At 43.1% G+C, this 44,251-nt stretch carries 39 protein-coding genes and 1 pseudogene; 27 read left to right on the forward strand and 13 right to left on the reverse strand.

What is annotated here, in order from left to right:
• A pseudogene (locus tag NX845_RS07150) lies at window positions 1–586 on the reverse strand (IS3 family transposase); the annotation flags it as partial.
• 231 nt (window positions 587–817) lie between these two features.
• The gene (locus NX845_RS07155) at window positions 818–1,429 is read right to left on the reverse strand and encodes a YtjB family periplasmic protein (protein WP_017080011.1); all 612 of its coding nucleotides are present in this window, start codon (window positions 1,427–1,429) and stop codon (window positions 818–820) included.
• Between the two features lie 109 nt (window positions 1,430–1,538).
• Here NX845_RS07155 and serB point away from each other — a divergent pair, with 109 nt between their 5' ends.
• Window positions 1,539–2,519, forward strand: coding sequence for a phosphoserine phosphatase (serB, locus tag NX845_RS07160; RefSeq protein WP_017095472.1), 981 nt, complete (start codon window positions 1,539–1,541; stop codon window positions 2,517–2,519).
• Between the two features lie 90 nt (window positions 2,520–2,609).
• Here serB and NX845_RS07165 read toward each other — a convergent pair whose 3' ends face one another.
• The gene (locus NX845_RS07165) at window positions 2,610–4,958 is read right to left on the reverse strand and encodes a PilZ domain-containing protein (protein ID WP_004734471.1); all 2,349 of its coding nucleotides are present in this window, start codon (window positions 4,956–4,958) and stop codon (window positions 2,610–2,612) included.
• A gap of 161 nt (window positions 4,959–5,119) precedes the next feature.
• Here NX845_RS07165 and radA point away from each other — a divergent pair, with 161 nt between their 5' ends.
• A complete protein-coding gene (gene radA, locus NX845_RS07170) occupies window positions 5,120–6,502 on the forward strand; it encodes a DNA repair protein RadA (RefSeq protein WP_017090138.1) in 1,383 nt (460 codons plus the stop codon).
• Between the two features lie 234 nt (window positions 6,503–6,736).
• The gene (fusA, locus tag NX845_RS07175) at window positions 6,737–8,824 is read left to right on the forward strand and encodes an elongation factor G (protein ID WP_260256738.1); all 2,088 of its coding nucleotides are present in this window, start codon (window positions 6,737–6,739) and stop codon (window positions 8,822–8,824) included.
• Window positions 8,825–9,096: 272 nt separating this feature from the next.
• Here fusA and NX845_RS07180 read toward each other — a convergent pair whose 3' ends face one another.
• Both NX845_RS07180 and NX845_RS07185 read right to left on the reverse strand, forming a co-directional pair.
• Entirely contained in the window at window positions 9,097–9,309 is a 213-nt protein-coding gene (locus NX845_RS07180; protein WP_017076293.1) for a VF530 family DNA-binding protein, read from the reverse strand.
• Between the two features lie 45 nt (window positions 9,310–9,354).
• On the reverse strand, window positions 9,355–10,305 hold the full coding sequence (locus NX845_RS07185; protein WP_260256739.1) for a LysR substrate-binding domain-containing protein: 951 nt from the start codon (window positions 10,303–10,305) through the stop codon (window positions 9,355–9,357).
• Between the two features lie 103 nt (window positions 10,306–10,408).
• On the opposite strand from NX845_RS07185, the gene NX845_RS07190 reads away from it, so the two are divergent.
• Window positions 10,409–10,615: a DUF1127 domain-containing protein gene (locus NX845_RS07190; RefSeq protein WP_065682805.1), complete on the forward strand. Its 207-nt coding sequence runs from the start codon at window positions 10,409–10,411 to the stop codon at window positions 10,613–10,615.
• A 111-nt stretch (window positions 10,616–10,726) separates the two neighbouring features.
• On the opposite strand, the gene NX845_RS07195 is transcribed toward NX845_RS07190, so the two are convergent.
• Window positions 10,727–11,632: a LysR substrate-binding domain-containing protein gene (locus tag NX845_RS07195; protein ID WP_260256740.1), complete on the reverse strand. Its 906-nt coding sequence runs from the start codon at window positions 11,630–11,632 to the stop codon at window positions 10,727–10,729.
• A gap of 99 nt (window positions 11,633–11,731) precedes the next feature.
• Between NX845_RS07195 and NX845_RS07200 the strand changes: the two genes are divergently transcribed.
• The 4 genes from NX845_RS07200 (at window position 11,732) to NX845_RS07215 (ending at window position 14,902) form a co-directional block, all read left to right on the forward strand.
• On the forward strand, window positions 11,732–11,923 hold the full coding sequence (locus NX845_RS07200; RefSeq protein WP_076645907.1) for a hypothetical protein: 192 nt from the start codon (window positions 11,732–11,734) through the stop codon (window positions 11,921–11,923).
• A 522-nt stretch (window positions 11,924–12,445) separates the two neighbouring features.
• A complete protein-coding gene (locus NX845_RS07205) occupies window positions 12,446–12,940 on the forward strand; it encodes a TadE family protein (RefSeq protein ID WP_215514817.1) in 495 nt (164 codons plus the stop codon).
• 10 nt (window positions 12,941–12,950) lie between these two features.
• Complete coding sequence (locus NX845_RS07210) at window positions 12,951–13,508, forward strand: TadE/TadG family type IV pilus assembly protein (protein ID WP_102511174.1); 558 nt, start codon at window positions 12,951–12,953, stop codon at window positions 13,506–13,508.
• An 11-nt stretch (window positions 13,509–13,519) separates the two neighbouring features.
• Window positions 13,520–14,902: a VWA domain-containing protein gene (locus tag NX845_RS07215; RefSeq protein WP_017088216.1), complete on the forward strand. Its 1,383-nt coding sequence runs from the start codon at window positions 13,520–13,522 to the stop codon at window positions 14,900–14,902.
• Between the two features lie 120 nt (window positions 14,903–15,022).
• On the opposite strand, the gene NX845_RS07220 is transcribed toward NX845_RS07215, so the two are convergent.
• Together NX845_RS07220 and NX845_RS07225 are read right to left on the reverse strand one after the other, a co-directional pair.
• Window positions 15,023–16,711: an AMP-binding protein gene (locus tag NX845_RS07220; RefSeq protein WP_215514816.1), complete on the reverse strand. Its 1,689-nt coding sequence runs from the start codon at window positions 16,709–16,711 to the stop codon at window positions 15,023–15,025.
• Between the two features lie 83 nt (window positions 16,712–16,794).
• Window positions 16,795–17,538 carry an AraC family transcriptional regulator gene (locus tag NX845_RS07225; protein WP_102541135.1) on the reverse strand — a complete coding sequence of 248 codons (744 nt, stop codon included), beginning with the start codon at window positions 17,536–17,538 and terminating at the stop codon, window positions 16,795–16,797.
• A gap of 192 nt (window positions 17,539–17,730) precedes the next feature.
• Here NX845_RS07225 and NX845_RS07230 point away from each other — a divergent pair, with 192 nt between their 5' ends.
• The 12 genes from NX845_RS07230 to NX845_RS07285 all read left to right on the forward strand — a co-directional run bounded on the left by NX845_RS07230 (window position 17,731) and on the right by NX845_RS07285 (window position 28,333).
• Complete coding sequence (locus NX845_RS07230) at window positions 17,731–17,910, forward strand: Flp family type IVb pilin (RefSeq protein WP_017088257.1); 180 nt, start codon at window positions 17,731–17,733, stop codon at window positions 17,908–17,910.
• A gap of 12 nt (window positions 17,911–17,922) precedes the next feature.
• Window positions 17,923–18,075, forward strand: a complete 153-nt coding sequence (locus NX845_RS07235) for a hypothetical protein (protein ID WP_017088256.1) — start codon at window positions 17,923–17,925, stop codon at window positions 18,073–18,075.
• Window positions 18,076–18,079: 4 nt separating this feature from the next.
• Complete coding sequence (locus NX845_RS07240) at window positions 18,080–18,610, forward strand: prepilin peptidase (protein ID WP_076645911.1); 531 nt, start codon at window positions 18,080–18,082, stop codon at window positions 18,608–18,610.
• Window positions 18,611–18,649: 39 nt separating this feature from the next.
• Window positions 18,650–19,999 carry an AAA family ATPase gene (locus NX845_RS07245; RefSeq protein ID WP_215514815.1) on the forward strand — a complete coding sequence of 450 codons (1,350 nt, stop codon included), beginning with the start codon at window positions 18,650–18,652 and terminating at the stop codon, window positions 19,997–19,999.
• On the forward strand, window positions 19,992–20,741 hold the full coding sequence (cpaB, locus tag NX845_RS07250; RefSeq protein ID WP_017076279.1) for a Flp pilus assembly protein CpaB: 750 nt from the start codon (window positions 19,992–19,994) through the stop codon (window positions 20,739–20,741). Before NX845_RS07245 ends, cpaB begins: the two co-directional genes overlap by 8 nt.
• Window positions 20,742–20,749: 8 nt before the next feature.
• Window positions 20,750–22,207 carry a type II and III secretion system protein family protein gene (locus NX845_RS07255; protein ID WP_076645913.1) on the forward strand — a complete coding sequence of 486 codons (1,458 nt, stop codon included), beginning with the start codon at window positions 20,750–20,752 and terminating at the stop codon, window positions 22,205–22,207.
• Complete coding sequence (locus NX845_RS07260; protein ID WP_076645914.1) at window positions 22,197–22,466, forward strand: hypothetical protein; 270 nt, start codon at window positions 22,197–22,199, stop codon at window positions 22,464–22,466. Before NX845_RS07255 ends, NX845_RS07260 begins: the two co-directional genes overlap by 11 nt.
• 204 nt (window positions 22,467–22,670) lie before the next feature.
• Window positions 22,671–23,885, forward strand: coding sequence for an AAA family ATPase (locus NX845_RS07265; RefSeq protein WP_017095488.1), 1,215 nt, complete (start codon window positions 22,671–22,673; stop codon window positions 23,883–23,885).
• Between the two features lie 32 nt (window positions 23,886–23,917).
• Window positions 23,918–25,369, forward strand: coding sequence for an ATPase, T2SS/T4P/T4SS family (locus NX845_RS07270; protein WP_065682811.1), 1,452 nt, complete (start codon window positions 23,918–23,920; stop codon window positions 25,367–25,369).
• Window positions 25,370–25,379: 10 nt separating this feature from the next.
• Entirely contained in the window at window positions 25,380–26,345 is a 966-nt protein-coding gene (locus NX845_RS07275; protein WP_017095490.1) for a type II secretion system F family protein, read from the forward strand.
• A 3-nt stretch (window positions 26,346–26,348) separates the two neighbouring features.
• Window positions 26,349–27,320, forward strand: coding sequence for a type II secretion system F family protein (locus NX845_RS07280; protein ID WP_017095491.1), 972 nt, complete (start codon window positions 26,349–26,351; stop codon window positions 27,318–27,320).
• Entirely contained in the window at window positions 27,317–28,333 is a 1,017-nt protein-coding gene (locus tag NX845_RS07285; protein ID WP_102299783.1) for a lipopolysaccharide assembly protein LapB, read from the forward strand. Before NX845_RS07280 ends, NX845_RS07285 begins: the two co-directional genes overlap by 4 nt.
• Window positions 28,334–28,464: 131 nt before the next feature.
• Here NX845_RS07285 and chrA read toward each other — a convergent pair whose 3' ends face one another.
• The gene (chrA, locus tag NX845_RS07290) at window positions 28,465–29,610 is read right to left on the reverse strand and encodes a chromate efflux transporter (protein WP_215514814.1); all 1,146 of its coding nucleotides are present in this window, start codon (window positions 29,608–29,610) and stop codon (window positions 28,465–28,467) included.
• 100 nt (window positions 29,611–29,710) lie between these two features.
• On the opposite strand from chrA, the gene NX845_RS07295 reads away from it, so the two are divergent.
• Window positions 29,711–30,640, forward strand: a complete 930-nt coding sequence (locus NX845_RS07295) for a LysR family transcriptional regulator (protein ID WP_065682814.1) — start codon at window positions 29,711–29,713, stop codon at window positions 30,638–30,640.
• Here the strand turns inward: NX845_RS07295 and NX845_RS07300 are convergent.
• Window positions 30,633–31,748 (reverse strand): phosphatase PAP2 family protein, encoded by a 1,116-nt coding sequence (locus tag NX845_RS07300; RefSeq protein WP_215514813.1) that lies wholly within the window; start codon window positions 31,746–31,748, stop codon window positions 30,633–30,635. The two genes, NX845_RS07295 and NX845_RS07300, sit on opposite strands and share 8 nt — an antisense overlap.
• A gap of 273 nt (window positions 31,749–32,021) precedes the next feature.
• Window positions 32,022–33,095: a LacI family DNA-binding transcriptional regulator gene (locus NX845_RS07305; protein ID WP_215514812.1), complete on the reverse strand. Its 1,074-nt coding sequence runs from the start codon at window positions 33,093–33,095 to the stop codon at window positions 32,022–32,024.
• 248 nt (window positions 33,096–33,343) lie between these two features.
• Here NX845_RS07305 and NX845_RS07310 point away from each other — a divergent pair, with 248 nt between their 5' ends.
• Both NX845_RS07310 and NX845_RS07315 read left to right on the forward strand, forming a co-directional pair.
• Window positions 33,344–35,446, forward strand: a complete 2,103-nt coding sequence (locus NX845_RS07310) for an alpha-galactosidase (protein WP_215514811.1) — start codon at window positions 33,344–33,346, stop codon at window positions 35,444–35,446.
• 101 nt (window positions 35,447–35,547) lie between these two features.
• Complete coding sequence (locus NX845_RS07315; RefSeq protein ID WP_017089766.1) at window positions 35,548–37,245, forward strand: solute:sodium symporter family transporter; 1,698 nt, start codon at window positions 35,548–35,550, stop codon at window positions 37,243–37,245.
• Window positions 37,246–37,496: 251 nt separating this feature from the next.
• Here the strand turns inward: NX845_RS07315 and NX845_RS07320 are convergent, their stop codons facing one another.
• A complete protein-coding gene (locus tag NX845_RS07320; protein WP_017095499.1) occupies window positions 37,497–38,837 on the reverse strand; it encodes an MATE family efflux transporter in 1,341 nt (446 codons plus the stop codon).
• A 281-nt stretch (window positions 38,838–39,118) separates the two neighbouring features.
• Window positions 39,119–40,201, reverse strand: coding sequence for an ABC transporter ATP-binding protein (locus NX845_RS07325; protein WP_215514810.1), 1,083 nt, complete (start codon window positions 40,199–40,201; stop codon window positions 39,119–39,121).
• 296 nt (window positions 40,202–40,497) lie between these two features.
• Between NX845_RS07325 and NX845_RS07330 the strand changes: the two genes are divergently transcribed.
• The 4 genes from NX845_RS07330 to NX845_RS07345 form a co-directional block, all read left to right on the forward strand.
• The gene (locus NX845_RS07330; protein WP_017080042.1) at window positions 40,498–41,418 is read left to right on the forward strand and encodes a carbohydrate ABC transporter permease; all 921 of its coding nucleotides are present in this window, start codon (window positions 40,498–40,500) and stop codon (window positions 41,416–41,418) included.
• Complete coding sequence (locus NX845_RS07335) at window positions 41,418–42,269, forward strand: carbohydrate ABC transporter permease (RefSeq protein WP_004734435.1); 852 nt, start codon at window positions 41,418–41,420, stop codon at window positions 42,267–42,269. The genes NX845_RS07330 and NX845_RS07335 overlap by 1 nt, the downstream gene beginning before the upstream one ends.
• Window positions 42,270–42,445: 176 nt before the next feature.
• Entirely contained in the window at window positions 42,446–43,672 is a 1,227-nt protein-coding gene (locus NX845_RS07340; RefSeq protein ID WP_017095501.1) for an ABC transporter substrate-binding protein, read from the forward strand.
• Window positions 43,673–43,834: 162 nt separating this feature from the next.
• A partial coding sequence (locus tag NX845_RS07345; protein ID WP_405054868.1) for a sugar-binding domain-containing protein occupies window positions 43,835–44,251 on the forward strand: 417 nt, incomplete at its 3' end.

The raw sequence follows: 44,251 nt of genomic DNA on the forward strand, positions 1-44,251 counted from the left end.
ATCAGCTTAGGTTTCAATAAGAAATAGAGCTTACGAGTTCCTAATCGAGGCATGAAGCGTCTTAGTTCAAGGACCATTCCTTTCACTGGGGCAAGCTCAGCCTGACGAGTTTTCTTACGTTTTTCTATCTGATAGACACATTGACGAGATATATCGAGCAATGAGCAAGCTTTACTTAAGCTTACTTTCCTCTCTTTTTGAAGGCTTCTTGCTCCTTCGCTATATACTTTTTTCTTAGCGACATCCCATGCTCAGCGTCAAGAATATCGACAACTCTGTTGAGAAGAAGGCATCTAAGACGTTCATCTTCGAGCTCTTGTTCAAGCCGTTTTATTTTTTGGGCAGGTGTTTCATTTGCTCTTGGTGATTTAGGCATCGTGTTCTTCCTTGGATTGGTAGTCCAATCCATTTTTCCATGCTTCCTTAACCAAGTAAGAACGGTTGAACGACCTTGTATGCCGTAAATTGATTGGGCTTGTTTATAGGTCATATCGCCTTTTTCAATGGCGTCTACAACCTGTAATTTAAAGCCTAGTGTGTAATCACGCTGAGTGCGCTTAACGTAGTGTTTATTTGGAATGGTCATCATTAGTCCTCAATGTGTAAACACATTTCAGGACGGGACAAGATAACAAAAAGCCCCGTCGCTGCCTGAGCGTCGGGGCTTTTTATTGGTAATGATGTATTACTGAGCGCTATTTCTTGGATTCTGAAGGCTATGTGATTTCAATCGAAATAATTCATCTTGCCTAATCCGAGGTTTTTATTTCGTGATTCCAAGACCCAAGACCCAAGACCCAAGACCTTATAACAAAGCTTATGAGTTTGCATTCTTAAGCAGCAAGTTCTCACCAGACTTGGTTTTTCTTCTACGAATGAGCATGACAAACAGCACGCCACTGACAAACCCCATCAACACCATGCCGATCATGTAGCGATCACTTTTACGATAATGGTGATCAGAAATCGCCGTCATCTTACCCGTTTCAAAGGTCACACGAATGAATCCAATGATCGCTTTCTCTGGAGAGTAGATAGGTTCAACTAATTGCTGTCTGCCGATACTTGCTGTTGAAAGTGGCGTGTCTAAGCCTAGAACTTCGCGTACTGAGAGTGCTTTTTCACTCGAAGCCAGTCGAATCCCCTCTGCATCGTATATCGTGGTATCGAATACCAAGCGATCCTGAGACAGCTGATTGGTGAGATCAAGCAGTCGCTCTTGGTCTTGTTGTGTGATCGCTTTACTGGCAGAAAGTGATGCCTGAGAGATAAGCAACTTAGTCAGCGTTTCTAGCTGCTTTGCTTGGATCTTCTCGTTACCTTTACTGATCACGACTGTATTTTTAATTGTTACAACGAACATAGTAGCCAGCAAAATGAGGGCTAGCATTCGTAAAGCGTTACGTATTGAGAACAATGATTCATTCATGTTTCACGAAGCCTGAAATAAACAAATGTTATGATTAAGACATATTGAGACTTGCGTTTTCAAATTGCAATAGGTTAACGTTTAGCATAGTTAATTAGGAATCATACACATGGACGCTCAGAAATATCTGCCGATAAAAAGGCACACAACATTATTAACTCGACTCCCCGAGACTCGTTTCGCTTCTCAACTCGCTAAAGCCAAAGCCAACTGGATTGTATTCGGTGAGTATCTATCACCACAATCATTCGATGACATCGATTTTTTCACAGGCACTTATAACACCATTCTTGATACGTGGAAGGTAGGGCATTATGAAGTGGCTTTGATGTCAGGCAACCTAACACCAGTACACGAAGAAATCCTACAGGCCTTAAAGCTTGATTATGCTTGCCTTAGCGAGGTCCCAGACCTATCTAAGCCAGGTTTGATTGTAATGGATATGGATTCCACAGCGATTCAAATTGAATGTATCGATGAGATTGCAAAGCTAGCTGGAGTGGGGGAATTAGTCTCTGAAATCACCGAGCGAGCAATGCAAGGTGAGCTCGACTTTGAACAGAGCCTACGTCAACGAGTAGGCGCACTGAAAGGTGCGGATGAATCTATTTTGGAGCAAGTGCGTCAATCATTGCCATTCATGCCAGACTTGGTTGAGCTAGTGAATACTCTGAATAAGCTTGATTGGAAGACGGCAATTGCTTCAGGTGGCTTTACTTACTTCTCTGACTATCTTAAAGATACGCTTGATCTTGACCACGCTCAGTCAAACACGCTTGAAATCATTAATGGTAAATTGACGGGTGAAGTCTTAGGCGATGTTGTTTCGGCGCAGACTAAAGCGGATATCTTGGTAGAGTTGGCTGAAGAGTACGAATTGGAACTGCATAACACTGTTGCCGTTGGTGATGGTGCTAATGACTTGGTTATGATGGGTTCTGCAGGTTTAGGCATCGCCTACCATGCGAAACCAAAAGTAGAGCAACAAGCTCAAACCGCTGTGCGTTATGCCGGTTTAGGCGGGGTACTTTGCATCTTGTCGGGTGTGTTAGCTAAGCAGCAAAAAATCAGCTGGCAAGCGAAGCCTTAGTCATATTTAGGGCGGTATAACGGATACAAAAAAAGCAGGCTATCAGCCTGCTTTTTCTATTTCATGTTCAAGTTAAAACGCCGCTGTAGGCTAGCGTGTCAGCTCCAATCGAATCAACACTTCATCGGTAATATCTTCTATCTCACCATAACCAATAAAAGCAGTGACCTCATTCTCTAGCTTCTTAGCTTGGTGCATGCTGATGCGTGAGAGCTCTTCTAAATCAGACTGGAATAAACTCGTTAGCGGATTAAAAATAGGTGCAGTAGTGACTCGTAGTACATACACGTCACCTAAATGTTGAGCTTTCTTGATGAATAAGATGCGTTCCTTTGCCGAGGCGAAGTCTTTGACCAACTTCGTATGTACGGATTGGATCTTGTCGCCAAACTTAACCGCAGCAATATAGACATCATGGTGTTTAGGTTCAGCACCTTCAATTCTTTTCAGTGGTTCAGCCAACAGCGAGTTAGAGTGCCCTTTGAAAATAGGTTCGAGTGAGAACTTTTGGTTGTGGCCAAGCTTAGCGAGCAGTGCTAAGTGTTTATTCAGCGGGAAGTTTACGCCAATGATCTTACAACGCAGTGTTGAGCCCGGTTTATCAATGAATATTGGGTTGCTGACCATCTTGCTCAACAAAATGTTGTGTAGAGACTCGAGCAGAGAGTGTGTTGGCAGTATCTCTTTCTTCTTAATCAACTTGCTTTGGTTTTGATCGATAAGCCCATTGAGAAAGGCGATAGTACGCATTGTCTTCGTGTTCTCGGCGATAACCAACTGCACGTTGCGACCATTCGGGCTGACTCGAATCACGTGGTAAGGCACGGTGCTTAATGGCAGGTTTTTGTCGTAGAGCTGCAGTTCATTGAAGTTTACTAATACCGGGTCATTAATCTTGAGTACCATCGGATGCTCAAGAGCAATGCTGAGTCCACGTTTTGAGATATCTAAGGTATGTCCGTTAGCCGCGGCGCCATCTTGTGAGGTGAGCTGTAACGGTGACTTAAATTGATACCTCGGTTCTTTGCGACGAGTTTGAGAGTCGAAGTAGATACTTTGAATATTCCCCACTACAGAACGCGGATGACGGAAGCGGTTCAGTTCACTGCTTGGAATGCGCGGTTTTTCACTCAATAGATAGTCAGCCGCACTTTCGTGATCGCCAATCTCTTGCAAGATTCCACAATGCGTCAGTTGTGCTGAGCTTTGAGCTAACGTATCCGAGTGCTTGGCTAAGGCTTGTCGCTCGGTGTCTGAAAGTTCGAACACCGAGAACTTGAACGCCTTCCAGCTTTTACGTTTACCACCGATGTGCCAGAACAACTGTCTTTGCTCACGAGAGGCTTCAGGAAGCATCATTGAGTAGAACAAGGTCTTGTCTTGATGCTCATGAGTAAACGAGTAAATAACGTTACTGGTTCCCTTTACGCCAGGTTTAGCCAGCAAGTTCATTCGTTGTTCGTTGAACAGGGTACCCAATGCTTGTTGGTTTCGTTCATCGTGCCAGTATTGCCACAGCGGATGGTTGTTATCCGTAAGTAGAGCAAGCTTTAGCTCACTGCCGCTAAAGAAAAGAGGAAGATTACAGGTGTGTTTGAGATAGGTGTGTTCGATACCTCGAGTACGAGTTCGAATGATTCTATCTTGATTCTCATGGCTGGTTTTCTTGCTTGAGCTATTCAAAGACTCATCAAGCAAGCGGGCTACAATATTGTTGTTGCTTACTTTGATGGTTCTTAAGAATTTGACGGCGTTATTCTCGTAAGACTCATCAATGCCCAGAACGCGGAATTCGACCGCTTGGTAAACATCGTTTTCTTGCGATTTTTCGATAAGCTCTGTGAACTTAACGCTGATGATCTCACCGAGGTTGTACTTAAAGGCGCTCGGTACCTTGAATTTTGCACCCGACGGGGAGATATCAACCGTCACACCATGTAGGCTTTGGCCTTTAGATGTGGTGATCTCAACCTGTGAGCTAATCTTGAGTCTGTTTTCTTGACGCTTTAAGTCGTAACCGAGGTTAATGGCTTCCGCTTCATACGGGCTATTAGCGTTAGTGAGATCTTGATTATGTTGAGACGAGGTTTTAACGATATTACGAAGTGGCTGAGTTCGCGGAGTCATCACTAACTCCCACGCGCCCTCTGTATAGCCTTTAAACTTTTTAGTACCACGTTGATACGCGTTCAAAGCAATATCATCAAGCCAGTGTTTACGACCATCTAACGTAAATTGACGACATTCAGTGTCAATACGTCCGCGTAAATCAATGCTCTTTGTGCACGGAGCCATGATACGATTCAGTTCCATTTTAACGAGCAATTTCAGAGACGGGGATTCACCTTCTGTCATTTGAGAAAGAAGGAAGTCGAAATCCTCAGCGTGGTAGGCTGGGATGAGTCGCTCTGCTACAGATAGAATTTCAGATTGCTGCATACTTTTCTTGTTAGAATGGACGGTACGTTTATGTTATCGACTAGTTTAAATCGATCTTTAAGTATAAGTGGTATGACTGCAACTTTTATTTTCACCCGTACGGTCAAATAAGTCACAAATTGACAACATCATTGTGTAACTGAGTAAATTATTGAGGTTTTATGGCAAAGGCAAAACGAGCTTATGTGTGTAATGACTGTGGTGCTGACTTTCCACGTTGGCAGGGGCAGTGCAATGCATGTGGTGCTTGGAACACGATTACCGAAGTTAGGTTAGCTGCTTCACCTCAAGTTGCGCGTAATGAACGACTCAGTGGTGGTTACGCAGGTGGGGCAACAGAATCGAGCGTTCAGACATTATCGGAAATTAACCTGCAAGAAGTCCCTCGCTTTAGCAGTGGTTTCAAAGAACTCGACCGCGTGCTCGGTGGTGGTGTCGTACCTGGCGCTGCAATTCTGATTGGTGGTAACCCTGGTGCCGGTAAATCAACGCTGTTATTGCAGACCATGTGTCAGCTCTCTTCTCAGTTGCCAACACTTTATGTCACAGGTGAAGAATCACTGCAACAAGTCGCGATGCGAGCCTCTCGACTCGGTTTACCGAAAGAACATCTCAAAATGCTCTCTGAAACCAATGTTGATAAGATCTGTCAGATTGCCGAAAAAGAGCAACCTAAGATCATGGTTATCGACTCAATCCAAGTTATGCATGTCGCTGATGTTCAATCGTCTCCGGGCAGTGTGGCGCAGGTGCGCGAATCGGCAACAGCATTAACGCGCTATGCGAAACAGAACAACGTTGCGGTGTTCTTGGTGGGACACGTAACTAAAGACGGCACATTAGCGGGGCCAAAAGTACTGGAACACATTATTGACTGTTCCGTGCTGTTAGATGGCGGAACCGATAGCCGCTTTAGAACGCTGCGCAGTCACAAGAACCGTTTTGGTGCGGTCAATGAGTTAGGTGTGTTTGCAATGACAGGCCAAGGCCTGAAAGAAGTCAGCAACCCATCGGCTATTTTCTTGTCTCGCGGCGAAGAAGAAACCTCGGGCAGTTCGGTCATGGTTGTGTGGGAAGGGACACGTCCGCTTCTTGTTGAAATCCAAGCGCTGGTGGACTATTCCCAGCTCGCTAATCCACGTCGTGTTGCTGTTGGTCTAGAGCAAAATAGGCTTTCACTGTTATTAGCCGTGCTGCATAAACATGGTGGCTTACAAATGGCCGACCAAGATGTGTTTGTGAATGTTGTTGGTGGTGTTAAAGTAACCGAAACCAGTGCCGATCTTGCATTAGTGATCGCTTTACTTTCGAGTTTCAGAGACCGTGCCTTGCCAAAAGATGTGGTGGTATTTGGGGAAGTAGGCCTCGCGGGTGAGATTCGTCCAGTACCGAGCGGGCAAGAGCGCTTAAATGAGGCGTTTAAGCATGGTTTCAAGAGAGCGATAGTGCCTGCTGCGAACATGCCTAAGGGCGGCATTCCTGGAATGCAGATCCATGGGGTCAAAAAATTATCAGAGGCAATTAATGCTTTTGATGAGTTGTAATTGAGCTCACTTCAGCTACTCTATACAGCAGAAAATCAGTCTAACTTGAACGTTAATTGCGTCTTGAGTTAGCACTAAACCTAACAATCATTTAGATTGTTTCTACAGATTGCCTTTTCGTTTTTGTTACGAAAAGGCAAAGTTTTTTAGTCCCAAATGCATGCAAAGCTATCAGTCCTCACAGATTGTGATATACTCTGCGCGCATTTTATATCCTATTAACAGAGTAAGACAATGGCAGATTTATCGAAATACAGAAACATTGGTATTTTCGCGCACGTTGATGCGGGTAAAACAACTACCACTGAGCGTATCCTTAAGCTAACTGGTCAGATCCACAAGACTGGTGAAGTACATGATGGCGAATCAACTACTGACTTCATGGAACAGGAAGCTGAGCGCGGAATTACTATCCAATCAGCAGCTGTAAGCTGTTTCTGGAACGGTCACCGTCTAAACGTTATCGATACTCCTGGACACGTTGACTTCACAGTTGAAGTATACCGTTCTCTTAAAGTACTTGATGGCGGTATCGGTGTATTCTGTGGTTCTGGTGGTGTTGAACCACAATCAGAAACTAACTGGCGCTACGCTAACGAATCAGAAGTATCTCGTCTGATCTTCGTTAACAAACTAGACCGTATGGGTGCAGATTTCTACAACGTTGTTGACCAAGTTAAAAACGTTCTAGGCGCAACTCCTCTAGTTATGGTTCTACCAATTGGCCGCGAAGATGAATTCGTGGGTGTTGTAGACCTTCTAAGCCGTAAAGCATACGTTTGGGATGACACTGGTCTTCCTGAAAACTTCGAAATCAAAGATGTTCCTGCGGACATGGTTGATGACGTTGAGCAATACCGTGAAGAGCTAATCGAAACTGCTGTAGAGCAAGACGATGACCTACTTGAAGCTTACATGGAAGGTGAAGAGCCTTCTATTGAAGACATCAAGCGTTGTATCCGTAAAGGTACTCGTGACCTAGCGTTCTTCCCAACTTACTGTGGTTCTGCATTCAAGAACAAGGGTGTTCAAATCATTCTTGACGCTGTTGTAGATTACCTACCTTCTCCAACTGAAGTTGATCCTCAACCTCTAATGGATGAGAACGGTGAAGAAACTGGTAACCACGCTGTTGTTTCTACTGAAGAAACATTTAAAGCGCTTGCATTCAAAATCATGGATGACCGTTTCGGTGCTCTAACTTTCGTTCGTATTTACTCTGGGAAATTGAACAAAGGCGACACGATTCTTAACTCATTCACAGGTAAAACTGAGCGTGTTGGCCGTATGGTTGAGATGCAAGCTGATGACCGTAACGAACTAACTAGCGCACAAGCTGGTGACATCATTGCGATCGTTGGTATGAAGAACGTGCAAACAGGCCACACTCTATGTGATCCTAAAGATCAAGTAACGCTTGAGCCAATGGTCTTCCCAACTCCAGTAATCTCTATCGCTGTATCTCCAAAAGATAAAGGCGGTTCTGAGAAAATGGGTATTGCTATCGGTAAAATGGTTGCAGAAGATCCATCTTTCCAAGTTGAAACTGACGAAGAAACTGGCGAAACTATCCTGAAAGGTATGGGTGAGCTTCACCTAGACATCAAGGTAGATATCCTTAAGCGTACTTACGGCGTTGACCTAACAGTTGGTGCTCCTCAAGTTGCTTACCGTGAAACTATCACTCAAGCAATTGAAGATAGCTACACGCATAAGAAACAGTCTGGTGGTTCTGGTCAATTCGGTAAGATCGATTACCGTATCAAGCCTGGCGAACCTGGTTCTGGCTTTACGTTCTCTTCAAAAGTTGTTGGCGGTAACGTACCTAAAGAATTCTGGCCTGCTGTTGAGAAAGGCTTTGCTGGCATGATGGAAAACGGCGTACTAGCTGGCTTCCCTACGCTAGACGTTGAAGTTGAACTTTACGATGGTGGTTTCCACGCAGTCGATTCATCTGCAATCGCATTTGAAATCGCAGCGAAAGGTGCATTCCGTCAATCTATGCCTAAAGCTGGCGCGCAACTTCTTGAGCCAATCATGAACGTTGACGTATTTACTCCAGAAGATCACGTTGGTGATGTTATCGGTGACCTTAACCGTCGTCGTGGCATGATCAAAGATCAACAAGCTGGCGTAACTGGCGTTCGTATTAAAGCTGACGTACCACTTTCAGAAATGTTTGGTTACATCGGTCACCTACGTACAATTACTTCAGGCCGTGGCCAATTCTCTATGGAATTCGCACAGTACTCTCCATGTCCAACGAACGTGGCAGAAGAAGTAATCGCTAAAGTTAAAGCAGAAAAAGCAGCTGGTAAGTAATTAGCTCTTTTCTAAGTTAACTAAAAAAGCCCCGCAAGTGAAAGCTTGCGGGGCTTTTTGTTGCTTGTCATATACTGCGAGATGCGAGATGCGAGATGCGAGATGCGAGATGCGAGATGCGAGATGCGAGATGCGAGATGCGAGATGCGAGAGTGATGTGGCCCCTAAAAAGTAGACACAGGGGTTTAGTTGATTAGTTAAAAATCCATGTGATATGGCCCCGTACTGAATGGATACGGGACAAATTCAGATACAGCTTAAACAGAGAGGGACTAACGTTTCAAATCAATGTAGATCTGCTCTACTTTAATACGTGCCCAGTCCGTTTTACGCAAAAACTTTAAACTAGATTTAATGCTAGGGTCTTTTTTGAAACAGTTGATGTTCACCATGTAACTCAACTCTTCCCAACCGTAATGCTCAACCAATTCAGTCAGTAGCTTCTGTAGCGTGATACCGTGAAGTGGATTATTTTCTTGTGTCATGAGATGTTCTCGCCATTTATTTGAGCTCAGTATAGCAGTTTCGCTTTATGAATTATCAGACCATTTAAGTTGGTAATCTGTCTCGATAATAGTTAGTTCTTCTCGACCTCTATTTCCAAATAACTGAACCTGACTTTGCATCCAAGCTTCAAAGCGTTTGATTTTCTCGCGATGAAAGTATCCAGCTGGCGCACATAGGAAGTAATTGTATTTGGGCTTAAGTGCGATGTTACCGATTCGAACGAGCTTCTTTTCCTGCAAATACCGATACACCAAACTGTGCTTCACAAGAGCAACGCCTTGTACGGATAATGCACCTTCTAAAACAAAATGCGAGCCATCAAATTGCAACGATGTACGGCCAGCTCTCGCTCCGACAATTTCTAGCCATAGATTCCAATCCATATCTGGCCATCGATCTTCAATTAATTCAGCTTTATGCAGATCGTCAATGTCATGGATCCCATGCTTCTCTTGATAAATCGGGTGACAAACTGGGTAAACCACCTCGTCCATTAACCAACGAGACTCGATATTTGGGTAGTTACCGTGACCATACCGAACGCAGACATCGACATTAGAATCTTCAAACGTCACTAGCTTGTTAGTCGGTTCAATCAGCATGGATAGGTCAGGGTGGCGATCGCGAAAGTCGCCAATTCTAGGTACCAACCAGTGTTGGGCAAATGATGGCACGGTTGAAATAGAAAGTTGAGTAGGGTTTGGGTCTTGGTTAATTCGCCTCACACCATCTTGAATGTGGGCAAAGCCTTTCTTCGCTTGCAGGTAAAGCACTTCACCTTCGTGAGTGAGTACTATTTTTCGGTGCTGGCGAATAAACAAGTCTGCACCTAACCACACTTCAAGTTGACGAATTTGTTGGCTGACGGCAGCTGCCGTGACAAACAGCTTCTCAGCCGCGAGTTTAAAGCTGCCAGTTTCAGCTGCAGTATAAAAATAGTAGATCCCTTGGAAAGGTGGGGTTCGCTCTCTCACATTAGTTTTCCTTAACTGAATGCCAATATCTATCGTTTGTCGTTAGTGCGTTGTTGGTCGATTATTGACCATAACAAAGCGAAAGATCAACAGGAGAAAGGCTATGAATACGATAACAGCAACTGAAAATACCAACCATTCATTTTTGTCATCGTTATCAGTTAAGAAATTCTATTCTAAATTTAGATTTTATCTTCAGAAGCGTAGAACGAGAAAGCACCTAGCTGAACTATCTGATTATTTACTTGAAGATGTTGGTATTACCCGAGGTCAGGCCAACGAAGAAGTGAGAAAACCATTTTGGGAGTGATTAAGCTTACCGTAACGTAACTCTTTCTGATTTTTAAGAGTTACGTTACGGTTAGTAAGGAACATGATGTTTATTCTCTTGCCAAAGCCAAAGCCAAAGCCAAAGCCAAAGCTAGATCTTTGATATTTCAGAAACCTCTTCATGCAACCATTCAGTAAATGCCGCAATACGCTCTTTTCTTGGCGAGCTAGGATCAAAACATAAGTTAACTTGAACGCCAGGTGTCATGCCTATATCAAAGGGCTTCACTAGCAAGCCGCGTTCGATGAAGTCACCAGCTAAGCTGTCTGTTGCCAAGCAAACCCCATGTCCCGCCATGACAGTCGTTAACCCCATATCAAAGGTACCGACTTCCATCCACTGAATGGTGCTGCTTTGAGTCGATATGTTTGCTTGCCTAAACCATTCCTCCCACGGGAAACAACCGCTATCAAACTGAATCAGCCAACATTTGAGGAGTTGTTCAGGTGATGTGAAGTTCAAAGAGTTTGCGAGTTCAGGGGAACAAAAAGGGTAAACCGGTTCGTTGATTAGCATCTCAAGAGTCAAGCCTTCTTCAACGCATAGATTTTCGCCTTGTCGAATAGCAACATCAATCTCGCCATGTTTTAAATTTGGGGTATCACACCCTGTTAGTATCTTAATTGGGATCTCTGGGTGCTTTACCGAGAATTTCCAAAGCCTCGGCAGCAGCCAGCGGGAAGCAAATGAAGGAGGGCTGCTAACAACAAGAACGCCTTGAAGGGGCTCTGATTGGATCTTATTTAATCCTACTATTATCGCTTCGAATCCGTCCGAGACATGTCTAAAAAGTGTGTGCCCTTCATGCGTCAAAGTCATTGCACGCCCCTTACGAATAAAGAGCTTACATCCAAGCTGTTCTTCTAACTGTCGAATCTTCTGGCTGACGGCTGCTTGAGTGACGAACAGCTCTTCAGCCGCTTTGCTGTAATTGCTCAAGCGAGCCGCAACTTCAAAGTAACGGAGACCTGAAAGGTGACGCAGTCTATTGTCCATAATCTCAGCTTATAGTTCTTGTTAATAATGGTTGTTCGCTTATCGAACAGGTTGTTTTCATAATAACGACAGAACGATGACAAATACAAGAGAGTAATTATGGAAGCATTGATCAGTTGGACGAGATTTTATGGTACTAAGTTATTTAAAAATAAGAAGATAAAAGTAGGTGAAGTTAAGGCGAAACAGAATCAGGTTTTATGTGCAGAACAACTGAGCCGACGAGTGAAGGAAGACATAGGGTTAGAATATGAGAACAACGATGCTTCTGATTATACGAAATACTTATAATTCTGACTTATGTAGTCAATAACGTGAAGTCGGGTCTCGCTGGCTTTATCTCAGTCATAATTTTCATCTGTATTGGTTTAGCTCAATCAGACTTTACTCATTAATTGTCGAGTATTTTTATAATTCCATTTATTATTAAACTAAATGCTTACTTTGAAATTATTCTGTCTTATTTTTGAGACTTTAACTCTAATTTATATAGAAATAAACGTCGTATTCTATATTTCATTTATTTTTCTAATAGATATAAAACAACCAGTTATTTGAATGATAAATAAATAAAGGTTCGAATTCTACTGTACTTTTGGATTTTTAATTTATTTAACTTTAGAAAAATAAAAGACTTAATTAACTTTCAGTCTGATTCACCCTTCTGTTGTACTACTTAAAATTCCCTGCGTGTATAAAACTTGAACAACTCGTTTATCAATTCTATATCTTTAGTGTTGAGTCTTTCTATATCTCCTTGGGTTTTCTATTGGGCAGATAGAGGGAATAGAAAGACGAGAGGGTGGGGGCTGTATGAAATCTATTTCAAGAGGTTCGGAGCGTAGCCGTTATCGAAACGGCTTTAAATCTAAAATAAAAGGCATCGCTATTATCGAGTTTACGATCGTGGTGAGTCTATTTTTTGCGCTTTTTTTAACGGTTGTTGATCTTGGTATATACGGGTTTGTTAAATTGACCATGCAACATTCGGCAAGAGAGGGTGCAAGATATGCGATTACTGGCCGTTCTGATCTGGATCCTGATGCATCGAGTGATCGCGAAGCGGCAATCTTAGAAAAAATTTCTAAATCGTCGAGCGGCTTGCTCGACAAAGTGATGGATGTCCAAAACATACGTGTTGAAGATGTTTACGGCAACGCTGTCACCGGGTTTGGTGGTTCAGGGGACATTATTTCTATTCATCTTGATTGCGAGTGGCCATCTGTAAATCCCTATATGTATGTTTTGCTCGATGACGGGAAGTTTAAATTTACCGTTAGCGCGGCAATGAAAAACGAAGCGTTTTAGGGAGGACAGGATGTTTCTTTTTAAGATAAAAAAAGCCGCTGAGAAAGGGTTTGCGGCAATCGAAATGACGTTAATAGCACCTTTGTTTATGCTGCTTATTGTTGCGGCCGTCGATATCACGCACCTCATTCAAGCCAACCACATTATTATCAGTATAAGTCGAGAAGGTGGAAACATTATTTCTCGGAGTAATACTGATACTCCGCAAGAAGTGATGGACATTATAGCAACGACATCGGGAACATTGGATTTGACGCAAGACGGCGTTATTTACATTACCGAGGTGGTTGGTCAAGAAGATGCTTCTCCGTACATTAAAAGCCAATACCGATGGAACCAACACGGCCTAAGCAAAAACAGTGCTATTTGGTCGAGTTGCAGTAACTGGACAAGTGATGGAGAGTGTTCTGATGTGGATGCAGATAACCCTCCTCTGGTTAACAATCTAGCGGTTGCGCTGGATGATGGGGAGATTGTGTACAGCGTAGAAGTATTCTATGACTATTCGCCTATTTTTAGTCGAGTTTTTGATGAAGAATATATTCTGAGCGACACAACATATATGTAAGGGAGATCAATATGGATAAGAGAACCCCAATCAAATATCGTTACAGTCGAGGGCTAGTGGCTTTGATGTCAGTCATCGCACTGCCTTTTATTCTCTTAGTTGTCGGGCTTTCTGTTGATGCTGGACGAGCTTATATTGTTAAGTCGAAATTATTTGCGGCGGTCGACGCGGCTAGTATTGCGGCTGCAAGAGCGGTCGCCAATGGTGAAGATGCAGGACGAGCAGCTGCACAAAAATATTTTGCAGCGAATATTCCAGCTGATTTTTATTCGGCGACACCTAGCTTAGGTGCGGTCAATTTCTCCTATGATTCATTCGGTAATATATCGATTGATATTTCAGCAACGGCACAAGTACCCACGCTATTTTTGCCCTTGATTGGGTTAGATACATTCAATCCTGGAGTGTCTGCGCAATCTATTCGTCGCCCAGTAGACTTAGTGTTAGTGATTGATAACACAACTTCTTTGAGGCTCGGCAGCATAGGTGACGTGACACAAGACGTTATCGACAGGTCTAAGTCATTCGTTGAAAATTTTCACGAAGGGTTTGATCGGGTTTCATTGGTTAAATTTGCTTTCGGAGCCGAGGTTCCGGTGGGGTTCAATGCGACTCGCGGCCATAGTCGAAGTACCATTAAATCGGAGATAGACAGTTTTAATTTTGGTAGTACGTCTAATGCACAATATACCAATGCATCAGAAGGGATCTATCGAGCTTTAAATGAGCTTAGAACGGTTACTGATCCCGCTAACTTGAAAGTGATCGTGTTCTTCACGGATGGAGCACCCAATACCTTTGCGACAACGTTTGATTTTGAGGACGGTGATTCGCACACGGGAGCCATTCGATCGAGTGATGGTAGCAGTGGTACGCCCCGAGGGCTTTGGAGGCACGATTCGATTGCAACGACTTTAAGTGGCGGTTATGAGGGCCGTGATATTGATGATCATATTAGCGAGATGCCTGATTACTATACCACTCATGATTCAAGTGCCACCGAGTTTAACATTTTAAATCCGACACATTCAGTACGCCCAGTGTCACAGTATGATCCAGATAGTCATTCTGCCAGTGACTTATATACTCGGGTGAATAGGGTTGCTCGTAATTTAGTGGAAGACATTGCTGAGGCTGCAAGAGGAGAAAACATTTACGTCTTTACCTTAGGGTTAGGTTCATCATTAACATCGGCAACCGGACCTGATAGCGAGTTTGGAGAAGACTTATTGTTACGAATGGCAAATTCTAGTGCGCTTTTGGATGACCCAGACTTAAGTGCGGACTATGACCCTGCTCAACTCGAAGGTGTGTATTGCCATGCCATAGATGAAGAGGCATTAGGCCCTTGTTTCGATAAGATGTTGGATGTGATTATTCGTTTAACCTTGTAACGTTTTTCTGGTTTATCACTTTTATATATTGAAACTGAGGGACGCTCAATCGAGGGTTGAGCAAAATAAAAGAGGGAGCTAAAAGCTCCCTCTCAATGCTATGTGTATTTTTGTCGTCGGTTATTCTTCCCAAACCACCAATTTATCTTTCGGCCAGTTATGACCGACTTCGTGATATTTTTGCTCAAGGATATGTCGTTTGATCTTTAGTGTTGGTGTTAACACGCCATTCTCAATACTCCACGGTTCCTTAATCATTAATACGCCTTTGATCTTCTCGTGTGAGGCAAGTTGTTCGTTCATTTTTTCAATGACTCGTTTACTTGTTCTTTCGTAACGTGCTCTATCAAAATTAGGGAAGTCATGGGGTACAACAAGCAGGATAGGGCCTGGCAAGCCTAAGCCTATCAAACACATCATTTCTACGCGGCTGTATTCAAAGAGTTTGTTCTCGATTGGAACGGGAGCAACAAACTTACCTTTAGCTGTTTTAAAGGTGTCTTTCTTACGTCCACGAATCGTTAAGTAGCCTTCGCTGTCAACATCACCAATATCACCCGTATGTAGCCAACCCTCTGAGTCAAAAGACTCTTGAGTCGCAATGTCATTTTTGTAATAACCAGAGAACATGCCTTTGCTTCGAACTAAAATTTCTTCGTCTTCTGCAATTTTGAGTTCGATGCCCGGACCTGCATTACCCACGGTACCAATTTTGTCTGATCTAAACGGGTGGTTAATCGTGCTGTAGGCGAAAGACTCTGTCATCCCCCAAGCCTCAGTAATATGTAAACCAACGCTTTCATACCATGCGAGTAAAGCAGGTGAGACAGGCGCTGAACCACAACCAAGAACACGAGCTTGGTCTAAGCCCAGACCATCAGCCAGTTTCTTCTTAATGATGTTATTCACAAATGGAATTTTAAGTAAGAAGTTCAGTTTTTTCTGCGGTAGCTTATCCTGGATTCGTTGTTGGAACAGGGTCCATAAGCGAGGAACTGAAATAAACAATGTTGGACGGTGCATTTTCACATCGTCAATAAACGTGTCTAAAGATTCAGGGAAAGCTGTGACCACTCCGCCCATTACGGAAGAACCAAAGATGTACACTCGTTCGGTGATATGGGCAAGCGGTAGATAAGAAAACAGGCGGTCACCAGGTTGGATACCAATGTGATCGATTAACCTTTGAACTGACCATGTAAAGGCACCGTACGTGAGCATTGCGCCTTTTGGCAGCCCAGAGGTGCCAGACGTATACACAAGTGACATTAGCTTATCATCGTGATGTTGAGGTCGTTTAGTTGATGGTTCATGTGTCTCGATGAGCTGCTCAAATGTGTGTTGGCACTTCGCCGCGGTATCGTAGGGTAACGAGATACTGACTAAGCTCGGATTATCATCGATTACTTTTTGAGTCGCTGCAGGATCATCAAGCTTACCTGCAATTACGATCTTACTTTCACTGTGTTCAATACAGTATTGAATAGTGTCTGCACCCGCTGTTGGAAAGATTGGGACGCTGACAAAATCTCCTAACATCATGGCAAGATCACAGATAAACCACTCTGCACAGTTTTTTGAAACGAGAGCGACTCGATCGCCGGGTTGGGCTCCGAGTCCTTCTAATGCTGACGCCAATTTTAGTGCTTTGTCGGCCACTTCTTTATAAGTGAATTCAACAAATTGGCGGTTAATTATTTGTTTTAAATAGACTTCATCTGGGCGTTCTTCTGCCCATTTTAAAATCATGTCATTGGGTGTAGGGAGAGCTGTTGCTTTTTCTTGGCTAAACTCGTTAGGCTGAATCATTGTCTAACTCCATGTTTTTCGCTAAGTTATTTTTGTTAAAATCATGTTAAATGTACCATGATTTTTTCTTTTAGGGAGTAAAATTAGCGTTTTCTGTTATCCGTGCAGGCACGTCTGTAACTTGCGGGTGTTACTCCGGTCCTTTTCTTAAAGATTCTTGAAAAATACGACACATCCTTGTATCCACATTGATAAGAAATAACAGCGATTTTTGATTCGGTATCGGCTTCGATCAACTTTTTGGCTAATAGGATTCGTTTATCGCATACAAAATCTCTAAAGCTTACCCCAAAGTGTAGATGAAACTTTTTAGAAAAGTAGGTTGTTGAACAGTGGCACTTTTCAGCGATCTCCGTTTCTCTTATCTCCTTGTTAATGTTGTCCATAACAAAGTTAACGACTTCAGAGGTAAACAACTTTGCAGGTAGCTGATTATTGTTATTCGTACCTCGGTCGAGATCAAAGTGAGGTTCGAAGATATGTTGCGTTTTACGCTGCAGTTCTTCGAACTTACTGGTCAGATGATTACTGCTCGTTTCTATTATAAAGAATATATTCTTATGATTTCGAACGATATTAGGTATCTGACCTGAACAAATAATGACTATTCGCTTGTTCAGGTTTTCGCAAATAGATAGTGCCATTGTAAGTAGTTGAAGTTCATCCGTTCGATTCAATATATAGAATACTAATCTTACATCTAAGTTACTGATTATAGATATATCCTGTTTATAGTTCTCAATAGGAAAGTAATGACGAATTTTATTGGTAATAACTGAATTGAAATCGCTGTCTATATCAGAAAGTAGTGGTGTTATTATTTCCATCGGTATTGAACCTGTATCATATCAAAATAAACAGTAAGAAATACATATCAAAATGGCATTTATTAAATAGATTAGAAGTACAACAAAAAAGTGCAAGTAAATGGCAAGAAAATCCTAACCAAATATATTGTTCAGCTCTAGATTTAGTTTACAGGTAAATAAACCTGTAATGTAAATCAAGGAGAGATTCTCATGAGTAAGTTTTTGAAAAATTGTAAAGAATTCATGAATGATGAAGAAGGTCTTACGGTTATTGAATATGTCATTGGCGCAGCCATGCTTGTTCTTGGGCTAACCACAATATTTACTGGGATTGGTACAGCGCTATCAACGAAACTAAGTACTATTGTTGACCAAATTAGTACTTCATAAGAGCTAACAGTAATGAACCTTAAAAGGGTGGGGTATCAGAAAGGGTTGACTACGGTCGAGTATGTTATTGGAGCTGCTTCACTTGTCATTCTCGCTTGGTTAATATTTTCTGGAATAGCGACGGCTCTAATCAGTAAGTTTCTTTCTATTGTGGCGGGTATCTAAATTAATGATAAGTGAATCTTTATTGTTTTGGGCATTGCTTATTATTGTTTCGGTATACGATGTTGAGAAACATCGTATACCAAATAAGATACTGATTTTGTTTTTATTTTTGTACTTTTTATCAGTGTTAAATAGTGGATTTTCTTTAGATGCATTAGTTACTTCATTGATAGGTGGTGTAGTTCTTTTCTGTTCAGGTTTGATTTTGTATTTTCTGAGGGCCATGTCTGCAGGTGATGTGAAATTATTGGGTGTTATTGGGTTGTATATTGGGTGGGGCTCATTACTTGATGTGTCTTATTACATACTCATCGCTGCCGGAATAATTGGAACATTATATTTACTTTATAATCGAGCCAATAATAGTGAGATAACAGTTAGAGGATACTTTGAAGAAAAACTAATGCTAGTTAGCGGGATATCTCCTGATATTAAAGGTGAACCTGTTGTGCATTCTCGTTACTCAAATAAAGTAACCATGCCATTTGCTCCTTCAGTTGTAATAGGTTTAGCGATGTACAGTTATTTTACATAGATCAAACTAAATCACTAGTCGATGTGTTGGAGAGGACATATGGATATGAGAGGGATACCTTCCCCGAGCAATTTAAAGCCTCAAATATCAGCTCCAGTGGTACCGACTTCCATCGAAATGCTTGGTGTTCCTGAGGTTGTTGTTGAGAACCTATTGCTCAAGCACCTATCAGCTTACCCTAAATCTGATGTGTTAGATTTGTCTAACTATTTATGTGTTGTTACACATGTCATAGAAAATGGACTAGCCACACTCAGAAATAAATCTCTTATCGAAGTATTTCAACCTACTTCTGCTTTGTCTTTGGAATCGTCTTCTCATAGTCACGTCCGTTATTCCTTGTCAGAGAAAGGCTTAGAAGAAGCCGATCTTGCATTCAAACGAGATGCTTATTTAGGTCCAGTTCCTGTTTCTCTCAAGCAATACACTGAAATTGTAGAGCAACAAGATTTAAGGGCGGAGCTTGTTACTCGCCCTGATGTGGAAGCGGCATTGAGTGATGTTTATGGCGTAAAAAAAATGATCTCCGTGTTAGGACCAGCAATAAATTCGGGTAGGGCGCTGCTGTTGTATGGGCACGCTGGCACAGGAAAAACTTTTGTCGCGTCTCGTATCGTGAACGCGCTTCATACTTCTGTTTTTATCCCTTATGCCATTTATGCGTTAGGGAATGTCATCAAGGTTTTCTCAGCGCAACATCATACCCCTTTAGATCGTAATGGCAGTGAGCAAACTGTTTCACTCCGAGACCAATACGATAAGCGATGGCTCAATTGTGAACGTCCTAATATCCAAGTGGGCGGAGAATTAACCATGGACATGCTTGAGGTGAATCACTCTGAGCATAATCGCGTTTGGTTAGCACCTTTACAAATGATGGCTAATAACGGCATTTTTGTTATTGATGATCTCGGACGCCAACCCATGCCTGTTGATGCTTTACTCAACCGCTGGATCGTCCCAATGGAGTACTTCTTTGATCACCTGTCATTACCGAATGGGCAACAGATCACCATGCCATTCGTTTTAACTCTCGCATTTTCTACCAATTTGAATCCTGAAAAGATCAGTGACCCTGCCTTTCTGCGTCGTTTGGGTTACAAAATAGAATTCAAGCCTCTGAATCAGCAAGATTATGAAGCGCTGTGGGTGAGCGTAACTGTTGATAAAGAGATAGAACTGCAAGATGGGTTCTTTGGACGTTTATCTCAAATGCATACGCTGCACAAAGTACCGCTTTTCCCTTGTTTACCGAAAGACCTTGTTGGTATTAGCAAAGACATTCTTTCGTTTGAGCAACTCCCACCCGTTATCACATTCGACATTCTAGCCATGGCATGGAAAGTCTATTTTACCTCTGATGGACACGAGGAAGAGAATAATGAATAAGAGTCAAGTTTTCCTACTGTTTTTACTGTCCGTAGTATTCGGTTTAGCCGCTGTATTTTTCGCTAAACAATGGATGGACAATCAAGTTCAACCGACGATTGAAGTCGAGCAAGTTGAGCGTCATCCGGTTGTAGTGGCATCTCAAGAAATTGAAGCTGGAACCATAATTGAAGAGCAATATTTAACAACCAAGTTGATGGAAGTTGATTGGATCAATGAAAACAACTATTCGGATAAAACAGAACTGCTCGGCAAAGTAGTCGCCAATACCATTTATGCCGGAGAGGTACTTCATAAGTTACGTTTTACTGTGCCAGGAGAAGGGTCAACACTTGCTGCTCTTATTCCTGAAAATAAACGTGCAGTAACTATACGTGTTGATGATGTTATTGGTGTGGCTGGTTTCTTATTACCGGGGAATAAGGTTGATATTCTCAATACTGTTTCTTACGGCAAAAATTCTGCAGCGACTCAAACGGTATTAAAAGACATTAAGGTTTTGGCTGTAGACCAAACGGCTAAAACGAAAGAGAACAGTCCGATTATCGTTCGTGCGGTAACACTTGAGATGACGCCAAAAGAGGCTGAGAAACTCCTCACGGCTAAAAGCAAAGGTAGTATTCAGCTGACCTTAAGAAACCCACATGAAGTAGAGAAAAAAGTGGTTCGTCGATATGTGCCTAGACCAAGTGTCACCATTATCAAAGGTACAGAAACATCTAGTGTGCGCGTCAAGGATTGAGGTGAGATATGAAAATATTATTAGCGTGTGTTTTTAGCCTGATTTGTTTTTCAGCAGCCAGTGTTGCTGCTCTACAGACGGGAAAAACGGTCACGGTGCCGCATCATAAATCTACGCATGTGGTGCTGTCGGGAAAAGCGGCGAAGGTTTCTCTTGGCGATCCTGAAGTCTTAGACATTGTGATTTTGAAATCTAATGAGTTGTTCTTAATTGGTAAAAAATTAGGGGCGACGAATTTGATGGCTTGGGATTCGCGAGGTCAGTTGATTGAGTCGATTAACATCGAGGTTACTCATGATCTTAATAGCTTAAAGTCAAAGCTATACGAGTTTCTTCCTGATGAGACGATTGAGGTTCATAGTGCGCAAAACCGTTTGCTGTTAAGTGGGCAAATCAGTAATCAACAAAAAATGAATGTAGCGATGCGAATTGCCGAAACTTATGCGGCAGGACAGGCAGCGGATGATGCTAAAGAGAGTGGTAGTGAGCAAGCTGCTGCAACTGGTGTGATCAACTTGATGTCTATTGGTGGCGCACAACAAGTTATGCTTGAAGTGACGGTAGCCGAGGTTCAGCGAAGCTTAGTGAGAAAGTTCGATGCTAACTTCCATTTCTTCCAAACCAGTGGTTCTAACTTTTCGTGGGGTGCTTCATCAGTTCCTGCAGGTGTATTGGGCGCAACGCCAATTTTTGATATTCCAACCTCTACTGATTACGGGATTTTAGGTTCTTTCATCGATAGCAATACCTTGTTTACTTTTGCTCTTGATGTCGCGAAGCAAAATGGTGTGGCTAAGGTATTAGCAGAACCAAACTTAACCGCATTGAGTGGCTCAAAAGCGGAGTTTTTAGCGGGTGGTGAGTTTCCTATTCCTGTTCCCGACGACGATGGAATTACCATTGAGTACAAGGAATACGGGGTCGGATTGAAATTCATACCTACCGTACTCAGCGATAAAAAAATCAATCTTAACCTAGCGGTTGATGTGAGTGAGATAGCTAACAGCAGTTCATTGACTATCGATCCTGGTTCGACGAATGCGACCTACTTTATTCCGCCAATCACACGTCGAAGCGCATCTTCTACTCTTGAGCTGGCTGATGGTCAAACTATCGGGATCGCAGGGTTGTTGAGTGAGAACGTGCGAGATGTCAGTAACAAAATGCCGGGGATTGGTGATGTACCGATTTTAGGACAGCTTTTCAATAGCCAAGAATACATATCGGGTGAAACCGAGCTTGTCATCCTCGTTACACCGAGGCTCGCTAAACCAGTGGACCGAAGTAAAGTCACACTGCCAACTGATGCCTTTGTGGATCCGAATGATCTGGAATATTACTTGTTAGGTAGAAGCGCATACATTGCGGAGCCTTCTGATTCTGAAGACAGCAGCAATACAAGTTCAGACAAAGGAATCGCGCCAACTGATGGTGGCAGTGAAGGTTCATTTGGTCATGATTTATAAGGAGATAGATATGATTAGAACAATGATGGTCTTTCTCATAGTTGTACTCGTCGGTTGTGCCAATGACGCACCACTAGGGCAATCTGTGGCCACGTTAAAGATGGAACAAACATACAACCCTAATGCAACACAAGAGAACTTACAGGTTTTGCCTGATGGTACTGGGGAGCGCATGCAAGCTGGGTACGATAAGTATGTGGGTAAAGGTGATGAAGAACTCTCCGGAAGTAGCAGCCAGGTTTTAAATAGTTTTAATTAGCGCAAATGATTAGGTACAGATGCATCTAGTTACAAGTACTGTTTAGACGATCTCATTAGGGCAAATTAGATTTTTTGAACAGTGGTGCGAGATTGAATAGGAAGCGTCGTGAATAGGTTAGCCATCATCGTAATGAACTTAGTGTTTACCGTTAAGGCTTGATGGTATTAGGACAAGATGTCCACAATGAAGACAGGTGGGAATATGGGCGAAGCAATTGATATTTTACCTAATGAAGACGATGCGATTCGCCTTAAAACTAACTTGAATGTATGGCTGATTTATAACAATGAGAATTTTCACGCTCATATGAGACAGCAATTGAAACGTTGTCGAAACGTGCATATTGAGTCTTTTTCTTTGTTAGGTATGACTGAAGAGTATGTGAAGAATATTGATGCCCCAGATTTAATCTTTGTTGAAGCAAGCGGTGGCTGGGCTCAGAAAATGGTGGATTTGCAAAGCTACAATCTTCAGTTAGAAGAGCATGATTTATCTTTGGTTGTGTTTGGTGATGAAAGTGACAATGGGTCATTAAAAATAGCGCTAAGACTCGGTGCTTCGGATTTTCTGTCTCACGATATATCTATTTCTGGTCTTCTCCCCTTACTAAAGAAAACAGCGGCAGAGAAAATCGAAAACTCTAGCTACGGAGAAGTGTTCTTATTTATCAACACTAAAGGGGGTATGGGGGCGACGACCTTAGCGCTTAATACCGCCGTAGAAATAGCAAGTTATCACCCGAATGAGGTGCTGTTGCTCGATATTGACCTCCAGTTTGGTGTTATTCCTGAATATTTGAATATCACGCCGACCTACAGTATTTCGGATGCCATCGATAGCTCAAATGATTTAGATGAGATGTCCTTGAGTAGCTTGGTGAATAAGCACTCATCAGGGTTACACGTTTTAAGTTTCAAGCATGAAAATAACGCAGATGATTATGAACATGCTCAGAAAATCGGGAAGTTACTGCCCGTATTACGTCGCTTCTATCGCTACATTATTATCGACTTTTCTCGAGGGTTGGATCATATCTTCGCATCGGCTATCTCCCCTGCGACTAAGGTGTTACTTGTGGCTCAACAAACCTTAGTTTCGGTTAAAAATAGTAATCGATTAATTCGAACGCTCAAGTTTGAGTACGGGTTGCAGCAGGACTCAATCGAGATCATTGTGAATCGTTATGAAAAGCGACAAACAATTAAGCTAACAGATATAGAACAAACCGTTGGAAAGCATGACATCCATTTAATGCCTAATGATTTTAAGGTGGCTCTTGAGAGCGCTAATTTAGGTTTGCCGTTGGTTGAATCGAAGAAAAAGAGCTCAATTACACGGTCGATTATTGATTTGTCTCATATCCTTTCTCCGCCAGAACAAGAAGAGAAAGGTTGGCTTAAAAAAATATTTTCATAACACGTTTGTTACAGCATATATGAGGGATCGTTATGTTCTTTAAACGAAAAAATATTAATCCGGAGTTTGAAAAGAAAGTAGAACAGTTTTCCCAAGAGGAAGACGGCGTTGTATCGCCCCTCATTCAGAAAGTCGCTAACGTATCCCATGAAGCTAAGAGTTTAGAGGCGAGTGAAGAGCAAGAAAAGTCGATGAATGAGGCGAAAAAAGTCTTAGAGCAAGAATTGTCGATTAAACACTACTTTCATAAGCAGTTACTCGAAACATTAGATTTAGGGCTACTTTCTAGCTTAGATAAAGAGCGCGCCAAAGTAGACCTTCATGAAGCGATCGTTCAGTTAATGGCGGATGACCAAAGCCACGCATTAAGTGCCGAGGGGCGTAAGCGAGTCATCAAGCAAATTGAAGATGAAGTATTTGGCCTTGGCCCACTTGAACCATTGCTCGCCGATAAAACGGTGTCCGATATTTTGGTCAACGGACCTAAAAGTGTTTATGTCGAACGCCGAGGCAAATTAGAAAAAACACCGTATACGTTTTTAGATGATCGTCACTTAAGAAACATTATTGATCGTATCGTTAGTCAGGTTGGACGCCGGATTGATGAAGCGTCGCCAATGGTAGATGCTCGATTAGTTGATGGTTCACGAGTGAATGCCATTATTCCCCCTTTGGCCTTAGATGGCCCTTCCGTTTCTATACGACGTTTTTCTGTAGACAGCCTAACCATGGATAATCTGCTGGAATACAAGTCAGCCTCTCCACAAATGGCAAAGTTCATTGAAGCTGCCGTAAAAGGTGAGCTTAATATCCTTATTTCTGGTGGTACAGGCTCAGGGAAGACGACGACGCTGAATATTTTTTCTGGGTTTATTCCTAGAGATAAACGGATTATTACCATAGAAGATTCCGCAGAGTTACAACTGCAACAGCCACACGTGATTCGTTTAGAAACACGCCCTGCAAACCTTGAGGGTAAAGGTGAAATCAGTCAGCGAGAGCTAGTAAAAAACACCTTGCGTATGCGACCTGACCGTATTGTTGTCGGGGAGGTGCGTGGTAGCGAAGCTGTTGATATGTTAGCGGCGATGAACACGGGCCATGATGGTTCACTTGCCACGATTCACGCGAATACACCTCGTGACGCACTAAGCCGAGTTGAGAATATGTTCTCGATGGCGGGATGGAATATTTCAACGAAAAATCTAAGATCGCAGATTGCTTCTGCTATTCATTTGGTGGTTCAAATGGAAAGACAAGAAGACGGTAAGCGTCGCATGGTCAGTATCCAAGAGATCAACGGGATGGAAGGAGAGGTCATCACTATGTCTGAGATCTTCCACTTCCAGCGTCAAGGTATCGATGAGCATGGCAATATCTTAGGTTATTACACCGCAACCGGTGTTGTTCCTCAGTCTCATGATCAACTAGTTAAACGTGGTCTTGATTTGCCTTATGAGATCTTTACCGAGTCACATAGCTGAGGAGCCGATCATGGATAGTGTAACTGTATCGTTGGCCCTATTGTTTGTTGCGGTATTGTTTATTTCGCAAGCTTTGTTATTGCCAGCTGCCGGGAAAAAAGCTAAGCACAAAGAGCTATCTCGTCGTTTAAAAGAGACACAAAGAAATATTGATGAAGAGAGTTTGTCGCTCTTAAAAGACCATTACAACAAGGAACTTTCTCCCTTTGACCGTAAATTAATTGTTGTTCCTTTTTTTGCCGACTTAAAGCGCATGTTGGAATTAGCAGGCCTCAAAATCACATTAAGCCGCTTTTTGCTGATCGTATTCTTGGGCGGAATCCTATTGGCTTTGGTTGCTCTGGTGCTCAATCAAGTTTGGTTCATTTGTGTTGCCTCTTTCGTCTTTGTTTGGGTTGTTGCTTATCTGTTTGTTCAAAACAGAGTGACCTACAGAATGGCAAGGTTTGAGGAGCAGTTACCAGACGCCTTGGACATCATAAGAAGAGCCTTACAAGCGGGTCAGCCATTAGTTCAGTCTTTTAATGAGGTTGGCGAAGAGATGCCAGAGCCTATTGGGGTTGAGTTTAAGAACACCTATAACTTATTGAACTATGGTTATGATTTACGGCTCGCCATCTTACAAATGACAGAAAGAGTACCGACGGTTTCTATGTTGGCTTTTTCAAGTGCGGTCATGTTGCAGAAAGAAACGGGGGGCAACCTCTCTGAGAATCTGCAAAAAGTATCTGAGGTATTAAGAGCGCGCTTTAAGCTAGAAAGAAAAATCAAAACCCTTTCAGCTGAGAGTCGACTTTCTGCTTGGATACTGACGCTTTCTCCGTTTGCCCTATTTTTCGGTCTTAAATTCGTAAACCCTGAATACATAGAGCCTTTGTACAGCGATCCTAGAGGAATATCTATGGTCAGTGTAGGCGTGATTTTGTTGGCGATTGGGGCATTGTGGATAAGAAAAATAATAAATATCGAGATATAGATTATGGAATTCTTTGATTTAGAAGTATGGAAACAAACACTCTCTGAGTTCGGTATCACTAGCCAGACCCTGCTTTACGGGATGATTTTGCTGACCACTATGCTACTTACTCTTACTTTAGGGTTTCTTTTTGTCGGTACTCGATCCCCGTTGGATAAAAAGTTAAAACAGATTTCCGGAGGGAATCATACTGGTAGTCGCAAACCTTATGACTTTACCAACACTTTGGAGTCGCTGACGCCATTTATTGGGCGAGGGAACAAAAAAGATAACGAAACGTATTCAGAAAAATTAATGCATGCTGGATATCATGAAAAGAGCGCACTTTCAGTATTTTACGCCTTTAAAGTACTTTCAACATTAATAGGGTTTGTTTGTGCATTCACAGTGTTTTATTTAGACATAGGTGATAGTTACAACAACTTGCTGATTGTGACATGTATTTTTGTCGGGACATTCTTCCCCAATTTTGTATTGAGTAAAATGCAAAAAGAAAGACAGAGAAAAATCAGAAACGGTGTCCCTGATGCTTTAGACCTTTTGGTGGTATGTACAGAATCAGGTCTTGGTTTTAATGCCGCACTAGGGCGTGTCGCTAACGAGTTATACATTTCACAACCCGAACTTGCCGATGAGCTAGATACTGTGTTTGCTAAAATTCAAGCGGGTGTCACGATGCCAGATGCTTTGAGTCAACTCGTTGAACGAACTGGGCTTCGTGAGTTGGAAGGGCTTGTTTCTTTGCTCTCGCATGCTTCAAGAATGGGGGGGAGTTTAGCTCAAACCTTACGTGACTATACCGAAGATTTTCGAGACAAACGCCAACAAGCTGCGGAAGAAATTGCAGCAAAAATCCCTACCAAAATGCTATTTCCCATGTTGTTGTTCATTTGGCCTTGCTTCTTTATCGTTGCTCTTGGGCCCGGAATGATGATTGTAATGGATGCACTGACATCTCCAGGAGCGAGTTTATGATGCGAATGAACAGAATGGTTTTACTTTTACTACCGCTATTGATTCTCGGGTGCGCCTCTTCTGATGAGCCAACTAATCAGTTTGATGCAGAATTGTATTCGGGTAAGCCAATTGACACCTTAACCAGTGACGATCCACCCGTCAGCGAAAAAGAAGCAATCATGCGTGGTGATGTCGCACTTAGAGACAACAACATCGATTTAGCTCTCTATGAGTACATCCGATCTCTGTCTTTTCCTGAGCAAGAGTTTCACGATAAAACGCTATTTACGATAGGTCGAATTCACTCCTCGAGAGGCAATTACGCACTCGCTGAAAAAGCGTATTTGGCGGCATTAGATTTTAACCCTGCACATACTGAAGTATTAGAGCAGTTAGGTGTTTTATATACCAAACAACGCCGTACAGATGAAGGTCGAAGCTACTTCTTTAAAGCGATCAATGCCGACCAAGTTCGTTTAAAAAGCAGCGAAACGATTAAAAACTACCAAGCGTTAAGTCAAAGTGAAGTGGCAGGCTTGAAGGTTGACAGTATGTCTCCTGCTTTGGCTTACATGGGAATCGGAGTCTTGGAAGATGTAGAAGGCAAACATCAGATAGCCCAAGAGTATTTTAAAAAGTCGCTCACTATCGATAAAACTTCAGTGAAAGCTCTACTGAATATGGGTTATTCCCATTATATGTACGGCAACTACAAAGAAGCGTATCAATACACTCGTTCGGCTTTAGAGATCGAACCTAATAATGAGAAGGCTCAGAACAACCTTGCTCTCATTTATTTGGCATCAGGTGATGTAAAAAAAGCAATAAATGTGTTTATGCGTCATATGGATGCGCCGGAAGCTCTGAATAATGTTGGTTACTTTCTAATTATTCAAGGTCGACCTGATGAAGCGATTCCTTACCTGCAACAAGCCATCGACAAAAAACCTTCGTATTACAAAATCGCCAATGAAAACCTAAATCGAGCGTTAGCCGAGGTGAGAGAAATGAAGGCAAGCACACCAATATAGTGTTGTTCTATGAAGAGTTATTCTTCTTATGGTAAACAACGAAAATGAATTAGCCCCTGATGAGTGTCCTTATCAGGGGCTAATATTTGTAACTCAGTTTTGTATCTAAAGTTGGGTATCTAAGTACTTAATTATAAATAGTTAAGCATCGCACCAGCTGCGATAAAGGTACCAACTAACCCTACAATCGGCATCTTCATTGCTTTCAATAACCACACGCCAACAATGATCAGAGCGAAGTCTATGCCGCTACTCACTGCACTTGTGAAGATCGGTTGATATAGAGCCGCAAGTAATAGACCAACAACTGCTGCATTCACACCGGTAAGAGCACCAGCCACCAAAGGTTTACTCGCAATTGCCTGCCAGTTCTTCAATACACCCAGTAGCAGCAAGAAGCCCGGTAAGAACACCGCAATCGTTGCGAGCAGTGCCCCTGTGATCGGTGCTGATGGCATTAATACATAACCTAGGTAAGTGGCTAACGTAAACATCGGGCCCGGTACGGCTTGCGCTGCGGCATAGCCTGTTAGGAAGGCATCTTGAGACAGTTGGTCACCAATGCCATTCTGTAACAACGGAAGAACCACGTGACCGCCACCGAATACCAAGCTGCCTGCTTGGTAGAACAAGCCAAATACTTCAATGCCTTGAGAGTAAGCACTGAATAGAGGCAGACCAACCAGTAAAGCAACGAAAATCACGAGTGGTGTTAACGATATCTTGTGCGTCGAAGGTACTGTTTTCAATTCGTGTGAGGTTAAGAACTTACTGCCAACCATAGCAGCAAACAATAGAACTAATACCTGAGGCCAGATCCCAGGAATTAAAAGCAGAACAATCGCGGTTATCACACACAGTGTTGTTGCTATCTTTGATTGGCAAAAGTTTTTGTACATGCCGAAAGTGGCGTCAGCCACAACCACGACCGCGAGTAGCTTAAGTCCGTGGATGATTGAAATGAAAAGCGGTGCTTCCAACAACTGATTGCTCACTAAGGCCAATATCAACATTAGGATGACAGAAGGGGAGGTGAAGCCTACAAATGCGGCAATCGCACCGGTTAAGCCACCTTTTTTGTAACCAACCGCGAAGCCAACCTGACTTGAGCCTGGACCCGGCAGAAATTGACTGAGGGCGACAATTTGCCCGTACTCTTCGTCGGATAACCAATTCAGTTTCTCAACAAAGGTTTTACGGAAGTAGCCAATGTGTGCCGCTGGTCCACCAAAGCTAATCCAGCCAAGCCAGAAAAAGGTTTTAAAAATTGAAAGCATGATCGATTCCAGATAAATGTTTAGCGTAATTTAGGTGGAGTTGGACTATGATTCAAATTAATTGTTTTAATTATAACTATGAATGATATGGGATTGTTTTGTGGCTGACTTTAACTGGAAAGGAATTGATCTTAACTTATTGATTGCACTACAGGCACTGTATAAAACGAACAGTGTGAGCAAAGCGGCTGAGCGTTGTTATGTCAGCCAATCAGCGATGAGCCATAGCTTACAAAGACTGAGAAAGCTGTTTGATGATCCTTTGTTTGAGCGGGTCGGTAGCAAGATGGAAGCGACCGACCGAGCCATTGAATTATCAAGCACCGTCGATGCGTTGCTTAATACTATTCAATCTGAAGTTCTGTTGTCCAAAAGGTTTGAAGTTGATAGTTATAGAGGCAGCTGGAAAATAGGGCTGACCGATTACGCTGAACAGATGTTTGGCCCAATGATCTTTGACTTTATTAAGCAAGTTTCGCCAAGCTCTCAAGTCGCGTTTTTCAACGTTAATCGAACCAATTATCAGCAGGTATTTGAAGAGGCTAAGCTAGATATTGCGATAGGCAGTTTTGGTGAAGTGCCTAAATTGTATGGCACAGAACTTCTCTATACTGAGCAACATGTCTGCTTGCTTGATGAATCGGTGTTGGATGTTGAGTTGCCTATGTCACTGCAATCATTTGTCTCTGTGGAGCACGCCTTAGTATCGCCTAATGGAGCCCTAAAAACCGCAGTTGATACTAAATTGGCTGAGCTGGGCTACACCAGAAAAGTGGCAATCGCATCGAGCAACTTCTTAACGGTAAAGCGATTGATCAGTGGCAGAAAACTATTGTGTATTGTGCCTAAGTTAGTCGCTAGAAACGCCCCTAATGTCGACAGTTCACTGATAGCTGTCACCCCGCCAATAGACGTTCCTGATTTTGATATACAGCTTGTTTATCGTAAGGGAAAGCAATTAGACGACAAGAATACTCACTTGAGAAAAGTGATCTCCCAGGCGGTTGAGATTGTCATTGCTGTTAAGTGATTGATGGTGAGTTTCTTCTAAGCATGTAACCTATCAAGTGCCAGAGGGTAATAACCATTAGTGCGCCGACATAACCGTCAACAGCGTAATGCCATGCCAAATGCACCGAACCAACCTGAATAAAAAAGGCGTAAATCCACGCTATGTAACCGAGTTTCTTATTCAATTTGAATGATGTCATCGCAATCAGAACAGATATGGTTACATGCATGCTAGGCATGGCTGAGATGCCAGTCCCTATATCTCCAATACCTCCAACGTAGCTTGCCCAAAGCGCATCTTGAGTACTGAGTGCCCACAAAGACATAAAGCCACGTTCAGTGAGTTCTGCGCTCTGCATGTTTAATCTTTGCATCAAAGGAAGATACAAATCTTGGTCATTGAAGTGACTAATAAAAACAGGGCCGGCTGATGACAGAAGGGTCGCCATTATGTTCCCAATGATAAACCACGAACTTAAGAATGTGAGTAAAAACTGGTTGCGAAGTTGGTCATCTTTACGGTAAATGACAAAATAAAGCAGCATTCCCCACATGATAAAAAACCACAAGTTGTACAAGATGTTGATGGCGAGTGAAGCTATTGAATTCGGTAAAAAAAAGTGGGTAATTTCCCAAGGTGAAATGCCAAAGTGCAACCATTTATCTAAATGGTAAAAATCGAGATCTAAAAAATATGGATTGAGATAAGGAATGACTGATTTTAAGAAGGTATAGCTAGAGAATGAGATGTTTAAGACGAGCATTAATAAAATAAAGTAGAGCGGCTTTGATACTGGAAACAACAGAGTTTTAATTTTATTGATGAATTGTTTAGTGGGTCTTTTTTCTCGATTGAACAATAAATGGCAGTAGTAGTATGTCGCCCATAAAATAAAGGTGACGTAACAGACCGTGGCTAAGATCTCTAAGTAGGTATATATGTTGTATCGAACTTCATGAGGCACGAAATAATTAACAACTAACGTTAACGGTGTCGTAAATGCAACATAATACAGAATCAGTTTGTTTCTTCTGAATTCATGAAGTAAAGACGACAATAAGTTTGATTGTTCTTTTTGAGGAGTGGGTTTGGCGGTGGTCGTCTCTGAATCCATATAGCCCTTCATCAAGATTTCCTATCATGATTAAAGGTTAGTTCATTTGAGCTGGTTTTCTACTTTAGCGTTATTCGCTTTAGTAAAAATAACCGAAATAATTCCTTCCATTTTTCACAACTCGACTATACTTAATTTACGACTCAAAGCAGTCGTAAAGAATAGGCTTTTTGATTTACCTAAGTAAAAAAATTGGTTATATCCTCATGATATAGCTTAAAAAACTACCAGGCTAAACGGACTTAGTTGGTCTTAAAGCGCTAGCTCCCCCTAGCGCTTTTTCTTTTATGTCGATTCTGGCAAAAGGGTCTGAATTCTTTTTAGCAGTTGCTCGATCTCTTGTTTTTCATAGTGAGTCCTCACCTTAGGTTGGCTGCTTTCTCTTGGGAGTAATGCCGTTTCGATATGGTGCTGCAGTAAAGCATCTTGTGAGTTAGCGTTGAGCTTCTCTGCAAGTACCACAGCTTGTCGGCCAATCGTGGTGAAGTCTTGTTTGATGGTGGTCAGTGGTGGATTAAAAAACGCACTGTCTTCTATGCCATCAAAGCCGACGACCGCAACCTTATCAGGGACAGGTATCTGCAGTTCTTGCAGTGCACGTAAAGCTCCCAATGCCATCTGATCACTTGCCACTAACACGGCATCAAATACGGCTTGTTTAGCGACAGCTTCTCGAACGCCAAGATAACCACTTTCTGCTTGCCAGTTTCCTTGATATTGATACTGCACCTTACTCTCTGCATCTGATAACGCGGCTAACCAACTTTGGTGACGAATCTTTGAGGCGCTGGATTCGTTCGGACCAGTGATTAACAGGAAGTCCGTTCGTCCGCTCTCAAGTAGATGTTGAGCCGCCAGTTTTGCTCCTTCCGCATGATCACCGCAAACATAGTTCACTTGGCTGTTAGAAGGGACATCAATGAAGATTAGGTTGAGGTGCTGATATTGTTCCACTAACCATTCTGCATCGGCACTCTTTAATGGCACATTCAGAATTATGCTGTCGACCTGTTGAGCCATCAGTTCACGGATTGCCTCACGGGTATTCGCGAGATTGGGCTCGGCAACAACAGAGAAAGCAACGCCATAACTCATATCATGAGCCTGCATTCGCACGCCATTGGCGATCATTGCTGCGCCATGCAGTGCCATATCGAGAGTGACTAAACCAACGCTGGTGGACTTGGCTCTACTGAGCATTTGAGCACCTTTATTGGGTACATAACCCAGTTGCTTTATCGCGGCGTTAACCTTGTTACGGGTGGATTCCGCGACGTCTTGTGAGCCATTGGTTACTCGAGATACTGTCTGGGTAGATACCCCTGCCAGTTTTGCTACGTCTTTGAAGGTGATACTCATCGCTCTGCTCATCGAATATTTTAGAGTGAAATAAGCCTACCGAAATTTACCAAACTAAACTCTGCTCACTCTCAAATAAATGTCTTTTAAAACATTAAAAATGTTTCCGGAAACAGTCGATCTTGTGCAAATTTTTCGAATATTAAAGCCAATTTACATCACGATTTTGTGGGTTTTGGATACTAATCTGGCGTGATGGGTTCACTATTATTTCTATATTATGTTTACGAAAACAATAGAGATTAGTAATGAACGAATTTATTCACTTAAAGAGTAAAAACCATAGTTTGATCATTAAATCAGGGCGTGTTCCAGAGGTTTTGCATTGGGGGGCAAAGATCGCAAGTATTGATGAAGATCTTCTGCTTTCGACAGAAAGACCGATTTCTCAAGCGCGACTAGATGTGGATGTGCCTCTCTCTCTTTGTCCTGAGTTAGGCAGTGGGCACTTTAACGCTCCGGGCATTGAAGGTCATAGAGAAGGGCTTGATTGGGCTCCCGTCTTTAAGACAGTTCGTTACGATGCTCAAGATCAAGACGTGAGTTTCCTCCTTGAAGACAAGGTTGCTCTACTGGATCTTAAGGTTGAGATCAAACTGGATTTCGAATCTGACGTCGTCCAAAAGCGTGTAACCGTCACCAATAAAGGCAGCAATAAATACTACCTGAATAAGCTTTCTTCTACGTTGCCATTGCCGAATCACGCCAACGAACTCATGACGTTCCATGGCCGTTGGTGTCATGAATTTCAAACGCAACGTCAGCGTTTTGAACATGGCGGCTTCATGCAAGAGAACCGTCGCGGTCGTACTTCACATGAAAACTTCCCTGGCATGTTTGCAGGCACTCAAGGGTTCTCAGAGCAGAACGGTTTGGTGTGGGGATTTCATTTGGGTTGGAGCGGTAACCACCAAATGCGCGCGGATGTTCGTAGTGATGGCCGCCGCTTTGTTCAAGCGGGAGAGTTATTGCTAGCGGGTGAATCGATTCTAGAACCAGAGGCAACTTATCAGACACCTTGGCTCTATGGCTGTTACAGCAACTCAGGTTTAAATGGCATCGCGCAACGCTTTCAACAATTTGTTCGCGACAACATTATTAAATTCCCAACCGATAAACCTCGTCCCGTTCATTTAAACACATGGGAAGGGATCTATTTTGATCACAAGCCTGACTACATCATGCAAATGGCAACAGAAGCGGGCGTGATGGGCGTTGAGCGTTTCATTATTGATGATGGTTGGTTTGTGGGGCGTGATGGTGAACGCACGGCACTGGGCGACTGGTATTTGGATGAAGTGAAATACCCAAATGGCTTAGAACCTGTGATTGAACATGTTAATCAACAGGGTATGGAGTTTGGCCTGTGGGTTGAACCTGAGATGGTTAGCCAAGACTCTAATCTTTATCGAAACCATCCGGATTGGGTACTTGGTCTACAAGGGTATCATCAACCATCTGGTCGTTGGCAATACGTGTTAGACCTACAAAATGAAGCGTGTTTTAACTACTTGTATGAACGCCTCAATGCGCTGCTGACTCGATACAACATCACTTACCTTAAGTGGGACATGAACCGAGAGTTGGTTCAACCTGGGCATCAAGGTAAAGCTGCGGTGCATGGTCAAACTAAAGCGCTATACCGTCTTGTTGATGAGTTGAATCTAGCGCACCCAGAAGTTGAGATTGAATCTTGTTCTTCGGGCGGCGGCCGTATCGATTTTGAAATTCTAAAACGAACCCATCGTTTCTGGGCATCGGATTGTAATGATGCCTTAGAGCGCCAAGCCATTCAGAAAGGCATGAGTTACTTCTTCCCACCAGAAGTGATGGGGGCGCACATTGGCCCAGCAGAATGCCACTCAACCAACCGTCGTCACAGCATCAATATGCGTGGTGTAACCGCACTCATGGGGCACATGGGTGTTGAGCTTGACCCTGTTAAAGAGTCACCGGAAGAGAAACAAGCATTCTCACATTACATCTCACTGCATAAGCAATTTCGTCATGTTTTGCATTCTGGTCGTAGTTTCCGAATGGATCCTTCGGACAAAAATCAGAATATTTATGGCGTTGAAAATGACGATGAAATGCTGATCACCGTGTGCCAATTAGCGATGCCTGAATATGCTCTGCCTTCGCCACTTCGTATTAGCTGTGTGGAAGACAACGCGATGTATCAAGTGAAGTTAGTGGACATGCCAAAAACCAGTTTCCAGTTGATGAAACAGCGCCCCCAATGGCTCGACAAAACGTTGACCCTGAGTGGCGATAACCTCAAGGAAATTGGATTGACCTTACCGATTCTAGACCCAGAGTCAGCCTTGATTGTTCATCTGAAAAAGATATGAAGCGCTAACTCTGAGTACCCCTACAAATAAAATTCTAAATATAAAAATATAATCGGCAGCGAGGAATTGCTGCCGCAATAACTAAACTTAAGGAAAACAAAATGTCTATTACAGTTCTGCTGTCATTCTTGTTATTTACTGGTTTTGTTGTCGCGTTTACCTACAACAAAGTTAAAAATGACAAGAACACCTCACAAGACGGTTTCTTTCTTGGCGGAAGAAGCTTAACCGGTGGTTTGATTGCCAGCTCCCTAATTTTAACCAACTTGAGCGCGACTAGCTTTGTTGGCATGAGTGCACAAGCTTATACCCACAACATGAGTGTCATGGGGTGGGAAGTGGCCTCTGGTGTCACTTTGGTGATCATCGCTTTGATGTTGGTACCGCGTTACCTGAAGCAAGGGATAACGACGATTCCAGACTTCTTAGAGAGCCGTTACGACATGTCGGTGAAAAAGTTTGTGACGTTACTTTTCTTGTGCCAGTACGTCATCAATATCTTGCCAACCACACTTTATGCCGGTGCCGTTGTTTTGGGGGAGATCTTTGATGTTCAAGCTTTGCTAAATATTTCAGAGTTTAGTTCAATAGCCCTTATTTCGGCGACGATTGGTCTACTTGGCTTCTTTTACGCGATTTATGGCGGCCTAAAAGCGGTCGTGATTGCCGATACTATTAATGGTGTTGGTCTTATTATTGGCGGCATGATGATCCCCGTGTTTGGTTTAATGGTGTTGGGTGAGGGCAGCTTTGGTGCTGGCTTGGATATTCTGCTTTATGCCGCGCCAGAGAAACTGCAATCGGTTGGTACAGAGACTGATCCACTGCCGTTCTCAACCTTGTTTACAGGTCTTCTACTTGTGAACCTTTACTACTGGGGTACGGATCAATCAATCATCCAGCGTGCATTGGGTGCTAAGAACTTAAAAGAAGGTCAGAAAGGGGTGATTCTTGCTGGTGCGATTAAGGTTATCTCTCCGCTGTTCCTAATTATTCCAGGCATCATTGCATTCCACATGTTTGGTGCAGATGCCGGTAATCCAGACACTATGTACACGCGCTTGGTTAACGAAGTTTTGCCTAAGCCGTTGGTTGGCTTCTTTGTCGCGGTTATGTTTGGTGCCATCCTAAGTACATTTAATGGCGTGCTTAACAGTTCGACCACTCTATTTGCATTGAATGTCTACAAACCTTTGTTTGGCCAAGGCAAAACGGATGAAGAGCTGGTGGGTAAAGGCCGTATCTTTGGCGTTGTAATCGCGATTATCTCGGTATGTATCGCACCATTCATCATGTACGCACCAGAAGGTCTGTTCCAATACCTACAAATGGTAGCGGGCTTCTTCAGTGTGCCAATCTTTACTATCGTGTTTGTGGGTTACATCTCTAAACGTGTGCCAGCTCTAGCGGCTAAAGTGGCATTGGTGGTATTTGTAAGTTCATACGCTGCGATGCAGCTAGTGTTCAAAACACCTATTCACTTCTTACACCAATTGGCGATTCTGTTTGTTGTATGTACAGCGCTGATGTTCATCATTGGCTACTTCATGCCACGTGAAGATGATTACGTGATGCCTGTGAATGAAAATATCGATGTCACACCTTGGAAGTTCCGTTTCGAAGCTTCGGCTATCATTCTCTACATGGTATTAGGTGCTTACGTGATGTTCTCTGATGTTGGTTTTGTCTCGGATGATCCAACCATCATGCAGGTGTACGGTGTGTGCGGCATTGTAATGTTAGTCGGTATTTTTGGCCGATTAGCAAAGCGTAAGAAAGCGCTTGAAGCTGCCGCATAACCTCCACTGAGCCTGCTATTTGTTCTTTTAAAATGAGCTTGATAAGTAAAAGGATCATAGTAGGCCAATAACTTTAAAGGCATCTCAATTGTAATGAGTGAGATGCCTAACATATTGTTTTTATGATTGGTTATTGTCTGGCTACTTACTACTTACTACTTACTACTTACTACTTACTACTTACTACTTACTACTTACTACTTACTACTTACTACTTACTACTTACTACTTACTACTTACTACTTACAAATTTACAAAGAGAATCGAGTCCATTTCTTCGCTCGCCAGCGACGAACCATAATCAATCCGCGGAACCATTCGTCCATCGCGATTGCCATCCAAGCACCAAATACGCCATAACCCCAATGCACACCAAGTAAATAGCTCATCGCAACGCCAATGCCCCACATGCTAAGAATGCCCATTTTGATCGGGAACTTAATATCGCCTGCGGCTTTTAAGCAAGAAATGAAAATCAGATTAAACACGCGACCACCTTCTAAAAGTATCGAGCCTGCGATGAGTGCGGCAGTCAGTGCGATGATCTCTGGGTCTTGAGTGAAGAGATCCAAAATCTCGAATCGGAAAATATAGACCACGCAGGTAATGGTGATAGAGGCGATGAAGCCTACTACAAAGTATCGTTGTACACGGTTGGCTATCTCATCTATCCAACCTTTACCTATGTAATAACCCGTTTGGATTTGGCTACCTTGGCCGATGGCTAAGGCAAAGGCAAAAGAGAGGCGTGCGATGTTTTGTGCGTAAGTAAACGCGGCCAGTGAAGACGTTCCCATCTGAACCACAAAGAAGGTAATACTGATTTGCGCCATGTTGTAAGAGAGTACTTCTCCAGCGTTCATAGAGCCGATCTTCATGATTTTTTGATAGATAGCTTTAGGCACAGATTTGAACTGTTTCATCGGTAGGTCAATGCCTTTGTTTCTTACGACACCGATTAAGATCAATAAGCCGATCACTTGGCTAATGACTGTCGCTGTTGCAACCCCTTGTACGCCGTACACTGGCAACCCGAAAGGTTGGTAAAGTGCACAGTAGTTGCCGAAGATGTTGATCACACCTGCAATCATGTTGATGACCATCGGTGATTTTGAATAGCCATGGCTGCGCAGAATCGTGGTGAGAACGACACCTATCGTGACATTAAAGGTGAGAGCACCACTGATAAACAGATACTCTTGAGCGTACTGTTCGACTTGAGCTTCCAGTTGGTAGAGAGGAATAAAATATTCAGCACCAAGAATCGCAATCATACTGAGTAACACACCGGTAATAATGGCCAAGATAATGCTCGCCACGCCCACGTGAGCGCTCTCTTGAGTGCGAGAAGCACCGTTGTACTGTGCGATTAGGATGCCTGTACCACTGCTGACCATAGTTGAGACGATGATCAGAAAAAAGGATATCTGAGAGATAACACCAACGGCAGACACGGCTTTGTCTGAGTACCCCGATAACATGAATACATCACTGGTGTTGAGTGCGGTTCTTAGAAGAACTTCGATAAAAATTGGCCAGGTGAGCGCAACGATTCCCATGCGTTTATTTAGGGTGGAATCAGCATTAGGCATTTGGGTTTTCTCAGAAAGGGGTAAGCGACACTATAGTTTAGCCATTATTGAGTAAACGACTATCAAATTAATGTCCGGATAGCTATTAAGGGTAAATAAAGTTCGAATAAGCCTTCATAGGCCAACATTTAGGTGTGAGTTATGAAACTTTTGAGAGATGTTTCATAAGGTAAAGAGGAAGAAAGTGGAAGCGTTTAACTACTTAAAAGTGGCACAAGCAATGAGTTTGAAATGAAGTGGTAAAGCTAGCGACATCGAGCTAGCTCTACCGTTTTTAAAGCCTAGTTAATACGCTGACCTTCAGCATCAAACAGATGGCAATCTTTTGATGCGAAATTTAAATTGAGAGACTGATAACGTGCGACCTCTTGATCTCCGGGTAGGTGGACCTTAAAGCTATCAACGCCACATGATTGGCCAAACATATAGGTACTATTGCCCAATCGTTCTACCACTTCGCTCTGGAACTCAATCGTGATATCTGACTCGCCATTGATCTCCAAATGTTCTGGTCGAATACCAAGAGTCAATTTTTGTCCTTCGGCAAGGCCATCACTTGGCAATGGTAGAGTCATTTTATTAAGTCCATTGACGGTCAGTTGGGCATGAGTTTCTGAGATGCTGTTCACGATACACGGTAAGAAGTTCATTTTCGGAGAGCCAATAAAGCCAGCCACAAACTCATTTTGTGGAGAATGATACAGTTCGAGAGGTGAACCAACTTGTTCTACTCGACCATCTCTCAGTACTACGATCTTGTCAGCAAGCGTCATTGCTTCGACCTGATCGTGCGTGACATAAATCATGGTATTTTGCAGATCTTGGTGCAATTTGGCGATTTGTAAGCGCATATCGACACGAAGTTCAGCATCTAAGTTTGATAAAGGCTCGTCGAATAAGAACACTTTTGGGTTGCGAACAATTGCTCGACCGATAGCAACACGCTGACGTTGTCCACCTGAAAGTTCTTTCGGTTTACGCTTCAATAAAGGATCTAGTTGAAGCGTTTTCGCTGCACTCGTGACTTGTTTCTCGACGACTTCTTTAGCTACCCCGTTCATTTTCAGGCCAAAGCCCATGTTTTCTTCAACCGTCATATGCGGATAAAGGGCGTAGGACTGGAATACCATCGCCACGCCACGCTCGGCAGGATCGACATCGTTAACCAGATCATCGCCAATATGGATCTCACCTTCAGTAATCTCTTCCAAGCCAGCAACTAAGCGTAAGAGAGTTGATTTACCGCAACCAGACGGTCCAACGAATACTACGAATTCGCCGTTACTTATTTCTAGATCAACACCATGGATCGTTTGAACATCACCATATCGTTTGATGACCTGTTTTAAGCTGATATCAGCCATGCTCTCTCCTTGCTTCGTTGGACTGCATCTCTTTGCCTTTAAAACATACGCTTTCATCAGAAATTTGTTAGGTGCCTCGCATGATTTATTGATCGTGGTCATATAAATTTGGCGATCTATACTGATTTTTGTGGAAACGTTTACAAAAATAAAACATAACTGTGCGTAATATTATCAATAAGCCTAATATTTGAACGTAATTACCATAAATGCTGAGTTGCTAGATTGAATTTAGAAATCTAGGTGGAAATTAATCAAATAGTAAATGAAGCTTTTAATACAAGGAATTTCGGGAAATGGAGCAATCTGTGAAAACGATATACCCAGAAAATCGCATCCCATCGGCGAAAAAGAAAAGGCGCATTAGTTCTAAGGTGTCACCTTGGCTGTTCTTGGCGCCAGCCATCGCTATCTTCTCTCTCTATGTTATCTACCCCATCTTGGACAGTATCTGGCTGAGCTTCTTTGAGTGGGATGGGTTAGGCGAAAAAGAGTGGGTGGGGCTTGAGAACTATCGTGAGCTATTTGACTCAGATGCTTTTTATACTTCGTTAACGAATAACTTCCTTTGGTTGATCTTCTTTATGCTTGCGCCACCGTGTGGCTTGGCGATTGCCCTTTTCTTAAACCAACAAGTGAAAGGCATTCGTGTCGTTAAATCCTTATTCTTCTTCCCCTTTGTTATTTCTCAAGTGGTGGTCGGCCTCGTATTTTCTTGGTTTTATGACCCGTCATTTGGTCTTTTCAATATGGTATTGGGTACCTTCGGTTTTGAGCCCGTTTCAATACTTGCTGATGAAGACTACGTCACCTATGGAATCATCGCTGCTGGTCTGTGGCCACAAATTTCTTACTGCATGATCTTGTATCTCACGGGGTTGAACAACCTCGACCCAGAGCAATTAGAAGCGGCGCGACTGGATGGTGCAAAGAAGTGGCGCATGCTCTGGTATGTGGTGTTGCCTCAACTAAGACCGGCGACGTTTATTGCCGTGGTCGTGACCGTGATTGGTGCCCTGCGTTCTTTCGATTTAGTGGCAACCATGACGGCGGGTGGACCTTGGGGCAGCTCGACGGTACTGGCGTATCAAATGTATGAAGAGTCTATCTTTAACTATCGAATGGGTTACGGTGCAGCGGTTTCTGTGGTGCTGTTTCTGATTATGGATATCTATATCGCTTACTTCTTGTGGCGCATGTTAAGGAGTGAAAAATAATGTTTCCGCAACCAATTCAAAAAGCCGGTCGCTTTACTAATATCAGCTACCGAGTCGCGTTACCTATCTCGATCGTGATGTGGTTATTACCGCTAATCGCCGTGATGATGACGTCGATTCGGTCGATGGATGACATCAACAAAGGTAATTACTGGGGCTGGCCGAGCGAGATTCAGTTCATTGAGAACTACACCCAAGTTTTTACCTCCACCTCAATGGGGCAGTACCTAATCAATAGCTTGATCATCACACTGCCAGCGGTCGCAGGGGCTGTCGCTCTTTCGACTTTAGCTGGGTATGCCTTGGCGAAATACAACTTCAAAGCCAACGTTTGGATCTTTGCGATGTTTATCGCGGGCAACTTTGTTCCGTTCCAAATTTTGATGATTCCAGTGCGTGATTTAACGATTGGACTTGGCCTTTACGATACCCATTGGGCATTGATTTTCTTCCATATCGCTTTTCAAGCCGGCTTTTGTACCTTGTTCATGCGTAACTTTATTGTTGGGATCCCAGATGCCTTGATCGAAGCGGCGCGTGTTGAAGGGGTGAGTGAATGGAAAATATTCTGGCATGTCGTACTCCCTTTGGTTCGCCCAGCTTTAGCAGCGTTAGCCGTGTTGGTGTTTACCTTTATTTGGAATGACTTCTTCTGGGCACTAGTACTGGTTCAGAGTGATGACGTTCGCCCAGTAACCGCGGGGTTGAGCTCACTTCAAGGCCAATGGCTGGCGTCTTGGCAGTTTATGTCGGCGGGTGCAGTGGTTGCGGCTATCCCACCGGTAGTGCTGTTCTTTACCATGCAAAAGCACTTTATCGCAGGCCTGACATTAGGTGCGACCAAAGGGTAAATAACGAGATAAGAATCGATACACGAACCTAGCAATAGCGACGGCTTTAGTCGTTATTGCTACCGACATCCCGAATGGATGAATCATTGAAGAGAAACTAAAACACGAACAACCCTACGAGAGAAAACAATAAGAATTGGACTTAGAGAGCTTAGCTCCATAACAAGGACCTCAATATGAAATACGTGAAACATATCGCTGCCTCTGCAGTGCTCGCTGCCTCCATGTCTGCAACCTCGTTTGCAGGCACTTTGGTCATAAACTCTGATGCTTCTGATCCAGCGCCAAAAGAGGCGTGGGGTGAGATCATTAACCGTTTTGAAAAAGAAAACCCAGATATTACGGTCAAGTACAACTTGTACGATCACGAGTCGTACAAAACAACGATTCGTAATTGGTTGGTCACTTCGCCGCCGGACGTGGTTTTTTGGTATGCGGGTAACCGAATGAAAGCCTTTGTTGACCGCGGCCTGTTTGAAGATGTGAGTGATATTTGGACTGACAACAACATGAAGCAAGACTTTGCGTCAGCCGCACCTGCAATGACGGTGAATGGCAAGCAATTTGGTGTGCCATACACGTATTACCAATGGGGTATCTACTACCGCAAAGACATTTTTGAACAGTATGGAATTGCTGAACCTAAAACATGGGATGATCTGAAATCGGCATCGGCAACGCTGAAAGAAAATGGTGTGGCGCCGTTTGCGATTGGTACTAAGTACTTGTGGACTGCTGCGGGTTGGTTTGATTACATCAACATGCGTACCAACGGCTTGGATTTCCATATTCAGTTGATGGAAGGCAAGGTGCCTTATTCTGACGAACGTGTGAAGAAAACGTTCGCTAACTGGGCTGAGCTTGTTGAGCCTGGTTACTATCTAGAAAATCACGCCTCTTATTCTTGGCAAGAAGCTCAACCTTTCTTGTACAACGGTAAAGCGGCGATGTACCTGATGGGTAACTTCATCACGCCTAACTTCCCTGCTGAGTTGGATGGCAAGATGGATTTCTTCCAATTCCCTGTCATCGACCCAAGTGTTCCTATGTCTGAAGATGCGCCTATGGATACGCTACACATTCCTTCAAAAGCGAAAAATAAGGAAGATGCACGTAAGTTCTTAGAGTTTGTTGCTCGCGCTGAAAACCAACAGCTGATCAATGAGATGCTGTTACAAATTCCGACCAACAATAAAGCCAAAGCCAAGTCAGATCCGTTCTTAGATAAAGGCGTAGCAATGCTTGCTTCTACCGATGGTACGGCTCAGTTCTATGACCGTGATACCGATCCTGCGATGGCCAAAGAAGGCATGAAAGGCTTCCAAGAGTTTATGGTTCACCCTGACCGAATCGAAAAAATCTTGAAGAAACTCGATAAGGTGAGCAAGCGTACCTTTAAGTAATATCTCAATAGCCGCAGCGGTTCTGGCTGCGGCTTTTCTTTTGTCTCTCTAGGGATTATTGCCAGTGCTGATTCGTTGGTGTTCGTCATGTTTGAATGTTATGGAGCACTGAGTATCACTTGCAATGATTCACTTTGAACGGTTTATCGTAAGGAACACTCAATGAGAACTTTCTCTCAAATCATCTCTGCCCGTGAATGGGAAAATCAACACATCACTCATCATAACGTTGTTGAGGCTCATGCTCCTTTGAATGGTTACACCTCTTTGGCTGAGGCTGTGGGGAAGAACTCGTCACGCACCTTGTCTCTTAATGGGGTTTGGAAGTTTCAGCTGTTCGGTTCGCCTGAGTTGGTCTGCGAAGAGTTTGTCTCTGAACATTTTGATGATTCCTCATGGAAGTCGATCACAGTGCCAAGCAACTGGCAGATGCAAGGCTTTGATAAACCGATCTATACCAATGTGAAGTATCCTTTCGCTGATAACCCTCCCTTCGTCCCTAGCGATAATCCGACAGGGCTCTACCGAACGCATTTTAACTGCACAGAACCGGAGCTATTAGATACCCATAGGCTGACC

The organism is Vibrio sp. NC2, from assembly GCF_025195005.1.
Taxonomy (GTDB): Bacteria; Pseudomonadota; Gammaproteobacteria; order Enterobacterales; family Vibrionaceae; genus Vibrio; species Vibrio splendidus.

Bases quoted from the DNA above. Each gene is read 5' to 3' on its own strand.
- NX845_RS07155 (WP_017080011.1), bottom strand. From the start codon at position 1,429: ATGAATGAATCATTGTTCTCAATACGTAACGCTTTACGAATGCTAGCC.
- serB (WP_017095472.1), top strand. From the start codon at position 1,539: ATGGACGCTCAGAAATATCTGCCGATAAAAAGGCACACAACATTATTA.
- NX845_RS07165 (WP_004734471.1), bottom strand. From the start codon at position 4,958: ATGCAGCAATCTGAAATTCTATCTGTAGCAGAGCGACTCATCCCAGCC.
- radA (WP_017090138.1), top strand. From the start codon at position 5,120: ATGGCAAAGGCAAAACGAGCTTATGTGTGTAATGACTGTGGTGCTGAC.
- fusA (WP_260256738.1), top strand. From the start codon at position 6,737: ATGGCAGATTTATCGAAATACAGAAACATTGGTATTTTCGCGCACGTT.
- NX845_RS07180 (WP_017076293.1), bottom strand. From the start codon at position 9,309: ATGACACAAGAAAATAATCCACTTCACGGTATCACGCTACAGAAGCTA.
- NX845_RS07190 (WP_065682805.1), top strand. From the start codon at position 10,409: ATGAATACGATAACAGCAACTGAAAATACCAACCATTCATTTTTGTCA.
- NX845_RS07195 (WP_260256740.1), bottom strand. From the start codon at position 11,632: ATGGACAATAGACTGCGTCACCTTTCAGGTCTCCGTTACTTTGAAGTT.
- NX845_RS07200 (WP_076645907.1), top strand. From the start codon at position 11,732: ATGGAAGCATTGATCAGTTGGACGAGATTTTATGGTACTAAGTTATTT.
- NX845_RS07205 (WP_215514817.1), top strand. From the start codon at position 12,446: ATGAAATCTATTTCAAGAGGTTCGGAGCGTAGCCGTTATCGAAACGGC.
- NX845_RS07210 (WP_102511174.1), top strand. From the start codon at position 12,951: ATGTTTCTTTTTAAGATAAAAAAAGCCGCTGAGAAAGGGTTTGCGGCA.
- NX845_RS07215 (WP_017088216.1), top strand. From the start codon at position 13,520: ATGGATAAGAGAACCCCAATCAAATATCGTTACAGTCGAGGGCTAGTG.
- NX845_RS07220 (WP_215514816.1), bottom strand. From the start codon at position 16,711: ATGATTCAGCCTAACGAGTTTAGCCAAGAAAAAGCAACAGCTCTCCCT.
- NX845_RS07225 (WP_102541135.1), bottom strand. From the start codon at position 17,538: ATGGAAATAATAACACCACTACTTTCTGATATAGACAGCGATTTCAAT.
- NX845_RS07230 (WP_017088257.1), top strand. From the start codon at position 17,731: ATGAGTAAGTTTTTGAAAAATTGTAAAGAATTCATGAATGATGAAGAA.
- NX845_RS07235 (WP_017088256.1), top strand. From the start codon at position 17,923: ATGAACCTTAAAAGGGTGGGGTATCAGAAAGGGTTGACTACGGTCGAG.
- NX845_RS07240 (WP_076645911.1), top strand. From the start codon at position 18,080: ATGATAAGTGAATCTTTATTGTTTTGGGCATTGCTTATTATTGTTTCG.
- NX845_RS07245 (WP_215514815.1), top strand. From the start codon at position 18,650: ATGGATATGAGAGGGATACCTTCCCCGAGCAATTTAAAGCCTCAAATA.
- cpaB (WP_017076279.1), top strand. From the start codon at position 19,992: ATGAATAAGAGTCAAGTTTTCCTACTGTTTTTACTGTCCGTAGTATTC.
- NX845_RS07255 (WP_076645913.1), top strand. From the start codon at position 20,750: ATGAAAATATTATTAGCGTGTGTTTTTAGCCTGATTTGTTTTTCAGCA.
- NX845_RS07260 (WP_076645914.1), top strand. From the start codon at position 22,197: ATGATTTATAAGGAGATAGATATGATTAGAACAATGATGGTCTTTCTC.
- NX845_RS07265 (WP_017095488.1), top strand. From the start codon at position 22,671: ATGGGCGAAGCAATTGATATTTTACCTAATGAAGACGATGCGATTCGC.
- NX845_RS07270 (WP_065682811.1), top strand. From the start codon at position 23,918: ATGTTCTTTAAACGAAAAAATATTAATCCGGAGTTTGAAAAGAAAGTA.
- NX845_RS07275 (WP_017095490.1), top strand. From the start codon at position 25,380: ATGGATAGTGTAACTGTATCGTTGGCCCTATTGTTTGTTGCGGTATTG.
- NX845_RS07280 (WP_017095491.1), top strand. From the start codon at position 26,349: ATGGAATTCTTTGATTTAGAAGTATGGAAACAAACACTCTCTGAGTTC.
- NX845_RS07285 (WP_102299783.1), top strand. From the start codon at position 27,317: ATGATGCGAATGAACAGAATGGTTTTACTTTTACTACCGCTATTGATT.
- chrA (WP_215514814.1), bottom strand. From the start codon at position 29,610: ATGCTTTCAATTTTTAAAACCTTTTTCTGGCTTGGCTGGATTAGCTTT.
- NX845_RS07300 (WP_215514813.1), bottom strand. From the start codon at position 31,748: ATGAAGGGCTATATGGATTCAGAGACGACCACCGCCAAACCCACTCCT.
- NX845_RS07305 (WP_215514812.1), bottom strand. From the start codon at position 33,095: ATGAGTATCACCTTCAAAGACGTAGCAAAACTGGCAGGGGTATCTACC.
- NX845_RS07310 (WP_215514811.1), top strand. From the start codon at position 33,344: ATGAACGAATTTATTCACTTAAAGAGTAAAAACCATAGTTTGATCATT.
- NX845_RS07315 (WP_017089766.1), top strand. From the start codon at position 35,548: ATGTCTATTACAGTTCTGCTGTCATTCTTGTTATTTACTGGTTTTGTT.
- NX845_RS07320 (WP_017095499.1), bottom strand. From the start codon at position 38,837: ATGCCTAATGCTGATTCCACCCTAAATAAACGCATGGGAATCGTTGCG.
- NX845_RS07325 (WP_215514810.1), bottom strand. From the start codon at position 40,201: ATGGCTGATATCAGCTTAAAACAGGTCATCAAACGATATGGTGATGTT.
- NX845_RS07330 (WP_017080042.1), top strand. From the start codon at position 40,498: ATGGAGCAATCTGTGAAAACGATATACCCAGAAAATCGCATCCCATCG.
- NX845_RS07335 (WP_004734435.1), top strand. From the start codon at position 41,418: ATGTTTCCGCAACCAATTCAAAAAGCCGGTCGCTTTACTAATATCAGC.
- NX845_RS07340 (WP_017095501.1), top strand. From the start codon at position 42,446: ATGAAATACGTGAAACATATCGCTGCCTCTGCAGTGCTCGCTGCCTCC.